The following is a 55268-nucleotide window of genomic DNA, read 5'->3' on the forward strand; positions in this document are numbered from 1 at the left end:
CGCTTCGCGCAGTCGTGCGGCGACTTCACGGCCGATCCCGGACGCGCCTCCGGTAACCAGCGCCGTCACTGCGCCGGTCCGATCAGCTCGACCAGTACGCCGTCGGGCGGGGTGATGACGGCCGTCGGCATTGTCTTCCCGGCGGCAGCCGGCGCGGTGATTCGATGAACACCGTCGACGAGTCCGGGGCCGTCGCGCCAGAACTGCTTCGAGCGTTCGACGTCGGCCGTACGGATCGCGGCATGGTGAACACCCAACATCGGCTTCCTCTCGATTGCAGAACTGTCCACCATCATGCAACGTCGATTGTTGACGCGGAACTTTTGCCTACATCTTGATCGCGGGTATCAGCCTGCTCAGATTCCAGACCCGGTCTCTTCGCGCGCACAGGCAGGAGATCGCCAGTGCGACAGCCGCTATCCCAGCAAGCACGATGATCGCCTGCCATAGTCTGGCGTCGATGCCGCCGAGTATGAGCTGCCGGAGCCCGTTGACGCCATAGGTCATCGGGTCGAAGCGGTGCAAGACCTGGAAAGGCCGCGACGTGGTTTCCACGGGATACATGCCGCCCGCGCTGACCAACTGCAACATAAGCAGAGCCATGATCAGCACCCGGCCCACCGCAGGACCGACGAGTGCGTTGATCGCCTGCGTCGCGGCCACGAACACGCCGGATATCAGCATCATGAACCCCAGCATCGCCGCTGGGTGCACGGCGTGCACCCCGAGGGCGAACCGGACCACGCAGTAGAGAATGACGGCTTGGAATACCGCGATCGCGGCGGCCGGCAGGTAGCTGGCGAGCACCACGCGGATCGCGAGCACCTCGGCGGCGATCGCGCGACTCTGCAAGGGCCGCAGCACCATCCACAGCACCAAGGCACCAAAGAACAAGGCGAGGGTGAGGAAGAACGGAGCCATCCCGGTGCCGAAGTTGGGCGCGGCGTTCTCATGTGAAGCTTCGAGTTGCACCGGACCTCCGATAGTGTCGGCGACCGCATCCTTTTGCTGGGTTGTCCAGTTGGGCACCTGCTTGGCCCCGTCGGCGAGTTTGGTCGCCAGCTCGGCCGATCCCGTCTTGAGTTGTCGTGCGCCGTCGTCGAGTTTGGCGATGCCGCCGGCCAATTCGGCATTGCCGGTGGCAACCTGCTGGGCTCCGTCGCGCAGCTGGGTCAGCTTGTTCGTCAGCTCCTGTCCCTTGCTTCCGACCTGGTCGAGCGCCGACCCGAGCGGACTGCCCGGGGTACGCAACCCCGCTGTCAAGGCGATCGCGGCGTTCTGCGCATCGGTGAGCTGCTGGCGAATCTGGGGCGTGAACTGGTGACCCCGGAGCTGATCTTGGATGCCGCGCAGGTTGTTCGCCAGCGGATCCTGTCGCGCGGAGAGCTGATCGATCACCGATGAAAGCGAGTTTGCGGCGGCATCCTGCGCTGTGGCGATGGCACCGATCTGGTCGTTGGCCTGCTGAAGCGCGGCCGCGCCCTGTTGCAGTTGCTGCGTGCTGCCGCCGATTTCCGACACCGCCTTGCTCACCGCCAGCAGCGGGTCCGTGGCCTGGTTGATTCCGTCTGACAGTTGCTTGGCCCCCGTGGCAAGCGTTGCCGAGCCGGACCGGGCGGTGTCCAGACCGGCCACCAGCTGACCGGCGCCGTCATCGAGTTGAGCGGCACCGTCGGCGGCCTGCTTGATACCCGCTCCCGACGAAACCACCACCGACAGCATCTGATTGACGGCTTGGCCCGAGATTCGGCTGGACACGGCGTTGAGCACCTGGCCGATGGCGGTGCGACCGATACTCGTCGAGATGTAGTTGTTGGCGTCGTTGTAGACGGCGATCAGGTTGGCCTTCTTGGGTTGCCCGGTCACCGGTGATGCGATCGCCGCGCTGAAGTCCGGCGGCAACTCGACCATGAAGTAGTACTTGCCGTGGTCGACTCCGTTGCGCGCCTCCGGCAAGTCCACGACGTGCCAGTCCAAACCGCCGTCCGCGGTCAGACTCTTGGCGATCTCCGCGCCGGCGTTGAATTGCTGCCCGGACACGACAGCGCCACGGTCGGAGTTGACCAGCGCCACCGGCATCTTGTTGGTGTGGCCGAAGGGATCCCAGAACGCCCACAGGTAGAGCGCCCCGTACACCAGCGGCAGCAGCATCAGCACGATGATGGCCACGCGCGTCAATCGGCTGCGGCCGAAACGTTTGATCTCCGAGCCGAATGCGAGTCCAGCCAGCATCTTCAGTCCTCTCCGGTCAGGATCCGATGATCGTGTAGTTCGTGGTCGGGCGCGTCCGTGCCGAGCGGGTTGGTCACCCCGACGACAACGGTGCGGCGCTTGGCGATCTCGCCGAGCCTGTCGACCGCGATCGCTCGCCGGGAATTGTCGCGAACCTGTTCGAGGTCGCCGACCACCAGGATCGGACGGTTCGACAGCAACGCCAGCGTGATTCGGAGAAAAAACAGCTCCAGGTCTGACAATTCAACGATGTAGGTGTCATGGGACGGTGGGGGTATTTCGCCGAAGACCTCGGTCAGCTCGGCCGGACCCGATTGCAGCGGCACCGATGAATACCACGGCGCCAGCCAACGGCGTTGCTCGGCGAGCACGGTCCCCACGGTCACCGATTCCTCCAGGTCGTCGATGTCTTCGAAGGCCGCGATCGAGCAGTGCCGACGGATCGCGCGCGCGGTCGTTTCGCCGAGGACGGTCAGCGTGCCGTGGCTCGGTTTGAAACGTCCCGCGAGCGTCAGCAACAGCGCGGTCTGGCCGGGTCCGCCGGGCATCTGAATCGCGTGAAACCCCGGCGTCAGGGCCAGGTTGACCCCCGAGAACAGCGGCCCGTGCTCGCCGTCGACCCCCAATCCGGCGGCGGTGATCACGGGCGCGATGTCGTCCGGTTCGTCTTTGGCATCCATGGTGTGGCTTTCCCTAATCGCCGGAATTCGGAATCGATTCCAGCAGTGCGGTGATCAGTTGTGCGAGCAGATCGGGGTTGATGGTTCCCGGACGCAGCACCTCTTCCATCGCGACGCCCAGGTTGAGGGTGACGACGAGCTGGGCGATGTCGGTCAGCCGCCGGTCGCCCGGCACGGTGTCGGTCGATTCGACGATGTGCAGCGCCTGGTCGGCCGCGGCGCGACGGCGCTCGATCAGGCGTTCCCGAATCTGCGGATCGCGTTGGGCGCGCAGCCAGTACTCGACGAGCAGCACGTAGTAGTCGGAATTGTCGCGGACCGAGTCGAGCACCGACCGGCTCACCTCGCGCGCGGCCGCGGTGGTGTCGCCGTCGCTGCGGTCCAGCGCTACCGCGATCTGCTCGCCGCGCATCTCGAACTCGCGGTCGAGCAGGGCCAGGAACAGCTCGTCCTTCGACTCGAAGTTGGAATAGACCGCGCCCTTGGTGAAGCCCGCGGCCTGACCGATCGCGTCGATGGTGGCGCCGGCGAAACCCTCGGCGGCGAACACCTTCGACGCCGCATCCAGGATTCGGTCGCGAACCTCGCCCCGGGTGGGGCGGGTGCGAAGCGGTTTGACGGGCGACATGGTCAACAGCATACCCTTCAGTATCGAGTGGATACCAGCTGGTATCGAGGGAGGCGCGGAGCGGGCCACTTCGGGCTGGATCCCGCGATCGCCTAAGCGAGCTTGGCCAAGGTGCGATCCCACAGCTCGCGCGCGAGCACGGGATCGTCGGCCGCGCGGTTCGCCCTGGCGACTTGGCCCTTCGCGTAGTACTCGCCGGGGGACCAGTCGAGGCCTGGTGTGGTGGAGGCCAGCCAGACCAGCTGGTCCGCGCCTCGATCCGGGGTCTTGATGAGGCGGCTCACCGGGCTGCGTTGCAGTCCTCCCGGGGAAGGTGCCGACCGGGATGGTCGCACACGCTGACTAAGCGGGTTGCTCAGCCCGGCCGCCGCTCAGGCCAGCGCGTAGCGCACCGGCAGGTGCTTGAGGCCGCCCACGAATGTGGTGGCGACCAACTCCGGCTCCCCGGTCAGCTCAATGGATTTCAGCCTGGGCAACAGCTCGGTGAAGAAGCTGTTGACCTCCATGCGGGCCAGGGCGGCGCCCATGCAGAAGTGCACCCCGTAGCCGAAGGCCAGGTGTTTGTTGGGGTCACGCCCGACATCGAAGCGGAACGGCTCGGTGAAAACCTCCTCGTCGCGGTTGGCCGACACGTAGGACAGCAGCAGTGAATCGCCGGCCGCGATGGGCACCCCCCGCACGGTGGTGTCTTCGGCTGCGGTGCGCATGAATTCCTTGACCGGGGTCACCCAGCGGATCATCTCCTCGGTGGCCAGTGGCATCAGGTCGAGGTTGTCGCGCAGTCGCGCAAGCTGGCCGGGGTTTTCGATGAGCGCGTGCAGGCCGCCCGAGATGGTCGCGCTGGTGGTGTCGTGGCCGGCGGTGGCGACGATGAGGTAGTACGACACCGTGTCGATGTCCGACAGCGGCTCGCCATCGACGCGGGCGTTGGCGATGGCGGACGCGAGATCCTCGGTCGGGTGCTCGCGGCGCGAATCGGTCACCTTGTTGAAGTACTGGAACATGTCGAATAATGCCGGCAGCTGGTCCTCGTTGGTGGCGCCGCGCTTGAATTCGGAGTCGTCGCTGCCGAACAATTCCTGGGTCAACTTGAGCATCCGGGGGAAATCCGCCTCCGGCAGGCCCAGCAGCGACATGATCACGTAGAGCGGGTAATTGACCGCCACTTCCTGGACGAAGTCACACTCGGGACCCGCGGCCATCATCTTGTCGACGTAGATCTTGGCCAACTCGTCGACGCGAACCCTCAACGCCCGCATCGCCTTTGGCCGGAACCAGTCGGAGCCGATCGCGCGCACCACCCGATGCTGTGGATCGTCGAGGTGGATCAGCGTGCGCACGCCCGCGGCCGCCTGCATCTCGTCGCCCTCGGCCGTCGTCAGGACGGGGCGGGGCCAGTTGGTGAACAGCGTGTTCTCGCGTTCGATGTCCATGATGTCAGCGTGCTTGGTGATCGCCCAGAAGGGCCGGTAATCCGGCACCTCGACCCACGACACCGGTGCGTTCACGCGCAGGTGAGTCAGCGCCGCGTGCAGTCGCCGCTCGTCGGTGTACGCCAGGGGGTCAGCCAACAACCGTCCGGCGTCATCCATCGTGGCTGCGGTCATCGGCGAAACTCCTTCATCGCGGCGGTTATACAGGCATGAGTGGCGTTGTAGAAGATCGGTAGCACACGGTCGACCGCGCCCTCACAACGACTTTTCAGGGCGGCGCCGACCGTGTCGACGGGGCCCACGACCGCGAAAGCCGCGAGCATTTCGTCGTCGATCAGCGATCCCATCGCATCCCATTCACCTTGCTTGGACAGCAGGTTCAACTCGGTGTGCAAGTCGCCCCAGCCGTGCAGCGCAAGCACTTTCTGGTATGCGGGCGTGGATCCGTAGAAGGCGATCTGCTTTCGGGTGGCCGTCATCGCCGCCGCCAGCTCCGCTTCGTTCTCGCCGGTCGCCACCATCACCTCGCACGACACCTGGAAGTCGGCGCGGTCGCGGCCGCCGCGCTGCATGCCCCGCAACAACGCCGGCATCGTCACTTCGTCGAGGTAGCGCCTGGACACCATCGGGTGACCGAGGTGTCCGTCGCCCACCTCGCCGCACATCTCGGTCATCGCTTCGCCCACCGCGGCGATGAACACCTTGGGGGCCGGATACGGCTGGGGCTCCGGTGTGAACATCGGGGTCATGATCTTGTGGGTGTAGAAGTCTCCCTCGAAACGCAACTTGCCGTCGTCGTGCCACGCGGACCAGATCGCGTGCAGGGCGGCGACGAACTCCCGCATGCGACGGGCGGGATGACTCCACGGCATGCTGAAGCGCTTTTCGATGTGGGGCTGAATCTGGGTGCCCAGACCGAGGATGAACCGGCCCTGCGAGTACGCCTGTAGGTCCCAACCGATGTTGGCGACGATCATCGGATTGCGGGCGAAAGCCACCGCGATGTTGGTGCCGAGTTCGAGCCGCGACGTGTGTTCGGCGGCCAGCAGTAGCGGCAGAAACGGGTCATGACTGGTTTCTGCCGTCCAGCCGCCGTCGTATTCCTCGCGTTCCAGGGCGACCGCCGCATCGGTCACCCGCGCCAGCTGATTGGGAATGCCCCCGTCGACCTTGAGGCGGGCGGCGTCGGCCATGCGGGTAACTTTACAGTAAGCAATCCAGTATGTGACCCCGCAGATCTACTCGCGAGACGAAACTCCCATGAGGTAGGACATAGGCATGACAAAACCCCCGGATTGGGAGGAGACGCTCGAGGACCTCGACCGGCGCCGTCAGAAAGCGCGGGAGATGGGCGGTCCGGAACGGCTCGACAAGCACCGCGGCAAGGGCAAGCTCGACGCCCGCGCGCGCATCGGCCGCCTGGTCGACCCGGGGAGCTTCCGCGAAATCGGCACGCTGGTCGGCGGCGACATCGCGGCCGACGGGCTGGTCGTCGGCTCCGGATCGATCAACGGTTCGCCGGTGATGTTGGGCTCGGAGGACTTCACCACCATGGCCGGCAGCATCGGACCCGGCGGTAACTCCAAGCGCTACCGCATCGCCGAACTCGCGCTGCGCGACAAGGTTCCCCTGGTGATGTTGCTCGAAGGCGCCGGTTTTCGTCCTGGCGGTGGGCATTACGGCCGGAGCCCGACCGACCTGCTCGCCCAGGCGCAGTGTTCGGGCCGGGTACCGACCGTCGCCGCCGTGCTCGGCCCGTCGGCCGGACACGGTGCGCTCGTCGCCCCGGTCTGCGACTTCCGGATCATGAGCAGACAGGGAGCGATCTTCACCGCCGGACCGCCGGTGGTCAAAGAGTCCACCGGAGAAGAGATCTCGAAGGAGGACCTCGGCGGACCCGTCACCGCCCTGCCGAGCGGGGTGATCCACAACGTCGCCGAAGACGACGAAGCCGTGATCGCCGATATTCGCCGGTACCTGTCGTACTTCCCGCCGAGCGCGTGGTCGTACCCGGCACCGCTGCCGCCGGACGAGGCCAGCGGGCCACGTGCGACGCCCGAACTGCTCAACATCGTCTCCCGCGACAACCGCCGCGTCTACGACATGCGCGCCGTGCTCGACGTGGTCTTCGACCGGCCCGACTGGTTCGAGGTCCAGCCGCAGTACGGCAAGGCGATCATCTGCGCGTTGGCTCATCTCGGTGGCCACCCGGTCGCGGTCGTCGCGAATCAGCCCAATGTGCTCGCGGGCTCCATCGATGCCGACGCGGCGGACAAGGCGGCACATTTCATCATGGTGGCCGACTCGTTCCACCTGCCCATCGTGTTCCTTGCCGACAACCCGGGCATGCTGCCCGGCAGTCGGTCCGAACGCAGCGGCGTGCTGCGTGCCGGTGCGCGGATGTTCGCCGCGCAGACGACGGCGACCACGGTCAAATTGCACATCACATTGCGCAAGGCATACGGATTTGGCTCCATGGTCATGTCGCTGTTGGGTTTCGATCACCAGAGCGCGACCTTCGCGTACCCGGGCGCGACTATGGGCGCCATGAGCGCGGCGGCGTTGGGACGGGCGACGCATGCCGGTGAGGACGTCACCGCGAAGCTACGTGACGCCGAGTTGCAGGCGTCCTATCGCTCGGCCGAACATCTGGGCTTCGACGAACTCATCGATCCCCGCGAGACCCGCGACGCCCTGCTGAGTTCACTGCTTCGCGGCCTGTCCAGCAGGCAGGCCGTGGCGGAGCCGGTCAGTCGGACCGTCATCCTGCCCTAGCGCGCGAGTTCCCTTGGGCGCGAACGTGCGTGCCTGCTCACGACACGCCGGTGCAACGTGTCGTTACGCGCACGCTCGAGGCGTTAGGCTCCCGCCCGGTACGCCGCGATGACGGGCTCCAGTTCGTCCGGCGTCGCGCCGTGCATGATCACCGCGTCGGCCCCGTAGTCGAATTCCTTGCGGACGCGCCCCGCGCATTGCCGGGCCGACCCGGTGGCCGACGGTTCCAGCCACTCGTCGGGAATCAACGTCGCGATGTGCTCGATCTGCTCGGCCGTGGCCTTGTGGTCGATCCCGCCCGCGATCGAGGTCACCACGGGGTCTTCCCGGAAGCGTTGCAGCACAGCGGGATCCCAGTCGTTCGTCCGCACCATCAGGTCGCCGTAGCCCTGCAGATAGGTGGCCAGGCGCGCGACCGTCTTCTTCAGCCGAAGCCCCTCGGGGAGGTGGTCACCGACCGTGGCGAAGCACGACCACACCCGGACGCTGTCCGGGTCGCGGCCGGCCTTCTCAGCCGCGGACTTGACGGTCTTGACGCAGCGCCGCAGCGTCTCGGGGGTGAAGTAGGTGTGCAGGATGACGTCGTCGAAGACCCGGCCCCCGAGCGCGAGCGTCTTGGGCCCGAAGGCCACCAGCGCCAACAGGATGTCCTCGTCGAAGTCCGAGTCGAGGAACAGGATCGGGTATTTGCCCATGGGCCCGTCGTGGTTGAAGATCAGCTCCCCGCGCCACAGGCGGCGCATGACCTGTGCCCAGTCTTCCATCTGCGCGGTGGTGACCGCCGGTATGCCGAACGCGCCGTAGATCGCCGCGATCCCGCGGCCGATACCGAGCGTGAAGCGCCCGCCGGAGAGCCGGTGCATGGTGGTGGCCCACGACCCGGTGATCAGCGGGTGGCGGGTGTTGTGATTGGTTGCCGCGGTGGCGATCTGCATCCTGTTCGTCACCGCGCACGCGGCGCCGACGAGGGACGACGCCTCCTTGACGTTCCAGCGCTCGGAGATGAAGGCGGTGCCCATGCCGAGATCCTCGCCGCGGCGGGCCTCGTCCATCAACGCCGCCGGGCCTTCTCCACCGGCACCGGCCAGCAGGTAGTACCCCAACTCATCAAGCGTGCGATCGCTCAACTCCAAACTCCTTGTTTGTAGCCGCAATTCCAGACTTCGGCGATCTTCCCATCGACGACGCGGAACACCTCGATGCTGGCGACGTTGGTTTCGGTGCCGCCCTTGGCGGTCATCGACGAGTCGTAGACGATCGCGACGTGCTCGCCGTCGTCCCCGGCCACGACGATGTTCAGATCGAAGCGCAATGTGTCGAGTATCGCCCAGACGTCCTCGATCCGGTTGACCGCCTGTTGGCGGGTGAGAGTGTGCGCCTCCCCCACCTCGTGCCGGATCACGGTGTCGGCGAACAGCTCCTCGGCCAGGGTCAGGTCGCGCTCGTTCCAGACCACCAGGTTGTAGAGCTCGACGACCTCACGGGCCGTGCGTGCGGTGGCCATCAGCCGGCGACCTCGCGCAGGAACCGATCGGTCACTTTCTGCACTCGCCGGGAGAAGACGTGCCCGACGTGGCTGCCGTCATACCAGATCAGTTCGCCACCCCAACGCTCCTGCAACGCGACCGCGGGATCGCGCATGGCCATCCGGTCGTGCCAGGCGCCGACGATGAGCCGGCGATGCGGCGGCGGTGCCGGATCGACTCGCAGCGGATCGATTACCGACGTCAGTTTCGCCACCTCCGGGGATGTCAACAGGTCGCGAAAGTCGTCCTGGGACGATCCCCAGCGGCCCAGGTGGCGGGCGATCATCGCGTTCAGCCCCAGGATCGGCGTGTACAGCGCGACCGCGTCGACCTGCCTCTCCAGGTGGGACACCAACGCCGCGACCGGAGTCCCCATGGAAATCCCGGCTACCACAACCGTGCTCGCTTGAGGTTGTGCCCACCGCACCACCGCTCGGACCTCCGACACAGCGCGCATCATGCCCGCGACGTTGCCCAACGGATCCATGTCCGGGTACGCGGGCCATTCGCGGCGCCGGCAGCCGTGGCCGGGCTGCACCGGCAGCGCAACGTTGAAGCCGAGCTGGTGATGTATTCGGCCGATCCGGCTCAACAACAGGTCTTCGGTGCCGCCCTGGCCGGCGCCGTGCACCCAGATGAGCCAGGGTCTCGGGCCGTCGCGGTGCCGGCACAGGTGCACCACAGCCCTCGCCGGTCCGCCGAGTCCCTCGGCTTGCAGGGTTTGCGGCAACGCCGGATCGTGCTCGAACGCCATCCGCTCGTACGCCAGGTTGCCGACGCGGCGCCGCCGCACCGAGGTCGCGCGCAGCGGCATCGGGTCCCCGTGCGCACGGTCGATGCCCAGAGCGGACAACTCCTCTGCCGCGGCCATGCAAACAACGAGGGGCCGCATTTCCGCCGGGCTCCCACCCAGCAGCGAAAAGCCGCTCAGCACAAGCTCGTCCAGGATGACCTCGCCGAACTGTCGCACGCCACGCGGTGACACCGGAGTCCAGCCGGTCGATTCGTTCAGCCCGGCCACCGTCCGGGGCAACAACATGGCGAGCTCACGGGTCGCCTCCCTGACCAGCCCCAGCCCGCGCGTCACCTTCGACATGCCATTCCCCTACACCGGCTTTGAACCGGTATATCCGTCGGCCGCGCCCAGCGCCGTCGGCGCGACGAGCGCGATGCCCTGTGTCATTTCGCTCCTTGCCGTGCGCGGGCCGGACTGCTGAAATCTATACTGTAATCCACTTAGTATCTGGCAATCGGAGGCACCGGCGTGAAAGTGCCCTTCACCTGGAAGGTCACCGGGTGGTTCATGGTCGGGTGGTCGGCGCGCCGAGTCGCCCTGCCGAATATCGTCCGGCTGTTGCCGGCGGCCCGGGCGGCCGGTGTCCGCGTCGTGCACTGCTTGGTGCAGCGGCGGCCCGACGGGCTCGGCTCCAACCACAACGCCAAGATCTTCGCCATGGGGCACGGTCAGGTCGACATCACCCCGGGCACCCCCGGGGCGGCCGTACTGCCCGAATTGGGACCGGAACCAAGCGATCTGGTGCTCAGCCGCTGGCACGGCGTCGGGCCTATGGGCGGCACCGACCTGGACGCGATACTGCGCAACCTCGGGGTGTCCACCATCGTCGTCGTCGGGGTGTCGCTGAACATCGCCATCCCCAACGTCGTCATGGACGCCGTCAACGCCGCCTACCGCGTCGTCATGCCCCGCGATGCGGTCGCCGGCATACCCACCGAATACGGAGAGGCCATCATCGCCAACACCCTGTCGCTGCTCGCGACCATCACCACCACCGACGAATTGCTCGACGTGTGGACGCGGCCATGACCGACACCGCACCCGGTGTTCGTGGCGGATTCCCCGACGTCAAACCCGTCGAGGACGCGCCCGAGGAACTGGGTCCATTCGTCGCTGCGCTGCGCCGCCTGCAGGACCTGACCGTGTCCACCAAGCCCGACCCCGCGCTTTGGGCCGCCGCGACCATGCACCTGGGGAGCGCTTGCGCGCTGCTGGACGGCCACCAGGTCCCGGAGACCGAGTCGGTCGCCGGCCGAGTGCTGAGCCTGCCCGGGTTGGCCCACCCCTTGATGCCGCCCTGGATGGTGACCGAGTCAGGCCCCGACCGCGTAACCATGGCCGGCCACTTCACCACAGCACACATCGGCGGAAACAACGCCGTGCACGGCGGCATGATCCCGCTGTTCTACGACTGGCTGCTCGGCATGGTCGTGTCCACCGCGGACATCCGGCCGACCCGCACGGCCTATCTGCACGTCGACTATCGCAAGATCACCCCGATCGACGAGCCGCTGACCGCTCAGGGACGAATCTCCGGTATCGACGGCCGGAAGGTTTTCATTGACGCTACTATGACAGCCGCCGATGGAACCTTGCTCAGCGAAGCCAACGGCCTGATGGTCCGCTTGCTACCCCACCAGCCGTGAGAGGCCTGATGTCCGACACCGCAACACAATTCACTGTCCCCGCGGTCGCGAAGGCCGTGGCGGCCGCGATTCCCGACCGGGAGTTGCTGATCCAGGGTGAACGGCGGTACACATACGCACAGGTGCTCGAACGGTCGCACCGCCTCGCCGCGTACCTGCACTCCCGTGGGCTGGGCTGCCACACCGAACGCTCCGGGATCCCCGGCCACGAGGCCGGTCAGGACCTGCTCGGCATCTACGCCTACAACGGGAACGAATTCGTCGAGGCACTGCTGGGCGCGTTTCAAGCCCGAGTCGCCCCGTTCAACGTCAACTTCCGCTACGTCAAGAGCGAGCTGCAGTATCTGTTGGCAGATTCGGGGGCGACCGCGCTGATCTACCACGCCGCATTCGCGCCACGGGTGGCCGAAATCCTGCCGGATCTCCCGCAGCTGCGGGTCCTGATCCAGATCGCCGATGACTCCGGCAACGAATTGATTTACGGTGCAGTGGATTACGAGACCATCATCGCGTCCTCCACGCCGGAGCCACCCCCGGTGCGGCCTTCGCCCGACGACCTGTACGTCCTGTACACGGGCGGTACGACAGGCATGCCGAAAGGCGTGCTGTGGCGCCAGCACGACATCTTCATGACGTCCTTCGGCGGGCGCAACCTGATGACCGGCGAGCCGTTCGGGTCCGTCGAGGAGATCGCGGCGGGAGTGGTCGCGGGCCCCGGCACCAAGTTGATGATCCTGCCGCCGCTGATGCACGGCGCGGCCCAGTGGAGCGTGATGACGGCGATCACGACCGGGCAGTCCGTCGTCTTCCCCTCGATCGTCGATCGTCTGGACGCCGACGAGGTCGTCCGCACCATCGAGCGCGAGCGCGTGACCGTGGTGACGGTGGTCGGCGACGCGATGGCCCGCCCCTTGGTCGCCGCCATCGAGAAAGGGATCGCGGACGTGTCGTCGCTAGCAGTGGTCGCCAACGGCGGCGCGCTGCTCACCCCGTTCGTCAAGCAACGGTTGATCGAAGTCCTGCCGAACGCCGTGGTCATCGACGGTGTCGGATCCTCGGAAACCGGCGCTCAGATGCACCACATGTCGACCTCGGGGGCCGTATCCACCGGCACCTTCAACGCGGGGCCGGACACGTTCGTGGCCGACGAGGATCTGGGCACCATCCTGGAACCGGGCCACGACGGGATGGGCTGGTTGGCGCAGCGCGGCTACGTCCCGCTGGGCTACAAGGGCGATGCCGCCAAGACCGCCAAGACATTTCCCGTCATCGACGGGGTGCGCTATGCGATCCCCGGAGACCGGGCCCGCCACCGCGCCGACGGCACCGTCGAACTGCTGGGCCGCGATTCGGTGACGATCAACTCGGGCGGCGAGAAGATCTTCGTCGAGGAAGTCGAGACCGCAATCGCGTCGCATCCCGCGGTGGCCGACGTGGTGGTCGCCGGACGGCCCAGCGACCGGTGGGGCCAGGAGGTCGTCGCCGTCGTCGCGCTTGCCCAAGACGCCCACACCGACGCCGAGGAGTTGGTCGCGCATGCCGGGCAGTCGTTGGCTCGCTACAAACTTCCCAAGGCGGTCGTGTTCCGCGCGGCGATCGAACGCAGCCCGTCGGGCAAGGCCGACTACCGGTGGGCGCGCGAGCAGGCGGTGAACGGCTGACGGCAGCGCAAACGCCCATATTGTCTACTGTAAGAATTACAGTATGATCTTGCGCAAGGCGCCTTGCCGTTCCCGCTGACGATGCCGGAGATCTAGGGTGACCACCGACGTGCATGCGGCAGGCCATGGCCAGACCGTCAGCCTGAGCAACCCCTACCCGTTCTTCGCGCGAAAGCGCCGCGAATCCGGGGTGTTCCGCGGGACGGTCATGGACTACTCCAAGACGCCCGAGTCGTTGATCCCCAAGCGCGAGTTCTCCGCGGTTTCGTTCGATGCGGTGAACAAGGTCTTTCGGGACGGCCGGGTGTTCAGCTCCGCGCCATACGACAAGACGATCGGCCTGTTCATGGGGCCGACCATCCTGGCGATGGAGGGAAAGAAGCATCGCGACCACCGCAACCTGGTGTCGGCGGCGTTCAAGTCCAAGGCACTGGCCCGGTGGGAGAACACCATCGTGCGGCCGATCTGCAACGCCCTGATCGACGAGTTCGCCGGCACCGGCGAAGCCGACCTGGTCCGGCAATTCACCTTCGAATTCCCCACCCGTGTCATCGCCCGGCTGCTGGGCTTGCCCGCCGACGACCTGCCGACGTTCCGTAAGCGCGCCGTGCAGCTGATCAGCTACCACGTCGACTACGAGCATGCCTTCGAGGCCTCGGCGGCGCTCAAGGACTACTTCCTGGAGCAGATCGCACTGCGCAAGTCCCGCCCCACCGAGGACATCATCGGCGACCTGGTCACGGCGGAGATCGACGGCGAAAGGCTAAGCGAGGAAGCGATTTACTCCTTCCTGCGGCTGCTGTTGCCGGCCGGGCTGGAGACCACGTACCGGTCATCGGGCAACCTGCTGTACCTGCTGCTCACCCACCCGGACCAGTTCGCCGCGGTACAGGCCGACCGCGCGCTCTTGCCGCAGGCCATCGAGGAGGGCCTGCGCTTCGAGACGCCGCTGACGACGGTCCAGCGATTCACCACCGAGGACACCGATCTCGAAGGCGTCGAGATCCCGGCGCGTTCGGTGGTCGGGGTGTGCATCCGCTCCGCGAACCGCGACGAGCGGCGCTGGCAGCACGCCGAGGAATTCGACATCTTCCGCACGCCCCTGCCGCACATCTCCTTCGCCGCCGGCGAGCACACATGTCTGGGCCTGCACCTGGCGCGGCTGGAGACCCGCGTCGCGGTCGAATGCCTGCTGGATCGGGTGACCAATGTCCGGTTGCTCACCGACGACGACCCCCACATCCACGGCCAGCCCTTCCGTTCTCCGACGGCGCTTCCCGTGACGTTCGACGCGAAGTAGGGTCCGAAAATGGTCAAAGTGATGTCGGGCTTCCGGGTCCTGGAACTTGCGCAATTCACATTCGTCCCGGCGGCGGGCGCCATCCTGGCCGATTGGGGCGCCGACGTCATCAAGGTCGAACACCCACTGCGCGGTGATACCCAACGCGGCTTCCTCAACATGGGCGGCATCCAGGTCGATCCTGAGCGGCATCCGCTGATGGAGCATCCCAACCGGGGCAAGCGCAGTGTCGGGATCGACGTGTCCACCCCAGGCGGCCAGGAGGTGATTTACGAACTGGCCAAGACCGCCGACGTCTTCCTCACCAACTACATGCCGGCGCAGCGCCAGAAGCACAGATTCGACGTGGAGCACATCCGCGCGGTGAACCCGAACATCGTGTACGCGCGCGGATCGGCATACGGCGACAAGGGCGCCGAACGTGACACGGGTGGCTACGACGGGACGGCATTCTGGACGCGCAGTGGCATCGGATACGCGCTGACGCCCGAGGAGCTGGGTGGCGCACTGGGGCAAGGCATTCCGGCATTCGGCGACTCCATCGGCGGCATGTTCATCGCCGGCGGCATCTCGGCCGCGTTGCTGCATCGCGAGCGCACCGGCGAAGCCCTCGAGCTCGACGTGTCGTTGTTGAGCACGGCCTGGTGGGCCGCGGGAGCGAGCGTGACGCAGGGCATGGAGACCGGACAGGTGATGCGCACTCCCATGCCGGGCTCCGCCACCGCGATGTCGGTGAACCCCTTCATGGGCAACTACGAAACCTCCGACGGCGGCACCATCAACCTGTGCATCATCAGCCCGACCGGATTGATCCGCGACACTTTCGAGCATCTCGGCATTCCCGAGGCGGCTGATGATCCCCGCTTTTCCGACGTGCTCCCGCTGATACAGAATGCCAACGCGGCCGCCGAATCGATCGCAAAGGCCTTCGCCGGCAAGCCCTTCGACTATTGGCGGCAACACCTGAAGACGATGAAGGGCCAGTGGGCGCCGTTCCAGAGCTTGCTCGACCTGGTCGACGACGAGCAGGCCCTGGCCAACGACATGGTCAGCGAGGTCGAGCTCGCCAGCGGCGGAAAGCCTTTCCGCGTCGTGCGCGGTCCGGTGCAGTTCAACCACGAACCCCTGGTGACCACGCGTGCGCCCCAGGCCTCCGAGCACACCGAGCTCGTGCTGATGGAACTGGGCATGGGTTGGGACCGCATCGAGGAACTGAAGGACTCGGGAGCCATTGCGTGAATGCGCCATGCCATGACTGACGTGGCGATCATCGGCGGCATTACCTAGCGATGCTCTGGCCGCAGGTGCATCGTTGATCGATCGGCACCTGCTTCATCACGCTCTCGGCGTGCGCGCCACACCCCGCCCAGGTGATCTTTCCGCAGCGCCGGCAGCGAACGGGGTAACACATGGTTGCTTCCTATCGTCCAGGGCGAAGCGAGTGCGCCACTACGCCCTCACAGCAGCTTTACGCTCGGCGATCTTGGCGTGGACCTTTTCCATGTCAAGACCCTTGACCTGATCGATCAAGTCGTCGAGCACGGCTGGTGACATCGCGCCCGGCTGACTGTAAATGAGGATGCCGTCGCGGAACGCCATGATCGTCGGCACCGAGCGGATGCCTACCGTCGCGGCCAGATCGCGCTCGGTGTCGGTGTCCACCTTGGCGTGCACGATCTCCGGGTGGTTCTGCGAGGACCGGTCGAAGACCGGCGCAAAAGCCCGGCATGGCCCACACCAAGGGGCCCAGAAGTCAACGAGCACAATCGGGTTTGCGACTACGGTCGACTCGAAATCGGCGGCGGTCAGCGTCTTGACGGTCATGGTTGCTCCTTTCGGATGATGGTGAGGATCGGGCCGAGGCGGCGGTCGCCGCTCATTGGGCCGGCCCAGCGGCGTCGTCCGCGATCTTGTCGGCGAATTCGCAAAATGCGCTGTAGGCGCGTGCCCCGTAGATCGTCGCCGGGCCACCATGCATGAGAATGCTGACGCCGATGGCCTCGGCGGCCTCTTCCTTAGATGCTCCGGCACGGGCCGCCCCCTGAGCGTGGGAGGCGATGCAGCCGTCGCATCCGGCGACGACCCCGATCGCCATCGCGATCAGCTCCTTGAACTTCTTGTCCAAGGCGCCCGAGGTCAGTGCGCCGTTGCTCATTTCGGCAAAACCCCGGTACACGTCCGGGATCATCTTGCGCAGGGCGCGGTGCTGGGGGTTGAGGTCGTCCAGCACCTGTTGATAGTGGTTGTGTTCCGTCATGCCATGTACAATACCTATACGGGTAGGGGTATTCCGCGATATGCGCCCGATTTTTTCTTCGGTGCGCATATGCCCCGGTCAATAGAGTCCATCGGCCCTAGGAACGCGTCACCGCGGGGCGCAATCTGGCCTCGGAGCGCCCGGCGTTCTCACGCGGCGGCAACCATGTCGTGCGGCGATGCCGGCGCACGGGATAGAGGAGCAACAATGGCACGAGTCGTCGTCCTCGGCGCCGGTATCGCCGGGCATACCGCCGCGCTACACCTTCGCCGGTGGCTGGGCCGCAGTCACGAAGTCGTCGTGATCTCTCCCAATGCCGACTGGAACTGGATTCCGTCCAACATCTGGGTCGGGGTCGGCCGCATGGATCCCGCCAAGGTTCTCATTCCGCTCAAACCCATCTACCGCCGCAAGGGCATCGTGTTTCATCAAGCGCTTGCCACCGCGATCCATCCGGAAGGCACCAAAGATCAGTCGGCGCCATCGGTGGACTTCACCTACACCGATGAGGAACACGGCGGCCAGAGCGGCACCATCACGTATGACTACCTCATCAATGCCACCGGGCCGCGCCTGAACTTCGCGGCCACCCCCGGACTCGGCCCCGCCGGCCACTCATACTCGGTGTGCACCGCGGCCCACGCCGTCGAGGCGGCCGAGGCGCTCGACCGGGTCATCGCCAGGCTGAAGGCCGGCGAGAACCAGCGCCTGGTCATCGGCGTCGGGCACGGCACCTGCACCTGCGAGGGCGCGGCCTTCGAATACGCCTTCAACGTCGAGCACACGTTGCGGGCCGCCGGTGTGCGGGACCTGGCCGACGTCGTCTACCTCACCAACGAGTACGAGCTGGGCGACTTCGGCGTCGGTGGCATGAGTTTCGTCGAGAAGGGCTTCGTGCAGTCCAGCCGGCTGTGGACCGAGTCGCTGTTCCGTGAGCGCGGCGTCAAAGCCATCACGCAAGCGGCCGTCCACGAGGTGATGGACGGCAAGCTGCGCTACGAACAACTGGACGGCAGAGAGCACGAGCTGGACTTCGACTTCGCCATGCTCCTACCGCCGTTCAGGGGAGCAGAACTGGCGGCATACGACAAGGACGGCAACGACATCAGCTCCGTCCTGTTCGCGCCGTCAGGCTTCATGAAGGTCGACGCGGACTACTCGGGCAAACCCTATGACGAATGGTCCGCCGAGGATTGGCCACACACCTACGAGTCCCCCGCCTACCCGAACATCTTCGCCCCGGGCATCGCGTTCGCGCCCCCGCACCCCATCTCCCGGCCGCGCACGAGTCCCAACGGGACCGTGATCACGCCCAGTCCGCCGCGCACCGGCATGCCGTCGGGCGTTATGGCCAAGACGGTCGCTGAAACCATCCGCGATCGAATCACCAAGGGAACGGCCGCGGTTGCGCACCGCGCCTCGATGTCGAGCATGGGCGCCGCATGCGTCGCCTCCGCAGGTACCGGTTTGCGCGAAGGCTCGGCCGCCGCCATGACGATGTTCCCGGTGGTACCCGATCCGGTGAAGTACCCGCAAACGGGTCGTGACATCGCCGGCACCTCCGGTGAGCTCGGGTTGGCCGGCCACTGGATCAAGCTGCTGCTGCATCATCTCTTCATTTACAAGGCGAAAGCCCGCCCATTCTGGTGGCTGATCCCCGAATGAAAGGCACTTCGATGGACGACGAAAACACCTATTCGGACGTGAACGCGCTGACGGCCGAGCGCATCGCCGATGCACCGCTGCCCACTCCGGCAACACTCCGGACGCGGCAGAACATCTTCGTGCAATTCGGGCGGTTCATCCGTATCAATCTCAAGATGCTGCGGATCATCTACGGGCACGGCTGACGGGCCGCCCAGGTGTGCGTCGACGAACTGGAGTTCGCCGTGCCATGGTGCGCTTGCTATTTCGCGTTCAAGGCATTTGGTAGGCGCACCTGCCGGGCTTGTGCTCGGTGAGCGGGACGGGTTGGCCATCGACCCGAATCGCACAGTCATGGGTACCGTTGTGGTCGGTGTAGTTCAACGCCAGAAGTTTGCTTCCGGTCACCTCCACCGTCTGCGACCACGGCGTCGAAACCCACCTGGTCGTGCTGGGCGGATACACCGGCGTGCCTGGGTCGGGGATGACCGAGAAAACGTCACCGCCGCCCAAGACCTGATAGGTAATGGTGTGTTTGCCCGGCCCGGGTGCGTTGTTTTGCGGCTGCAGCCCGCCGGTGGCGCCGACGCCCGCGTTGGCGTTCTCCTGCCACGTTTCTTGCCGTCGCTGTGGGGTGACGCACACCGCGTCGCCGTCGTATCCTTCGCGCCATACCAGGCCCGAAACACACGTCTTAGGCCCGTAAGGGCCACCGCGTGCATAGCCGTCGCCTGCGGCGGCGGCGGCATTCTCATTCTGAACCTCTTGAGCGATGCCCGGCGGCACACAAACGTTGTCGCCGGGTCGCGTCAGCCGCGGAACCTGGCCGGCGATGTCGCCGGGAATGCATCCGCCGTTGGCCGAAGCGGGCGGTGACGCGACGACAGCTCCAGCGACGGTGAGGGCAGCCGCACAGATCGGCAACATGGGTGATTGCCACGTGCCGCGAATGAGCTTGACCACAGGCGTGGGCTGCGATGCGAAGTGACTAGACATGCGAAGGCCTCCCAGGGGGTCCCGGCTGCTTCCGACGCGATGGCGGGCACGGCGGACAGAGAAATACGTTGTTTCCCAACGAATATGATGGGGCAGCGGTTTGGCGCGACTTTGCGCGTCAGAACTCACAGGCCGCCGGTGACGTCTTGTTCGACGTGGCCGAACTCGTCGTCTTGGCCATTGAACGTGCCGTGGCATGAGACCACCAAGTGATACTTGACGCCCAGCGGTGGCGCCAGGAAGTCAAGTCTGGTGGCATCATTCGGGTTGACGTTGAAGTCGCGGTGCACCGCCGGCATCAAGAGCCCGTTCTTCGGCGCGGCGTCATACGTGCACTTGCCAGGCAATGGCGAGGTGTTCTTGACGTTCACCGCCACTGACGTCGGTGACTGCTCGACATTGACCGCGACCGCGTTCTTCGGCGGCTTCGGCGCAGGAGGCGACGGATTGGGCGTCTTGGAGCAATCCGAGCCGGCAGGCAGCTCGTAGTTGCCGGTACACCGCACCGGAAGGTTGTTCGGGCTCGCTGCTGCCTTACAAGTCTGCCCAGCCGGAACGGTCGGAGTCTCCGAACCCGCCGGACACTGGACGGCCGCCGGCGGCGCTTGGGGGGCGGCGGCCGGCTTACCGAGCACGATGGCGACGGTGTCGTCGTCTCCCTTGCGGAAGAAGCCCACGCCGAAGTCCTTGTTGCTGCAGTCGTTGATGGCAGGAGTCGCTTCGCCAACGGCGCCGCGGGTAGCCCCCTCCGCGTTGTTCGCGCTCCCGAAGGGAGCGGCCAACGTGACGGCGAAGGTGCCCTTGTACTGCCCGGTCGGGGGCACCCCCGGCAGGTTGTTGCCGATGGCATGCTGCGCCTCCCCCTCCAGGGGGATGCTGTAGTTCAAAGGGGGACAAGTCGATCCTGCTCGCGCATTGTTAACCGCCTGGCGGATGGCAGCGAGTGGATCGGCGGACGCGATCGGCGCCATCGTCAACGCGAGCGCCGAAACCGTCAGCGCCGCGAACGCAACTGCAACTGCTGCCCGGGTTCTGGTCATGGTGATCTCCTTTTCGTCGCCACCCGCGCACGCCGGATGCGGCAGGCCGGCGCGTCGGTGTCCGTCCGACATGCACGACGCTAAGTGGAATGGTCAGATGCGGAAATAAGGAGAATCCCTACTCTTGCGCGTTCATTGACCTCTCGGGGCTATTTGGGTACCTGCGGGGCAATTTCGTGAGCAAGTTTCACGGCGGCGGCGTTGGCTTGCTCCGCGGAGAGCCTCAACACGGCCACCTGCACGGTGTTGACGCGATTCCCCGCGGCGAACTCGACCCCGCCGCCACCCATGTATCGCATGCCGTCCGGCCCCGGCGTGCTGGGGTCGGGGAAGCCTGCCGCCGGCGGAGGGAGCTTGTCGTTCAGGGCGGTCCCCGGATTGCTGATGGTCAATGAGACCGATTCGTCGGTCGCCGTGTTCGTCCACATGCAGTCCCCCTGATCGGGATCCTTTCCTGTCGACACCCCTGTGGCCGGAGCGCCCAGCAACGACGTAATCTCCTGTGGAGCAATCATGGAGCACGCGTCGATGCGGGTTCCTGCGTGCGGCGTGGCGTTGGCCGCCGACTGCGACGGCCCTGATCGGCCCGCAGCGTTCCCCGGCCCGCTCGACCCGCATCCGGCCATCACACACGACAGCGCGGCGACGATGACCAGTGCTTTCGTTCGGTGGACCTCACCACCGGTCGTCCGGAGCCAATACCGTGTACTGTCGGTCGCCGTACCCGCTTGTTGTCGCACAGGCGTCTCTCTTCTACTCGAATCTGGTTCACTGCAGCAATTTTCGTTCGGACGCACCTATTGCTTGGCAAGCACTACGGTAACGACGTCGACGCTGCGGTCATCGTGTCGGACGAAGCCCACACCGAAGGTCGTGTTACTGCAGTCGGCAATGGCGGGATTCGCTTTTGACGTGGCGCTTTGGATGGCCTTGATAATCGGGTCACCGGAACCCAGGAAGCCCACTTCGCCCGCCCTCAGTGCGGCGTTCTCCGTTCGCGCGTATTGCTGGGCCTCGTTTTCAAGGCTGGTCCGATACGTCAATGCTGGACAATGGGATTGGCTGCGCGCCTGGATGACAGAATCCGCCGCCACACCAAGTCCGGGACCAGGCTGCTGGTTTTGCGGCGGCGCGACTGACGGTTTGGTCGACTGGCCCAGCACGATCGTGACGACGTCGACACTGCGGTCATCGTGCCGGATGAAGCCCACCCCGAAGTCGGTGTAGTTGCAGTTCGCCAGTGCACTTTTCGCCTTGGCCATCGCGCTGTCATCAGCCTTGGCGAAGGGATCACCCGAACCGAGAAAGCCGACCACCGTCCCGGGATATCCGCCGGCCTGCGGCGGCTTTTCGGTGGTCGCGTACTGCTGCGCGATGCTGTCGAGGTCGCTACGCGCCGTCAGTCCTGGGCACGTCGTGGTGCCGCGAACATTGTTGACGTAGTCGCGCGTTTGCTGTTGATCGGCGTGGGCGATGCCGCTCGGTATTGCGCCCACGAACACGACAAGGCCGGTGATGGCGGTCGCGACCCCAAACGGTGCTGATTGTGCTGTTCTCGTCATGACGGTTTCCTTCATCAGTGTTAGACGCGCCGCCGCGCCGGCGCCCGGGCCATCCCTGCGACGGTTCGTTGTGCGCCCAGCGTTACTAGGACTGTGGTCTCAGAGGGCGTTCGGGAGAAATAGGGGATTTCCCTATCGCTGCGATGCGGTCGGGTCGAATGGCACGGACGCGGGTCGCGGGGAGCGTATGGCCGGGCGGGTCAGCGGTCCCGGAATCTCACCCATCCGACAGCCGAACTGATCCGTTGCGCTGGATCGCCGGCATCCTGGCAAACCTGGGCAACGAGCGCGGCCGACTCGGCAGCAAAGACACCGAACGCGTAATCGTCCGCCGGCACGCCCATCGCCGTCAGCAGCCGGACCTGCTTGCCATCAGTCGACACGGATGCGGCACTGGTGTTGAGACGATCAACGACGTCGCCGATCGAGTGGGCGGGCGCCTGCGGCCCGTACCACTCGACGAGGAACCCCTGTGTGTGCTCCTCGATATTCGCCATCGGCACCACGCTACCGATGCCGGCCATCGTCAACATCAGGGTTTTCCCTAGCACGTATCGGGTTCCCATTTCGGGGCTGCGAGTGCTCGGTGTAAAGCTGCACACGCCGACGTCCTCTTGCGGGGGTTACCCGTTCGCGCTGATCGAAGACACCTTCTTAACCGGCGGCGCGTACGCGGGCTTGCCCAGCCCGAGGGTGTACTGGGCGATCATGTTGCGGAAGACCTCCAGCGTGCCGCCATAGATGCCCACCAGTGGGGCGAACCGGTAGGCGTATTCGGCGCTGCCGTCGTCGGCGGCCGCCTCGGCTCCGTACGGCAACGCGGACGCGGCGCCGAGGATGTCCATCAGTTCCGGGGAGATGTCGCGCATCGTTTGTGCGATGGCCACCCGGCCGAAAATGCTCGGGGCGGCCAGCGCCACCTCGAGTCGGGCAACGCTGCGGCCCAGTCGATACGCGACCGACTTGTCTTCGATGAGTCGGCGGCCCGCGCCGTCCGTGCGCGCCACGCACGCCGCCGCCTTGTCCACCGCCTCGGACAGAAAACTGGCCTGGTGCATCATGATTGACGTATCCTGCAGACCGTCCGGGGCTGCGGCGACGGCGCCGTGCTCGACGTTGAGCGGTTCGCGCAGCACCGTCCAGCCCCCGTTCACCTCGCCCAGCCGGTATTTGTCGTCCACGCGGACGTCGCTGTAATAGACGATGTTGGTCCGGTCGCCGTCCACCGTGCGGATGCCCTGGATTTCGATGCCGGGCGAATCCAGCGGCACCAGGAACATGGTCAGGCTCTTGTGTTTCGGCGCGTCCGGGTCGGTATTGGTGATCAGGAAAACGTATTGGCAGTTATGGGCGCCGGTGGTGAACATCTTGGAGCCATTGATGACCCAGCTCGATCCAACCGCCTCCCGTACCGCGCGGGTCTTACAGGTGGCGACATCGGAGCCGCCTTCGGGCTCGGTGTAGCCGAGGCACAACCGAACCTCGCCGCTGAAGACTTTCGGGAGCACCTCCTCACGCAGTTGCGGTGACCCGAACTTGTCCACCGAGCGGGCCACCATCGCGGTTGTCCCCCACGTCACCCACGGCACATGTGCCCGCCGCTTCTCCAACTCCCAGATGCGCCGCCGCACCCGGCTGAGACCACCGTCGGACTCCGGTTTCCATTCCGCCGCCAAATAGCCTGCGGCGCCGAACTTCAGGTGCAGGCCCTCGTCGAAGTTGTCGCCGGTTTCCCTGTCGCGGCGCCTGACCTCTTCGGTCATGTGCGTGGCCAGAAAGCTGCGCGCTTCGTCGCGGAATGCCTCGTCGGCTTCGGACAGCTCGACGCGGGAGAAATCCATCGTGTTGCCCCTTCCTACGCCGGCTGCGCCGCGCTCTCGCGGGCGGCCACGATCTCGGCCACCCGTTGGGACGTAGCCGCCGGATCGCCGCCAGCCAGTGGCCACCCGCGGGCGCGCACCAGATAGGCCGTCGCCGCGGCCTCGGCCGAGACCCCGAGGCCGCCTTGAATATGGACCGCCATGGTCGCCGCCCTCGCCGCCTCCTCGGCCATGAAAACGAAAGCGGAAGGCGCCAATTCGGGCCGCTCGCCGGGTTCATTGTCCAGGAACCAGGCGGCGCGGCGAGCCAGGTTGCGGCCACCCTGGACGGTGATGGCCATATTCGCCAGCGGGTGGGAGATGGCCTGCAGCGTGGAGATGGGCACACCCAGCGTGTATCGGGTCTTGGCGAACTCAGCGGCGATGGTCATGGTCTCCTCCACCAGCCCGACGAGCGCCGCCGCGGTCAGCAGCCGCCATTCGTCCAGCGCCAAAAGGTAACTCGCCAGTGCATCGGGCCCCTCGGCGATGACCTCGCGCGTGTCGGCCACCGCGGGGTCCACCCAGGCCATGGGCAGGCGGCCGATATTGTCGACCTTCGCCGGGCGGGTGCCGAAGGTCAGGCGCACGACTTCCTCGCCTTCGCGGACGACGACGTGGTCAGCGATCGACCCCGACGGAATCAACCGCGGGCCGCGCCCGGCGTCGATGCGCGGGTCCAGCGCGGCAAGCTGTTCCCCGTCCGCGATCCCGGCGGCAGCCTCGCCCAGCGCGCCGAGCCGCCCCAGCAGCCGTGCGGTGCAGACGTGGTCGATCCACGGAACCGGTGCCAGCGTCCGGCCGACCTCCTCGGCCACCAGGGTGAGGTCGACCAGGGTCGCGCCGTCACCGCCGCAGGACTCCGGCAACGCCATCGTGGTCGCGCCCATCCCACACAACCTCTCCCACAGGTTCTTGTCGAAACCCGACGGCTCTGCGGCACGGACGGTTTCGATGGAGCAGTGCGTCTTGAAGAACTGCTTATAGGCGTCCCGCAGGGCCACATGATCGTCGGACAGGCTGTAGTCCAGTCGGCGTAGTTCGAAGCGGTCCATCGTCAGTGCTCCCGTTCTCGGTCAGGCGCGGTCGCCGAAGAAAAAATCCTGCGCGTTGTTGTAAAGGTAGTTATCCAGCACGTCGGCCGGCAGATCAAGGGCACGGGCCTCGGGGATGACCCGCCGCATGGGCAACACCGGCCAGTCGGACGCGTAGATCACCTTGTTGCGACCGCGCGTGCGCATGTAGTGCAGCAGGCTCTCCGGCAGCCGCTTGGGCGACCACGCCGACGTCATGAGGCGCAGGTTCGGGTACTTCAGCAGCAAGCGAATCGCGACGTCCCACCACGGGTCGGCGCCGTGAATCATGCACAGCCGCAGTTCGGGGAATCGTAGGCACACGCGATCCAGGTGCATGGGATGCTGGACCTCGCCGGGTATGGGCGGCCCCGGGATGCCGGTGTTGATGCACAGCGGAAGGTCCAGTTCCGCACATTTGGCATAGAGCGGGTAGTACACGGCGTCGCTGGGCGGGTATTGGCCGTCGCCCCAAAAGCTCGGCCCCACTACGGCATACGCGACGGGCAGGTCGCCCGCGATCTCGGCGAGCTTGCGCAGCGACGGCACCGGGCGCAGCAGGTTGACCCCGCCCTCTGCCAAGGCGAATCGATCCGGTTTGGCTTCGGCGAATTTGCGCGCGGTGGTGGACGGGTTGGTGAGCGAGTCCATCAGGATCGCCTTGTGCACACCTTGTTCGTCCATCTCGGCGAGCAATTCGGAGAGATCGACCGGGGCGAACATCGACTCGGGGCCCTTGAAGTAGTCGTCCCTGACCTTGAGCATCCACGTCGGCTGAGATTCGGCTTCGCCGAAGTGGACGTTCACCAGGCAGTCAATCACTTTGTCATTCATGGCTTCCTTCGGCGTCGGACCCTACCAGCGCGCTCACCGGAAGGTGTTGAGTGGCTTGTTCTCTGGCCCATCGGTAGTTGGGCTTGCCGTTGCCGAGGCGTTCGATCTGCTCGACGAAGATGACGGCCTTCGGCGCCTTGAAATGCGCCAGTTGTGCCGTGCACGCGTGGTAGACGCCGTCCGGGGTGAGCCGGGCGCCGGGTTGCGTGGCGACGAGCGCGACGACCTCTTGACCCCACCGCTCGCTTGGTCGGCCGACGACCAGGGCATCGGCGACGCCCGGCTGAGCGCGCAGTACCTCTTCGACCTCTTCGACGAAAACCTTTTCGCCACCGGTGTTCACGACCAGCGAGTCGCGGCCCAGCAGGCGGATGGTGCCGTCCTTCTCCAGCGATGCCCGGTCGCCGGGTATCACCACCCGCCGGCCGTCGATCTCGGGGAAGGTCCGTTGCGTGGCCTCGGCGTCACCGAAATACCCGAGCGGGATGCGGCCTGTCCTGGCGGCCCAGCCGACTTCCCGCTCACCGGGCCGCAGAAATCGGCTGCGGTCGGCCGACACCACGCTGGCCCCCTCCCTGGGTTGGAAGGTTTCGCTGGCGGTCCCCCCGCGGCTGTGCCCGAACGCCATGTTGCCGCTCTCCGACGACCCATAGCCCTCGATGATGGTGATGTGTGGCAGGCATTCCATCAGTGCGCGTTTGTGTTTCGCGTTCGTCGCGGCGCCTCCGGTGCCGATCGCACGCAGCGAGGACAGGTCATAGGAACGCGCGCGCAGCTCGGCGATCAGTGGGCCGGCGTACGCGTCGCCCACCATGGTCATCATGCCCACCTTCTCGCGCTCCGCGGTTTCCCACACCGACCGGACGTCCAGCCTGTTGCGGTCGTCGTAAAGCACTACGGGCAGGCCGGCGCAGAGCGCGGAGAACGCGGTCCACATGCCGGCGGCGTGCATGAGCGGGGAGACGGCGAACCACGGCTGGCCGCCCGCGGCGACCTTGTCGTGAATCTCCGTGACGCTGGCATGATCGGCCCCGACCATCGACGACACGTACATGTCGCTCTGTCGCCACAGCACGCCCTTCGGACGCCCCGTCGTCCCGCCGGTGCACATCATGATGAGATCGTCCGGAGATCCGGTCTCCTCGCGATCGGGGCCGACGGACGCCAGGGCGTCGTCGAGCGAGATCGCCTTCGGCAGTTGGGGAACCGTACTGCCGTCATCGATGGAGATCAGCAACTCGGTACCGATCGGCGGCAGGACGTCGGCGAACCGGGCGCCGAGGGAGCGGTGGTAGATGATCCCCCGTGGGCGGACGTAGTCGAGCAGGTCGCGGATTTCCCGGGGCGAGTAGTGGTGGTTCACGTTGACCGGGACGGTGCGCGCCTTCAGGCAGCCGACGACCATGTCCGGGTACAGGTCGTTGTACATCAGCAACGCGATGCGGTCCTGTCCACATTCCCAGCGCTGCAGCGCGTCACGGGTCGCGTAGACGCCGAAACCCCTGCCTTCGAGGTAGTTCGCCAACCGGTTGGTGCGGACCGCGGAGTCGGCGAAGGTGCTCTTGCGGTCGCCGCAGACGGTCATCAGCCGGTCCGGCACGGCGTCGGCGATGGCGTCCAGAACCGCGCCCACAGTCCATTCACTCATGGTGGGGCGCTAAACGGCCGACGGGACCGGAACGCCGAGCAGGTCGAGAGCATTGTCGCGCATCACTTTTCGGACATCGGCTTCGCCGAAGCCGTTGAGTTCCCCGGCGAACGACACCGGCGTCTCGAGGCCTTCGCCGTGCGGCCAGTCGGACCCGAACAGGATCTTGTCGATGCCGATGACGTTGGCCAGCTCTTGCAAATCGTCCTCGTAGTAGGGGGCGATCCACACATTGTTGCGCAATTGCTCCACCGGGTCCTCGGGGAAATGCCGCGGGTAGTTGTTGGCGACCTTCTTCAGCCGCTTGATCAGCCGATGCACGAAATAGGAGCCGTTTTCGATGCTGACCGCCCTGAGCCCGGGGTGGCGGGTGAACACACCGTGCACGATCATCGAGGCCATCGTGTCGTGGATGGCGCGGTCGTCGAGGAGAACCTGATCCAGTGGGTCCTTTTCCCCGAACCCCTCGAAGGTCGCCTTGCCGCCCCACTGCACGGCGATGTGCAGATAGCCGCTGTCGCTGAGGTGGAAGCCGACCGGCACCCCCGCCTCGGCGAGCCGGGCCCACACCGGGTCGTGGCTGGGATCGCCCAGCGATCTCGGCTTCACCACACCGGGCACCGGCGCGGGCCGCACCAGCACCAGCTTGGCGCCGCGCGCCAGCACGAACTCGACCTCTTCGAGCGCCTTGGCCGGGTCTGCCAGCGAAATGATGGGCGCGGCGATGATGCGGTGATCGGGCCGGTCGAAGCCCCAATCCTCGTCGAGCCACAGGTTGAACGCGTGCAGCGAGGCCATCGTGGCCTCGATGTCTCCCTTGAGCGCCTCCTCGACGCCGCACGCGAAAGTCGGCAGCATGAACACCGTTTCGACGTCCTGGGTCTCCATCACCGCGACCCGCGCGTCGCGGTTCTGGTACTCGGGGTGGCTGGCCAGCCGCTCGACCTTCATCAGCGAGGCGGGGTCGACGCCGTCGGGGATTTCGCCGCGGAACAACAGGTCCAGGCAGCCCGGCACGATGATCGGGTCAAAGGTCGGGTTGGGGATGAAGTGGTTGACCCGATCCCCGATCACGGCCCAGGTGCGCTTGCCGTCGTTGAGCATCTGCACGCCTCGCCGCTTGAACTTCTTGTCCAGGTGGCGGGTGAAGGCGTCCAGTGGTTCGTAGTAGTGGTTGTCGACGTCAATCGCCTTATAACCCAAGCTGGTCATGATCATCCTTTCCGGCATCACCGGCGAACACTAAGCGTCGGTCGGGTCGAGCGAAGGGAATCGGGGGGGCCGCTTCTCCAGAAAGCTGGTGATGCCTTCGATGACGTCCGGCCGCGGCATCGCCTCGTGCAGCAGCACCTCGGCACGCGCGGTGGCGTCCACGACATCGCGAGTGGCGTCACCGTATACCTGCCGCTTGATCACTTCCATGGACGCCGGCGAGCAGTTGCGTGCGATGTCCTCCGCGTATTCCAGCGCGCGGTTCATCAGATCCTCGGGCGCGACCACGTCCTTGACGAGGCCGAGGTCGGCCGCCTCCTCGGCGAGGAAGGTGCGGCCGCTCAACAGCAGATCCAGGGCGACGCCCCAGGTTGTCAGTCGCGGCAGTATCCAGGAGATGCCGAACTCGGCGATCAGTCCGCGGCGGGCGAAGACCGCGGCGAACTTGGCCCCGGCGGCCGCGAACCGCACGTCACACATGAGCGCCTGGGTCAGGCCGATGCCGACGCAGGCGCCGTTGATGGCGGCCACGACGGGCTTGCGCAGCGTGGTCACGAAATGCGGCGGCCGTTCCCCGACCAACTCGGCGAGGTTGGTCTGACTCGCCTTCTCCATCGTGTCGCCGTAACTCGGTGCGGAATTCGGCGTGCCCAGATACGCGCCGGCGCAGAATCCTTTGCCCCGGCCGGTCAGCACGACCACCCGGATGGCCGGGTCCTGTTCGGCGCGGTCGATCGCCGAGTAAAAGCCCGCGGCAATGTCCGGCCCCCAGGCGTTCAGGCGTTCAGGACGGTTGAAGGTCAGAATCGCCACGCCGCTGCCGGTGGACTCGTAGAGCACTGCGGCCTCGGAAGCGTCGTCCCCGCCGGACATCTCCCCCGCCACCTCCTCACGACCGCTACCCGATCCCGCGACGATTTGTACGCATACTGTATACCTATCGGTACCGTTTTCCACAACCGCCTTCGGGTGCCCACGAACCCCGGCCGAACAGGGGATTTCGGCTTGCTGAACCTCACCCCTGACCGCCGTCGACGGGGCTACTCATGACCAGGAGTGGCACGGATATCCCGGGTGTGGCGAGCACCACGCGCCGATCGCGTTTCCTCCTGGCGGCGAAAAGGGAAAGCCAACACAGATACCCACTACCGGGAGGGGAAACGCAATGGTTGACATCAAGAGCGGTCCGGTCGAGCTGATCCAGGGCATCGTCGAAGCCGTCTTCGGCAAGGCCAAGGAAATCGTGGGCACGATCATCGGCCGCAACGATCTGGTCAACGAGGGCCAGGCGCAGCAGGACAAGGCCGACGCGCAGCGCAGCGCGGCGAAGAAGGAAGCCGCGGCCGAGAAGGCCCGCGGCAAGGCCAAGGCCGCGGAGGCGCGCGAGCAGGCCGAACAGTAGACGGTTAGGCACAGGCCCGGTCACCTCGGTGGCCGGGCTCTGCTGTGTATCCCGATGTGGCGCAGCGGTTTTGGCCGCCGATTAGGCCTCGATGAGTCCAAGCCGGCGGTATGCGTTCTCGATCTGCGACTTGGCCTCCGTCGGCAACTCCGCCTGCGGTGGCCGGGAATGCGGATACGCGCCTATCGGCAAGCCGAGAAGCGAGGCGGCGTACTTGAACGCGCCACCCCAGTGAGTGAAGTAATCGGCCCGTCCCGGATAGCACGTCCACCAGGATCCGACGTCGAGGTCGAATTGGTCCAGGCCCGACTCGCGGCCGAAGTCCATCGCCTCGAGCAGCTTGTCGCTTTGTACCAAATCCCAGTATTCCGAGAACAATCGCCGCCGCGGCGTCTCGAACAGATAGCCCGCGGTGCCCAGTTGCGCCGGACAGACGATCCCGTCGCGCAGCCAACCGGCGCGATACACCGTCTTGTCACACTCCCAGAGCACCAGGCCGGGCGCCAGCTGGTGGAGCATCCGGCTGCTGGCCGGCCTGAAGGCGCCCTCCTTGGTCGCGCACACGGCGGGCACCTCATCGTAGATCCGCGCGCTTTCGGCGGCGGTCAGCACGTAGCCGGACGACGGCGAGTTGAACATGCCCAAGGCGATGTCGGTGCGCGAGGCGATGTATTTGAAGAATCGCAGAACGCCCTCGCCGCCATGCACTTCCATCATCGGCGTTTGGATGTAGACGATGTCGGCGCCGGCTTCCTGGGCGTGCAACGTCAACTCCAGACAGTCCTTCGCGGCGATGGCGGCCGTGCAGGCTTGCACGACGACGTCGGGATTGACGGCACGCCCTTCCTCAATCGCTACCTCTAACAAGCGTTTTCGCTCATCGATGGTCAGCGACCAGAACTCCGAGAGACCGCTGGTGCACCACAACATCGGGTGCCCAAGGTCGCCGACGCAGTAACGGACCAGCGTCCGATAGGCCTCCCAGTCGATGTCGTCGCCGTCCGGCCCGCAGAACGGGGTGTAGAGCGAGTCACCGATTCCGCGCAATGCGCCGCGCGCCCAGGCGCGGGCCTCGCTTGCCGTCGCCACTTTCGACTCCTTCTTTCGGCCGAGCTTTTCCGTTCCGGGCGGTCAGGTGAAGTCCGAACCACCGTCGACGTTGATGTTGGCCCCCGTCATGTAGGAGTTGCGCCGCGACGCGAGGAATGCGGCCACCGGCCCGATTTCCTCCGGCAGCCCCGCCCGTGGCATGTGGGCCGGATGGCCGAAGTGCTTGTCGATGGCGTCCATCAACGCGTAAAGATCGCCGCCGTCGACGCCCACCGATTTCGCCCAACCGACGAGCGACTCGGACGCGATGCTGCCGGGCGACACCACGTTGACCAAGATCTCGTCCTTGGCCAAGAACAGAGACAGATTCTTGGACACGCTGGTCAGCATCGACTTGGCCGCCGTGTAGGCGGGCAGCATGACGCTCTGCCGCTGGGTCGAGTGGGCCGAGAAGTTGACGATCCGCGCCCATTGCGCCTTGCGCAGCAGCGGAAGTGCCGCGCGGACACAGCGCACCATGCCCATCACCCCGTCTTCGACGGCCTGGCGCCATTGCTCGTCGGCCAAATCGTCGAACGTGCCCGCCGCTCCCGGCCCGACCGTATTGACAAGGGCATTGAGTTCTCCGCCCCATCGCCGGCCGAGCTCGGCGAACGCCTCGTCGACCTGACCGGGATCGGCAATGTCCGCGACGAGCCCGACGGCGTCGGGGCTGCCGCGCCCCGTCAACTCCGCCGCGGCGCAGTCGAGCGCGTCACGACTGCGGCCGATCACCGCGACCCGGGCACCTTCGTCGGCGAGGCAGCGGGCCGTGGCCAAACCCATGCCGCGACTACCGCCGACTACCACCGTTGCGGCATCCGCCAGCCCTAAATCCATGGCAATTCCCGTGGCTCATCGGATGACTGGGTGAATGGCTTGCGCCCGGTCATGTTCGCCCGCCCGGCCTATCGTTACCAAAACGCCTACGATAGGTATTACAGTAGCAGATGAAAAGTGCACGAAAGCCGGGTTGACGGACATCGTCGAGCGGCGACACGGCTAAGCTTGCGCAGGTGAGTCGGTACGGCTCTTGGACCGCATGCACATGATACAGCGTGATGGAGGTGCCCGTAGTGGCAAAGCAGGCTACCGCCGATAGGCGTCAACGCCGCGAACGCGGATCCATCAATCCCGATGACATCATCAGTGGCGCATTCGAACTCGCGGAGCAGGTATCGATCGACAACTTGAGCATGCCGCTGCTTGGCAAACATCTGGGCGTCGGCGTCACGAGCATCTACTGGTACTTCCGCAAGAAGGATGACCTGCTCAACGCGATGACCGACCGCGCATTGAGCAAGTATCGGTTCGCCACCCCCTACGTCGAGGCCAGCGACTGGCGCGAGACATTGGCCAACCACGCGCGCCTGATGCGTAAAACGTTCATGGGTAACCCAATTCTGTGCGACCTGATTCTGATCCGCGCCGCGCTCAGCCCGAAGGCGGCACGGCTGGGTGCCGAGGAGATGGAGAAGGCCATCGCCAACCTGGTCGAAGCCGGGCTGTCGCCGGAGGACGCCTTCGACACCTACTCGGCGGTTTCGGTGCACGTCCGCGGCTCGGTGGTGCTGCAGCGGCTTTACGAGAAGAACCAATCCTCCCATGAGGGTGCGCGTGCCATCGAGGACGCCGTCGCCATCGACCCCGAGAAGACTCCCCTGCTGGCCCAAGTCAGCCGCATCGGGCACCGGATCGGCGCACCCGACGAAACCAACTTCGAGTACGGACTCGGCTGCATCCTGGATCACGCCGGCCGGTTGATCGAAGAAGGCAAGGGGCGGAAAGGCGGCAAGGCCGCGCCGTCACGGCCACGCAAGGCGGCCAAGTCGCCCGCGTCACGCGCACGCACCAAGGCCCCGGCCGCGCGCTAGCCGGATACCGAATAGGGTTACTACACTTCGGGTTCCGGCACGTCGAAGTGTTCGTCACGGAGCCGGAACGCTTCCTTGGTCCCATGCTGTGCGCGGGCCTTGACGAAGTTGAACTCTCCTGGCCCGAATTGCAGGTTGGTGCCGAAGGCGTGGAAGAGATAGCTCGCGACTTCCTCACCCTGATATGCCTGGCTCTGCTCGACGAGGCGGAAAGCCGCCTTGGCGATGTCGCGCGTGCTGCCCCGCTCCATTGCCCTGCGGATGGCCTTGATGGGCAAGCACGAGCGGATGAGCGCGGGGCGCGCCTACGAAACCGGCGCGGGTCATTCGGCAAGCCGGCACCCGGTTTCGACACCAGGATCATCGGCGCCGAAACGGGAGAACCGGTGACCGCAGGCGACGCCGGCGAACTGTGCATCCGCGGACCGTTTGTGATGCAACGCTATTACGGACGCAGTCGCGAGGAGTGCTTCGATGCCGACGGCTGGTTCCACAGCGGCGATCTGGTGCGGGTGGACGCGGACGGATTCTTCTACTACCTCGGCCGGCTCGGCACGATGATCAAGACGGCGGGAGCCAATGTCTCGGCGGTCGAGGTCGAACGGGCTATCGCCAGCGTCACCGGCGGGCTGGCAGCGCACGTCATAGGCGTTCCCGATGCCCGGCGGGGCCAGCTGGTCGCGGCGGTCGTGGTGGTGCCGGACGGTGCTGCCTTCGACCCGGCGGCGTTGCGCGACCGGCTCAAGGCGGAGCTGTCGGCATACAAGATCCCCCGGCGCTTTGTGGCCGTCTCACGCTCGGAGCTTCCGTTGCTCTCCAGTGGCAAGGTCGACACCCGAGGACTGAGGGAGCTCTTCGGTGCCTGACACCGTCGACCGACTGGTACGGCTGCGCTCCGACCACGACGGCGACAAGCCGATGGTGATCGACCCTACGTCGCGGGTCAGTTATCGCGAACTCGACTCCACTACACGAGAATTGGCCGCGGTGTTCGTCGAAGCCGGTGTGGGCAAAGGCACGCGGGTGGGATTGATCATGCCCAACAGCACCCGCTGGGTGCAGATCGCTGTCGCCTTGACCCGCGTCGGGGCCGTGCTGGTTCCGCTGAGCACCCTGCTGACGGCGCGGGAGCTGGCCGCCCAACTGCGGGCCGCCGCGGTGCAACTGCTGGTCGGCGTCGAGGAATTCCGCGGGCACCGATATCTGGACGACCTCGCGCCGCGGACCCAACTTCCCGCCCTGCGTCAGGTCTGGACGGCCGACCGGCTCGCCGACGCGACCGCCGGCCTTCGAGCCCGCCGACTGGTCGACGCCCTGACGGAAAGGGTCAACGCCGCCGACCCGTTGGTCATCATGTTCACCTCCGGCAGCAGTGGGCCGCCCAAGGGAGTCATGCACTCTCACGGCAGCGCGCTCGGCGCGACCCGGTCGAGCCTGGGCGCGCGATGCATCACCCCCGACACCCGTCTGTATCTCCCGATGCCATTCTTCTGGGTGGGTGGCTTCGGCAGCGGAATCCTGTCCGCGCTGCTAGCCGGCGCCACCCTGGTGACCGAGGAGATTCCCCGGCCCGAGACGACACTGCGACTGCTGGAAGCCGAGCGGGTGACGTTGTTCCGCGGCTGGCCCGACCAAGCCGAGACGCTCGCCCGCCACGCCGCCACCGCCGGCGCCGACCTATCGGCCCTGCGACCCGGAAGCCTGCAGGCCGTGCTCCCGCCCGAACAGCGGGCCCAACCCGGCGCCCGCGCCACGCTGTTCGGCATGACCGAGGCGTTCGGTCCGTACTGCGGCTATCCTGCCGACACCGGTATGCCGGCGACTGCGTGGGGCAGCTGCGGAAAACCATTCCCCGGCATGGAAGTTCGCATCGTCGACCCCGACAGCGGCGATCCCGTCCCGGGCGGAACGGTCGGCATGATCCAGATTCGGGGACCGCACACACTGCGCGGCATCTGCGGCCGCGGCCGAGAGGACGTGTTCACCGTCGACGGCTTCTACCCCACCGGCGACCTGGGCCGCCTCGACGAGGAGGGGTTCCTGTTCTACCACGGACGCTGCGACGACATGTTCAAGGTGAGCGGCGCCACCGTCTATCCCGGTGAGGTCGAACAGGCGCTGCGCACCATCGACGGCGTCCGTGGCGCCTTCGTCACCAACGTGCCCACAACGGCGGGCCAACGGGTCGGTGCGGCCGTGGTGTCCGACGGACCGTTGACGGCCGACCAGCTGAGTCGGCACGCGCGAAACCTGCTGAGCGCCTTCAAGGTACCGACGGTGTGGCTACCGCTGACATGCGACGACGACGTCCCGCGAGGCGGCACCGGCAAGGTCGACCTACCTCGACTGCGGGAGATGCTGAGCGACGCGAATCGGGATCAGGAGACCCGGGTCCAGGGTTGACAGTTCTGCGACTCGAACGCCTTGACCGAGGTGTTGATGTTCGCGTACATCGGACCGATCGAGGTATTCGTCTGTAGCACATGGTCCTTGTTCGCATCGGGCGTGCTGTAGGTGAACCACGAGCACATCGACTCCTGTGTCGGCACGTTGTTGATCCAGACACCGAAGACCGATCCCGACCCACCCGTGTGGTAGAGGCCCGGCGCGATGTCGACACCCACGACGAAGACACCGTTGCCGGGAATCGGGTCGAGCATGTCGGCGACGGCCGGCGGCGCCAGGGCGATAGCTGTCACAGTCGCCACGAATACGGCCGATGCGCGAATCGTTCGGGGCACTTGTCCTCGCTCTGTGTCGTTTGGCCCCCTTGAGATGGCAGCCTATGCCGAGGCAGGCGCGCAGGACAACGGTTAGCCCGACGGCGGACGGCTCCCCTCGTCGACGACGCCGCGCGCGGTCAGGTGGTCGATCAACGGAACGGCGCCCGCGGCCAGGTGTTGCGCCATCGCCGCGCGTGCGAGGTTCTCGTCGCGCTTTTTCAGCGCGGACAAGATGCGGCGGTGGTCCCTCATCGACTGTTCGGGCCAGCCTTGGATGGCGGGAAACACCGATTCCGGTGCGTAGCGGGTGATCTGGGACATCAGCTGGGCGAGTTTGGGCGAGTCCGCGGCGACGTTGATGGCCCGGTGGAATTGGTGGTTGAGGCGCACCGTGCGCTCGTCGTCGTCGCCGGCGTAGGCGTCTTCGAGCTCCGCCTGGATTTGTTTGAGTTCGCGCAGTTGGTCGTCGCTGATGTTGGTCGCGGCCCGCGCCGCGAGTTCGCCGCCGACGTGTGCCTGCACGTTCGCGACGTCGGTGACGTCGCGACCTGTCACCGGCAACACCATGAAACCCCGTCGCGGCTGTTGGGCGATCAAGCCCTCCGCGCGCAGGGCAAACAGCGCTTCCCGCACCGGTGTGACGCTGATTCCCAACTCGGCGGCCAATTGGTCCAAACGGACGTAGGACCCCGCGACGTAGGTGCCATCGAAGATCCGCTGGCGGATCAAGCGCGCGACGTCGTCGGAAAGCTGCGGTCGCGCCGCGAAATCCGGAACCGTCATCGCTACACCTGATACTCGGCGAGCAGCCGCTTGCTGATGATGGACTTCTGGATCTCGCTGGTTCCCTCGCCGATGAGCAGGAACGGCGCGTCACGCATCAGCCGCTCGATCTCGTATTCCTTGGAATAGCCGTAGCCGCCGTGGATCCGGAAGCTCTGCTGAGTGACTTCGGTGCAGTATTCGCTGGCCAGGTACTTCGCCATCCCGGCGGCCACGTCGTTGCGCTCGCCCGAGTCCTTCAGCCGCGCTGCGTTGACCATCATCAGATGTGCCGCTTCGATTTTGGTGGCCATCTCGGCCAGCTGGAATGCGATGGCCTGATGCTCGGCGATGGGCTTGCCGAAGGTGTGGCGCTGCTGGGCGTAGCGGACGGCGAGCTCGAAGGCGCGGATGCCGACACCGCACGCCCGGGCCGACACGTTGACCCTGCCGACTTCGATCCCGTCCATCATCTGGAAGAAGCCCTGCCCGGGGGTACCGCCCAGAACGTCATCGGCGCTGGCCCGGTAGCCGTCGAAGATGAGCTCGGTGGTGTCGATCCCCTTGTAACCCAGCTTGTCGATCTTGCCCGGTATGACCAGGCCGGGCACGACTTCGCCGAAGCCCGTCGGCTTCTCGACCAGGAACGCCGTCAGGTTTCGGTGCGGCTTGTCCGCGCCTTCGTCGGTGCGGACCAGCACCGCGATCAGCGTCGAGCTTCCACCGTTGGTCAGCCACATCTTTTGCCCGTCGATGGTGTAGCCGCCGTCGGGCTGGCGCCGGGCCCGCGTCCGGATCGCGGCGACATCGGAGCCCAGCTCGGGCTCCGACATCGAGAAGGAGCCTCGCGTCTCGCCGGTCGCCATCCGCGGCAGGAACCGCTGCTGCTGCGCATCGGTGCCGTGCTGGCGCAGCATGTAGGCCACGATGAAATGGGTGTTGAGCACCCCGGACACACTCATCCAGCCGCGCGCCAGCTCCTCGACGCACAGCGCGTATGTCAGCAGCGACTCCCCCAGGCCGCCATACTCCTGGGGAATCATCAGCCCGAACAGGCCCATGTCGCGCATCCGGTCGACGATGTCCTGTGGGTAGGTGTCGTCGCGCTCCAGCTCGGCGGCGTTCGGGATGACTTCCTTTTCGACGAATTGCCTTACGGTGTCGATGATTTCGGTCTGGAATTCGGTCAGGCCGAGGGTCTGGGCGAGTTTGGTCATGCGTCGTCTTTCCTTTTCGGCTTGCTCAGCAAGCGATTGTCTTCGCGTCCGTCAGGCGGTCGATGTCGCCGGGCGTCAAGCCCAGGCGCCGCTGCAGGACCTCGGCGGTGTCTTGACCCAGGGCGGGCGCCGGTGCGCCGGCGGGGTGGGCGCCGTCGAACGCAACCGGCAGGCCGGGGGCGAAGTACTCCCCCAGGCCCTCCTGACGCAATCGGGAGAAGAGCGGGTTCCCGGTCACCTTCGGGCCCGCCGCGACCTCGGCGAAGGTGCGATACCGCTCGAACAACACCGTGGTTGCCGACAGAGCGGCGATGATCTCCTCGGCGGTGTGGTCGGCGAACCAGGTGGCGAACAGCCCGGACAGCACGTCGCGATAGCGGTAGCGGTCACCCTCGGATTCGAAGTCGACGCCCAACGCGTCGACGAGCGCGTCCACCGCGGCGCCGGTGCCCGTCACGCCGACGAGGTCGCGAAAGTGCCTGCGGGTCAAGGTGACAACCATGAACCTGGCACCGTTACGGCTGGCGAAGTCCTGGCCGTACTGGCCGTAGATGGCGTTGCCCAGTCGCTGGCGTTGGGAGCCGGTGACCTGCGGCTCGGTCAACAGTCCCAGGTTTCCGGCGGTGGCCAGCGCGACATCCTCGAGCGCCAGGCTGATCCGCGTGCCCGCACCGGACTCGTCACGGCGGCGGAGTGCGGTGACGACGGCCAGCGCGGCGTACAAGCCGCAGCAGACATCCCAGGCCGGCAACACGTGGTTGATCGGGCCGGCATGATCGGCCGGGCCGGTGACGAGCGGGAAACCGATGCCGGCGTTGACCGTGTAGTCGACCCCGGTCGACCCGTCGCCACGCCCGAGCAGCTGCACGTGGATGACGTCGGGGCGCCCGTCTGCCAGGGCCTGGTAGCTGAGCCACGGCAAGCCGGCGGCGTTGGTCACCACCACACCGTCCCCCTCGACGATGAGCCGCCGGACCAGGTCTTGTCCTTCCGAGGAACGCAAATCGATGGTGGCCGAGCGCTTTCCCTTGTTCAGCCCCGTCCAGTAGATCGACGTACCGTCCTCCGCCAGCGGCCACCGCTGCACGTCGGAAGCGCCACCGATCGGGTCGATCCGAATCACCTCGGCACCAAGCTGACTCAACGTCATGCCGCACAGAGGGGCGGCGACGAAGCTGGACACCTCGACGACGGTGAGACCACTCAGGGGCCCGGTCACTTCGGGGCGACCCGCTCGAACACCGCGGCGAGACCCTGGCCGCCGCCGATGCACATGGTCTCCAACCCGTAGCGGGCCTCACGCCGGGTGAGCTCGCGGGCCAGGGTGGCCAGCATCCGCCCGCCCGTCGCGCCGACCGGGTGGCCCAGCGAGATGCCCGATCCGTGCACATTGGTCCGCTCGTGGTCGGCGGCGCCGAAATTCCATTCCCGCATCACGGCGAGCGCTTGGGCGGCGAAGGCTTCGTTGAGTTCGATGACGTCGATGTCGGACAGCCGCAGGCCCGCCTTGCCGAGCGCCGCCTCGGTCGCGGGCACGGGCCCGATGCCCATGACGTGGGGCGCCACCCCCGCCAGCCCCCATGACACCAGGCGCACCAACGGCGTCAGACCGTATTCGTCCGCCTTCTCGGGCGTGGTCACCACGCACATCGACGCCGCGTCATTCTGACCGCTGGCGTTGCCGGCGGTGACCGTCGCCTCGGGATCCTCGTTCAGCAGAACGGGTTTGAGTTTGCCCAGCGACTCCACCGAGGCGTCGGCGCGCGGATGCTCGTCGGTGTCGATCAGCTCCTCGCCCTGGCGGGTGCGCACCGCCACCGGGATGATCTCCTCCGCCAGGATGCCGTCCTTCTGGGCGGCCACCGCCCGCTGGTGCGACCGCACGGCGAGCTCGTCCTGCTCCAGACGCGAGATGCCGTACTGGCGGCGCAAATTCTCGGCCGTCTCCAGCATGCCGCCGGGCACGGGGTGGTGGCGCCCGCCGGCGGTGGTGCGCCCCCGCGCGAGCGCGTCATACACGCGGACACCGGTTCTCCCACCGCCCCAACGCATGTCGGTGGAATAGAAGGCGACGTTGCTCATGCTCTCGCAGCCGCCGGCGACGACGAGATCGTGATCGCCGTTGCCCACCTGCAGGCAGGCCTGGATGACCGCCTGCAGACCCGACCCGCAGCGGCGGTCGACCTGCATTCCGGGAACCGTCACGGGCAGGCCGGCGTCCAGGGCCACCACCCGTCCGATCGCCGGCGCCTCGCTGTTGGGATAGCAGTGGCCGAGGACGACGTCGTGCACCGCCTCGGGCGCGATGCCGGTTCGTTCGAGCAGGCCGTTCAGGGCGGTGACGCCCAGGTCGACGGCGGTCAGCGATTTGAATATGCCACCGTAGCGGCCGATCGGGGTCCGTACCGGTTCACAAATGACCGTCTCGCGCATCATCCCTCGCTCAGATGTGCCGGCCGCCCGTGACTTCCATCACGGTGCCGGTCATGTATGAGGACAGATCGGAGGCCAGGAACAGAGCGACGCCGGCGACCTCGCTGGGTTCACCGGCGCGGCCCATGGGGATCTCGGCCACCTTCTGGTCCCAGATGCGTTGTGGCATGGCCTCCGTCATGGCCGACCGGATCAACCCGGGGGCGATCGCGTTCACCCGGATTCCCAGGTAGGCAAGCTCTTTGGCCGCGGCTTTGGTCATGCCGACGATCCCGGCTTTGGCCGCCGAGTAATTGGTCTGGCCCACCATGCCGACCTTGCCCGAGACGGACGACATGTTCACGATGGCGCCGCGCTTGTTCTCCCGCATGACGGCCGCGGCCAGCCGGGTTCCGTTCCACGTGCCCTTCAGGTGCACGTCGATGACCTGATCGAACTGCTCTTCGGTCATCTTGCGCATGGTCGCGTCGCGGGTGATCCCGGCGTTGTTGACCATGATGTCAAGGCCGCCGAAACTCTCGACCGCGGTCGAGATGAGGGCTTCGACCTCTGCGGCCCGGGTGACATCACACTGTTTCGCCAACGCGACATCGCTGCCGCCCAGCTGCGCAGCGGCGGCTTCGGTCGCCCCAACGTTCAGGTCGCCGAGCACGACGCGGGCACCCTCGGCAACGAATCGCTGCGCAATGGCGAAACCCAGGCCTTGTGCACCGCCCGTGATGACCGCGGTTCGACCGTCCAGCAACGACACCTGATTCCCGCCTCCCTGTGCTTCCCGCCGGGGACGCCCCGACCGTCGAATATCATATTTCATATAGGATCTGCTCCGATGCCGGGTTCACACCCGGCCGCTGAGCTGGCCGGCCGACCGCGGCTGAGCGACTCGCTACCAACGAGATGTCGAACAGGGAGCGACCCGCCTATGACCACCGCAGAACGACCCGAGGTCTCCGACGACGACTTTCGGGAGATCCTCGCCCAGACCCGGCACTTCGTCCGCACCGCGGTCGTCCCGCGCGAACAGGAGATCCTGACCGAGGACCGGGTGCCCGACGATCTGCGCGACCAGGCCAAGAAGATGGGCCTGTTCGGGTACGCGATCCCCCAGCAGTGGGGTGGCCTCGGGCTGAACCTGATGCAAGACGTCGAGCTGGCCATGGAATTGGGCTACACCTCGCTGGCACTGCGATCGATGTTCGGCACCAACAACGGCATCGCCGGGCAGGTGCTGGTCGGCTTCGGCACCGACGAGCAGAAGGCCCGCTGGCTGGAGTCGATGGCGTCCGGCGACGTCGTCGCCTCCTTCGCCTTGACCGAACCCGGCGCCGGTTCCAACCCGGCCGGCCTGCGAACGAAAGCCGTTCGCGACGAGGATGATTGGGTGATCTCCGGGCAGAAGCGCTTCATCACCAATGCGCCCGTCGCCGATCTGTTCGTGGTGTTCGCGCGCACCCGGCCCGCGGATGACCAGGGACCCGGAATCGCGGTGTTCCTGGTCCCGGCAGTGTCGCCGGGCGTCGAAGTCGGCGCCAAGGACGCCAAGATGGGTCAGGAGGGCGCGTGGACCGCGGACGTCACCTTCAACGATGTCCGCGTCGAGGGCGGCGCTCTCATCGGCGGAAGCGAGGACATCGGCTATCGGGCGGCGATGACCTCACTGGCCCGCGGCCGGGTCCACATCGCCGCCCTCGCGGTGGGCGCCGCTCAGCGCGCGCTCGACGAATCGGTCTCCTACGCCGCCACCGCGACGCAGGGCGGCACGCCGATCGGGCACTTTCAGTTGGTGCAGGCGATGATCGCCGACCAGCAAACGGGGGTGCTGGCCGGCCGCGCGCTGGTCCGCGAAGCCGCCCGCCTCTGGGTCTCGGGCGAAGACCGCAGGGTCGCGCCGTCGGCGGCCAAACTGTTCTGCACCGAAATGGCCGGCAACGTCGCCGATCTCGCGGTGCAGATCCACGGCGGCAGCGGCTACATGCACGGCGTCCCGGTCGAGCGCATCTACCGCGACGTGCGACTGCTGCGGCTGTACGAGGGCACCAGCGAGATTCAGCGATTGATCATCGGGTCCAATCTCATCAAGGCGGCACAGCGTTGACGGGGTGGCCGAACCCAGTAAAGGAGCAGCTATGAGCGGAAAGCTTGCAGGCAGAGTCGCATTCATCACCGGAGCGGCGCGCGGGCAGGGCCGGGCGCACGCGGTTCGCCTCGCGCGCGAGGGGGCCGACATCATCGCCGTCGACATCGCCGGCAAGCTCCCGTCCTGCGTCCCCTACGATCCGGCGACTCCCGACGACCTGGCCGAGACCGTTCGCCTGGTTGAGGAAACGAACCGTCGGATCATCGCCTCGGTGGTGGACACGCGGGATTTCGACGCGCTTCGCCGGGCCGTCGAGGACGGCGTCGCCGCGTTCGGGCGGCTGGACATCATCGTCGCCAACGCCGGCGTCGCGGCTCCGCAGGCCTGGAACGACATCACGCCGGAGAACTTCCGCGATGTCATGGACATCAACGTCACCGGCACCTGGAACACCGTGATGGCCGGCGCGGACAAGATCATCGAGGGCGGGCGGGGCGGATCCATCATCCTGATCAGCTCCGCGGCCGGCATGAAGATGCAGCCGTTCATGATTCACTACACCGCCAGCAAGCACGCCGTCACCGGGATGGCGCGGGCTTTCGCGGCCGAGCTGGGCAAGCATTCGATCCGGGTGAACAGCGTTCATCCCGGGCCGGTGAACACTCCGATGGGGACGGGCGACATGGTCGCGGCCGTGGCCAACACGATGGAGACCAACCCGCAGCTGTCGCACGTGCTCACGCCGTTCCTGCCGGACTGGGTTGCCGAGCCCGAGGAGATCGCCGACACCGTGTGCTGGCTGGCCAGCGACGAATCCCGCAAGGTCACCGCGGCCAGGATCCCCGTCGACCAGGGGTCGACGCAGTACTGATCGGCAGCTCGGGAATAGATTCGCGGCATCGGCGCTTGCAGGCCACATGAAAGCCTTCACCGAGAGCGAACGTCAGGAGTTCTTGGCCGCCACGCACGTGGCGGTGTTGTCCGTCGACGCCGCCGACGGCCGGCCGCCGGCCAGTGTGCCCATCTGGTACGACTACACCCCCGGTGGGGACATCCGGATCATGACCGGGGCGGCCAGCCGCAAGGCCCGACTGATCGATCGGGCCGGCAAGGTGACGCTGGTGGTCCAGCGCGAGGAGGTGCCGTACCAGTACGTGGTGGTCGAGGGCACCATTGTCGACACCGCCAAGCCCGCACCGGCCGACGTTCAGGAGGCCGTCGCCATCCGCTACCTCGGCGAGGAGGGCGGGCGGGCGTTCATCCGCAGCATGGAGGGTGTGGAAGAGGTCATGTACACCATCCGCCCGGACCGCTGGACGAGCGCGGACTTCACCGGCGACCTCTGAGGCGTCAGCCGATCAGCTCCAGCGTCCCCAGCTCGCGGATCGCCTGACAGCCGCGGCCGAGCATGGCCAGCACCATGTCGTCGCCGCGCTCGGTCGCGGCGGCGAACGCGAACCCCAGCGCCGAAATCAGCGGTGCCTGCAGTACCCCGAGTCGATAATCACGCCAACACGTTTCGGCGTCGTAACCGGTGACACCGCCCACCGTCAGAGCGCGATGGTAGTCGGCGACCAGCTGTTCTTCGATGCTCGCGCGCAGTTGGGGGCTGAGACTGGTCGCGGTGAAGTAGGCGAGGTCCCTGGCCGGCAATCCGACGCCGAGCGTCTGCCAGTCGACCACGCTGACCCGGGTTAGGTCCGGATCGAACAGCAGGTTGTCCAAACGATAGTCGCCGTGCAGCAGCGCGAACCGGTCGTATTCGGAAAGCAGCCACGGCGTGATCAATCCCATTGCGGTGCTGAAGGTATCGCGATCTTGAGCGCTCATCCGATCGCCCAACTTGTCCAGCGTGATGTCAGCACTCATCTTCGCCACCTCGCCCATGCCGCCCGCGCCCGCTTCATCCGGCCTGCCGAACGCGACGCCCGCGAAATCCAGCCAGACCGGATCGCACCAGCTGGGCGCGTGCAGGCCGGCCAGGGCGGTAACCGCGAGGCGCGCTTCTCGCTCCCCGCACCCCGCGAGCTGATCGCCCTGGACCGCGGGGGCCTGATCGGCGAGCAGCAACGCGAATTCCATGGCATCCTCGGTGATCTCGGAGTAGAAGCAGCGCGGCGTCGGCACCTGCACCCGGTCCGCGACAGACGAGTAGAACGCGCATTCGCTGCGATATCCGATGACCACCCGGTCGCGCACCGTGTCGTCCTGCGCCGGCAGCTTGATGACGAACGTGTGCGGCAGGTCGCCGGGATCCGTCGCGTATCGCGCGGAGACCCGGTAGGTTGCGCCGGTCTGCCCGGTGCCGATGGCGACCACGTCGACGTCGGCAACCTGCACGGATGTGCCACGCTGACTGAGCGCGGCCGACAACCACTCCGGTGTCACGTCGCCGGGATACCGCGGAATCGACACCACAGCACTCATGAAACAGCACGCCTCCTGTTCCCGGACAGCCCCGTCCGACTGACAAACTGTAAGGCATACCGCAAGAGCCGCGGTCGGCAACAGTGGGCTAGTCGGCGAGAATCCGCCATTCGGCGGCCTCGCGCTGCCGGCGCCAGAACTCATCGAAACGCCCACCCGCCGCGAGTAATTCGGCCACCGTTCCATCCTCGATCACCCGGCCCTCGTCGAGGAACAGGACGCGGTCGGCGTGGCCGATACTGGCCAAGCGGTGCGCGACGATCACCTGGGTGCGCGACCGCGGGTCGAGCGTCAGCGCATCGACCACCGCGGCCTCGTTTTCGGTGTCCAACGCGCTGGTCGCCTCGTCGACCAACAATATCGGCGCCGGCTTGAGCAGCGCCCGCGCGATGCTGACCCGTTGGCGTTCACCGCCGGACAGCGCCGAGCCGGCCTCGCCGACCACCGTGGCAGCGCCCTCGGGCAGTCGCGCAATGAGTTCGTCGACGCGGGCCAGCGCCACGGCCCGGGCGAACTGCTCCTCGCCGGCGCCCGGATCGCCGGCCAACACGTTGTCACGGATCGACCCGTGAAAAAGGTACGGATGCTGAAACACGACAGCGCTCGCCGCCCGCCGCGAGTCGGCGTCCAGCGACACCGCGTCGACGCCGTCGATCAAGACGCGGCCGCGACCGGGTTCGTGCAGGCCGGCGATCAGGCCCAGGATGGTGCTCTTGCCCGATCCCGACGGCCCGACGATCGCCGTCGTGCTGCCCGGCTCCAAGGTGAAGCTCACCCCGTCGAGCACCGGCGCGGTCGCGCCGTCATAGCTGAACGTGACGTCGTCGAACTCGATGCGGGGCGCCGCGGCGCTGGGCAACGTGGCGGTCCCGGCGTTCATCAGCGGCGACGTGAGGACGGCGCGAATGCGGCCGAGCGTCGCGCGGGTGCTCTCCAACGCCGGTGCCAGCTCGCTGATCGCGGTGAACGGCTCCAGGTAGCGCACGATCACCACGATGAGGGCGATCGCTTCGGGGACGGTGACGGTCCTGTCCACGGTCATCACCGCGGTCGCCCCGGCCAGCAGGATCAGCGACAGCTGGCTGGCGAGGCTGAACAGCAGCTGGCCGGGAACCTGCATGGACAGCAACCGCATGGTCGCCCCGTGCTGCGCGGCCAGCGCGTCGCCGACCAGACTGCGCGCCGGCTCGACCCGTCGCGCTGCCCGCAACGCCTGCTGGGTGCGGGCGAATTCGATGATCCGTTCGGTGAGCACGCTGTTGGCCTCGTCGGCCGCGGCATCCGCGCGCCTGGCCAGCCGCGCCGACGCCCACAGCGCACCCAGCAGCAGCGGTACACCGCCCAGCGCGGCCAGCCCGAGCTGCCAGGAGATCGGGAGCAAAGCCAGCCCGATGGCCGCGGGCAGCAGGATGGCGGAGGTCAACGGCGTCAGCAGGTTGACGACGAGACCGACCAGTTCCGGCCCGGTGGCGGCGATCGCCTGCCGCGCGGTCGCGGTGCGCTCGGCGGTGAACCACTCCAACCGCACCCGGGGCAACCGGTCCGCCACGTCGTGCTGGCTGTGATCGAGCACGGCAAAACCGAGTTCGAAGCCGATGCGCGCTGTCGCGGTGTCGATGACCCAGCCGATCACGGTGGCGGCGGTGAGCCACCCCAACCACACCAGTGCGCGCTCCGGGGCGTCGCCGAACAGGGCGCCCACCAGTGGCACCAGCAATACGGTCGCCGTTGCGCGTACCGCCACGGAGGCCAGTGCGAGCGCGGTGTAGGTGATCACCCGGGCGCGGCGATCCGCCGGAACCAGGCCCAACCACGTGCGGATCATCGCGCCCCCTCCCGGGCCGTCGCGACCACCCGATCCCGCCGGCCGCCGTCCCACAGCCGTCGGTAGCGGCCGTCGGCGGCCAGCAGCTCGTCGTGCGTGCCTCGTTCGGCGATCCGCCCGTGGTCGAGCACGACGATCTGGTCGGCGCCGGTGATGGTGTGCAATCGATGGGCGATCACCAACACGGTGCGGTCCTGGGCTAGCCGGTTGAGGGCTTGCTGGACAAGGTATTCCGACTCCGGATCGGCGAACGCGGTGGCCTCGTCGAGGATCAGCACCGGGGTGTCCGCCAGGATCGCGCGAGCGATGGTGAGCCGCTGCCGTTCACCGCCCGACAGTCCGGTGCCCGCTCCGAGCACGGTGTCGTAGCCGTCCGGCAATCGCATGATCCGGTCGTGGATCTGCGCCTGGCGCGCGGCCTCCTCGATTTGCGCCGCGGTGGCGTCCGGGACGGCCAGGGCGATGTTGTCCGCGACGGTGCCGTGCACCAGCTGGGTTTCCTGCAGGACGAACCCCACCTTCGTGTAGAGCTCATCAGCGGTCATCGACCGGATGTCCTGTCCGCCAATGCGTATGGCGCCGCTCTCGACGTCATGGAAGCGGGCGAGCAGGGCGGCCAGCGTCGACTTGCCGGACCCGGACGGCCCGACGAGTGCGGTGACCGTGCCCGGGCGCAGCGTCAGCGAGACCCCCCGTATCACCGGGACACCCGGTCGATAGCCGAAGCTGACGTCGTCGAACACCACCGTCGCCGACGGATCTGCGGACCCGTCCGGCTGACGCAGCGCCAGCTCGGGCTCGTCGAGCGTGTTCTGCAGGCGCCGGGCGGCCAGCATGCCCGCGCTGATGCCACCCATCCCGTAGGCGATGCCGAGCAGCCGCGCGCCGAACGTGGTGCCCAGCAACAGGAATGGCAGAAGGTTCATCGGGTTCATCCGCCCCGTGATGGTGAGCAGCGTGCCCGTGAGGGCGATGAGCCACAGGAAGGTCGAGGGGCGGGTGACCAGGTCCATGAGCGTCTTCTTGCCGGCCAGTGGGCGTTGCCACGAGACCAGGAATTCGACGTAGGAGTCCAGGAGGCGCCGGAAGCCGGATGCGGCCGCGCCACCGAAGACGCGGATCACCGGCTGGCCCTCCAGGTAGGCGCCGGCCTCCCCGCTCATCTTCTCGGCCCAGCGCTGTGATTGCGCGATGCGCGGGCCCGACTGGATCGTGAGCGACGAGGTCAACGCCAGGTACACGACGACGGGCAGGAACAGCACGAGCGCGACGCGCCAGTCGACGACGAACAGGTAGATCAGCACCGCCACGGGCGCGATGATCGCCGCGACGGCATCGGGGATGGCGTGCGTGACCAGATAGTGCAGCGACAGCGAGTCGTCCTGCAGCAGCTGCTTGATCGAGCCCGATCCGCGCGCGGTGAACCAACCCAGCGGCAGGCGAGAGAGCTTGCGCAGCAACCGCGAACGCAGGTGCGCGGCGAACCGCGCGTCGACGACGTGCAGCCACAGCGTGAGCGCCGCACCGAGCACGGTGCCCGTTCCCAGCAGGGCGACGGCCGCGATCCCGACGTCCCAGAGGCGTGCCGCGGGCGCCCCCGCCACCAGCAGCCGGGCCAGCTCGACCAGCAACACGAACGGCGCCAGCTGCACCACCGTGATGACGGCCTGCAACACACCGGAGAGGATCAACGCCCAGCGCAGCGGCCCCAGCAATCGGCCGGCGCCCTGGGCACGCCACCTGCCGCGCGCCGCCGAAACGGGTGCACGGTCGACTGGCTCTGGCGCCGAAACCCGCTCGCGCACAGGGTCATCCGCGAGCCCCGTCTCGTTGCCGCGGTGGGTGCCCATCGCACGCCCGGCGCTCCAGTACGCCTGGGCGTGTACCTCGGACTTGGGAAAGCCGAATTCATCGCGCAGCCGCGTCCGGACGTGCTTGAGGACGGTCGCCTCGGGCGTGGCCCAGGCGTACCAGTTGGACCAGTCCCGGTTCTCGATCGCCGCCGCAAGCGATGTCTCGTCACGCCGGGGCACCCAGTGCACGCGCAGCCGCGGGTGCCGCGCGACCGGGATCAGGACGTCATTCTCGTCGTGCTGCTCGAGATACATCTCGATCGGCACGTCGTCGGGGACGACTCCGATGATCCCGTTCATGCCCGGGATCGACGCCGAATCGCCGATCAGCAGATAGCCGGACGGCTGCTCGTCGGGCACATCGAAACGCGACGAGCCCATCAGCGCCATGACGGCGATCGTGGCGCCGGGCTGGACGGTGCGCGCCCACTTGGACGCCGGGCCGGCGGGCTCGTGCAGCACGATGTCGACGGCGAAGCGGCCGCCGGGGACGTCCGCCTCCGAGATCGTGTAGGCGCGCTGGAACTCGGTGCTGGATCCGTCCGGGTCTGGGAACCAGAACCGCAGCCACGCGGCGGGTTCGGCATCCACGTCTTCGAACAATGTCGGTGACATCATCCGCACCCGCACGAAATGTGGTGCGATCGGGACGGTTTCGAGCACCGTTGCGGTGTGGTCGCGAGCACCGAAGCTCCGCAACATCACACCCTGGAACCCGCGTGCCATCAGCGGTCCTTCCCCGCGGCACGCAGGGCCGCGACGACTTCACCGAGAGAACGGCCCGGCGGACCCTCCGCTGGATAAGTTACCGCAAAACTAAGGGTTGCCTTACCAAAGGTCAAACCAGGGTCGGCGGCGGGCGGCTAGTAGCCTGGTTGTGTGAGCGGTGAATCGTCGGCGTCGCCGGTATTGCTCTACGACGGGGTCTGCGGCGTCTGCAACTCGGCGGTTCAGACGATCCTCCGGTTCGACCCGAACGGCACCCTGCGCTTCGCGGCGCTCGACAGCGACTTCGCCCGGGCCGTCTTCGATCGGCATCCGGCTATCGGGCAGGTGGACTCGATGGTGTTCGTCGACCAGCCCGGCCGGCCCGCTGAACGCGTCGCCGTCCGGTCCGCCGCCGCCATGCGGGTGGTCGATTACCTCGGCGGGCCGTGGAAGCTGCTCCGAGCGGCCCGCGTCATCCCCACTCCCCTGCGCGACTGGCTCTACGACAAGTTCGCCGGCGTCCGCTATCGCATCTTCGGCAAACACGACACGTGTCCGTTGCCGCCACCGGAGGTTCGCGCGCGCTTCCTGGACGCTTAGTCCACGGCGAGGTCGGCCTCGGACTCCTTACGCTTCAACTCGGCGAGCTTGCGGTCCTCGGCGGCAAATTCGCGATGGTGAGCCGCCGATTCGCGGTGCACGTCGACATGCGACACGCCTTGTTCAACCGTCTCGTCCTGCACCCGTGCGACTTCTTCGTGCCTGAGGGCCGATTCCTCGAAGCTGCGCGCGGCCGACAGCCCGGCTTGGGCCGCGCGTTCGCGGGCCGCCGCGGCCCTGCGCTCGGCACGCTCTACGTCCTTCGCGGTAAGGGCGTCCTCGAGTGGTTGGTTTCCGGTGGCCATGGCGTCTCCTCGTGTCCAGTGCAGTGCATGTACCCCGCACGGACGGTTTGACGCCTGACGATCGCGATATCGGAGTGCGGGCGGAGGGACTCGAACCCTCAAGCTCTTCCGAGCACCGGCACCTAAAGCCGGCATGTTTGCCGATTTCATCACGCCCGCAGCTTGCCGATCGTACCGCTCAGTTCGCGGACGGACCCGTCGGTCACATGCCTCGATGAATTCGTCGGACCCAAATCGTGAGCGGTACCGTCAAGGGGTGTCCACTACCCGTCGTCGCAGGCCCGCGCTGATCGCCTTGGTGATCGTCGCGGCCTGCGGCTGCCTTGCGCTGGGCTGGTGGCAATGGAGCAGGTTCCAGTCGGTATCGGGCACGTTCCAGAACCTCGGCTACGCACTGCAGTGGCCGCTGTTCGCCTGGTTCTGCGTCTACGCGTACCGCAAATACGTGCGCTACGAAGAGATGCCGCCCGAACCCGCGCGTGGCACCGGGCTCACCGAGATACCCGCCGGCCTGCTGCCCGAGCGCCCCAGGCCGATGCAACCACCGTCTGACGATCCCGCGCTGTCGGAGTACAACGCCTACCTGGCCGAGCTTGCCAAACAAGACACCGAGAAACAGAACAGGACCACCGCATGACCACACCGGAGACGCCCGAGGCGTCGGCGTCGGCATTCCCCGTCGAGAAGATCCGCACCGCGTTGCTCGGCTACCGGGTCATGGCGTGGGCGACGGGTCTGTGGCTGATCGCGCTGTGCTACGAGATCGTCTCGCACCTCGTCTTGCACCACGAGATCCGCTGGATCGAGGTGGTCCACGGCTGGGTGTACTTCATCTATGTGCTGACCGCGTTCAATCTGGCGGTCAAGGTGCGGTGGCCGATTGCCAAGACGATCGGTGTGCTGCTCGCCGGGACCATCCCGCTGCTGGGGATCATCGTCGAGCACTTCCAGACCAGGGACGTCAAGGCGCGCTTCGGGCTGTAGGGCTCGTACGCTGCCGGCCCGACGCTGCGAACACCCTAGGCCAGCTCGCGCAGCGCCGGTACCAGCAGCGCGAGAGCGCGACCGCGATGGGAGACGGCGTCCTTCTCCTCGGGGCTGAGCTCCGCCGCGGTGCGGTCGGAGCCGTCGGGCACGAAGACCGGGTCATAGCCGAAACCGCCATCCCCCCGCGGTTCTCGTGTGATGCTGCCGGTCCACTCGCCGCGTACGACGACCTCGCCGGCCGGGCCGGCCAGGGCGCAGGCGGACACGAAGGCGGCACCGCGCCGTTCGTCGGGCACGTCACGCAACTGCGCCAGCAGCAGCGCGGTGTTCGCCGCGTCGTCGCCGTGCCGGCCCGACCAGCGCGCCGACAGCACCCCGGGCATGCCGTTCAACGCGGCCACCTCCAGACCGGAATCGTCGGCCACCGAAGCCAGGCCCGTCGCGGCGAAGGCGTCCCGCGCCTTGGCCAACGCGTTGTCCTCGAAGGTCGCGCTGTCTTCGGGCGCTTCGTCGAAGGGGGCCACGTCGCGCAGAGACAACAACCTCAGCCCCGTCAAGCCGGCCGCGTCGAGCACCCGGCGCAATTCGGCCAGCTTCTTGGTATTGCGGCTGGCGACCAGCAACTCGGTCACCGGTTGGTCCGATCCATGCCGTCGCCTCCCCAAGAGCCACCCACGCGTACGACAACAAATTAGCCGGAATCGGCGGCGCCCCCTTCAGCCCGGCCAGGGTCCGACCAGGACCTCCGACGTCGAAAGGCTTGACAGCCCCGCCGAGCGCGGCGCACTGTGATACACGTCATATGACCACTGGTCATACCAGGCAGAGAGGGACGGCTCATGACCACGAGGGACAAGTACACCGACGTGCCCTCCCCGTACTCGTGGGAGGTGCCCAGCACCGGCAACGCGCGCTTCACCTGGGAGTACGACGAAGGGCGCGCCCGACTTCTTTCCCTCTACCAAAAGGGAAAGGACAAGCAGTGGGATGCCCAGTCGCGCATCGACTGGGCGCAAGACGTCGACCCGATGAACCCGGTTGGGCTGCCCGACGAATTTCATCCGCTGTTCGGCAGCCCGATGTGGGACGCCGCAGACGACGCACGTCGCGCCGAGATGCGCCAGCACTTCCAGGCCTGGCAGTTCTCGCAGTTCCTGCACGGCGAGCAGGGCGCGATGGTGTGCGCGGCCAAGATCGTCGAGGTCGTCCCGGACTTGGACGCGAAGTTCTACGCGGCCACCCAGACCATGGATGAGGCCCGACACGTCGAGGCGTTCTCGCGGTTCCTGCAGGAGAAGGTCGGGGTGGTCTACCCGATCAACAAGCACCTGACCGCACTGCTGGACGACACCTTGCACGACTCCCGCTGGGACATGCCCTACCTCGGCATGCAGGTGCTCATCGAGGGGCTTGCCCTCGCCGCCTTCGGGGTGCTGCGTGACATGGCGGCGCCCGACTCGCTGGCCAAGGGGGTGCTCGCCTACGTCATGCAGGACGAGGCCCGGCACGTCGCGTTCGGCCGCATCTCACTGAAGGACTACTACTCCGCGCTGACCGAGGCCGAGCGGGACGAGCGCGAAGAGTTCGTCGTGGACGCCTGCTACCTGATGCGCGACCGGTTCCGCGGCGAGGAGGTCTTCGAGACCCTCGGCCTGGACGTCCAAGCGTGCGCCGAGTGGGTCGACACGTCCCCGCTGATGATCCAGTTCCGGTCACACCTGTTCAGCCGCATCGTGCCGATCGTCAAGGACATCGGGCTGTGGGGCGAGAAGGTGCAGAAGGCCTTCCGGGACATGGGTGTCCACGACATGGCGGGCGTCGACATCGAGGCGCTGATGAAGGCCGACGAAGACCAGGCCGAGGCTCTGGACAAGGCACACGCCGAGATGGCCGACCGGGCCCTCGAGGTGGACCAGGTGATCGCGGCGGGCGCGAGCTGAGCCACCGGACGCTTCGGCGCTCCGTCGCCAACGCGGGTGTCAGCTGCCGAAAGACTTGGGCGCCGGGCCACTCTCGGGCAACTCACCCGGATAAGGCAGTGCCAGCGCCTCGCGTTGGGCGGCGAACAACTTGTCGCAGGCGGCGAGCGCCACGTCGAGCAGTTTGTCCAGCGTCGAGCGCGGGAAGGTCGCGCCCTCGCCGGTCCCCTGCACCTCCACGAGCGTCCCGGTGTCGGTGGCGACGACGTTCATGTCGACCTCGGCCCGCGCGTCCTCCTCGTACGGCAGGTCCACCCGGATCCTGCCGTCGACCACCCCGACGCTGACGGCCGCGATGGCGCAGGACAACGGCCGGGGATCGGACAACTTGCCCGCCGCGGCCAGGTACGTCACGGCGTCGGCCAGCGCCACGAAGGCACCCGTGATGGCGGCGGTCCGGGTGCCGCCGTCGGCCTGCAGCACGTCGCAGTCGACGGCGATGGTGTTCTCCCCCAACGCCGCCAGGTCGATGCAGGCCCGCAGCGACCGGCCGATCAGCCTGCTGATCTCCTGGGTGCGGCCGGACAAGCGTCCCTTCACGGATTCGCGGTCGGAGCGCGTGTGGGTGGCCGACGGCAGCATCGCGTACTCGGCGGTCAGCCAGCCGAGACCCGATCCTTTGCGCCAGCGCGGCACCCCGTCGGTGACGCTGGCGGTGCACATGACCTTGGTGTGCCCGAACTCGATGAGCACCGACCCCGCTGGGTGCTCGGTGAATCCCCGGGTGATGACCACGGGGCGAAGCTCGTCGTCAAGGCGACCGTCTTCTCGTCTCGTCACGACGCCAACCCTAACGCGGGGTGCTCAGACCCTTTCGGAGCGGCGGATGTCGAACGTCTCGCCGCACACCACCGCATGCACGGGGCCGTCGAACTCGGCCTTGGCCTCGCTGATCACGTCCTCCCGCGAGGTCCACGGCGGGATGTGCGTCAGCAACAGTTCGCGAACGCCGGCCTGCGCCGCCGCCCGGCCGGCCTCGGTGCCCGACAGATGGAGCGCGGGCGGACGGTCCGGCGAATGCGTCCAGGAGGCTTCGCACAGGAAGACGTCGGCGTCCCGGGCCAGCTCGACCAGTTGCTCACACATGCCGGTGTCACCGCTGTAGACCAGCGAGGCGCCGGTCGAATCGGTGATCCGCAGGCCGTACGACTCGGTCGGGTGGGCCACTACCCGCGGCGTCACCGTGAGCGAGCCGAGCGTGACCGGTTCGCCGTCGACCCAGTGCCGAACGTCGAAAATGTCTGAGCAGTCGTCGATTTCACCGCCATACGGTGACGATGCCGCGCCCAGCCGGGACCAGGTGTCGCCGGGGCCGTACAACAACGCCTTGCCGTTGGGCCGCGACGGGTGGTAGCGCCGCCACACGAACAGGCCGGGCAGATCGAGGCAGTGGTCGGCGTGCAGATGGGACAAGAGCACGTGCACGGAGGCGGGATCGGCATAGCGCTGGAGCGCGCCCAGCACGCCGCCGCCGAAGTCGATGACCAACGGCGGTGTATCCGGTGCCCGAAGCAGATAACCCGACGCGGGCGAATCCGGCCCCACCACGCTGCCCGAGCAGCCGAGCACGGTTATTCGCACGGACACTACTGTGCCATGCCCGGTAGGACCGTGACGAAAACATCGCCGCATTCGTGTGATGAGAATCTCGCCGCCATCAGCACTACTCAATTCTCACGTGGTGAACGGGTTGCACGCCGGTGACCGCGGGGCCCAGGAACCGCGCCGCCAACGCGGTGAACGCCTCGGGGTCGCCGGTCGCCTCGAAGACCCGTGTCGCGGGCGGGGCGTCATGAGGGCGCAGGAGCTCACGTTCGGTGAGCACCCGAAGCACCTCCTTGGCGGTTTCCTCGGCGCTCGACACCAGCGTCACGTGCTCGCCCATCGCGAGCTGGATCAACCCGGACAGCAGCGGATAGTGCGTGCACCCGAGCACCAGTGTGTCGACCTGCGCGCGCTGCAGCGGTTCGAGGTAGCCCTCGGCCAGCCCGAGCACCTGGCGCCCGCTGGTCACGCCCCGCTCGACGAAATCGACGAAGCGCGGACACGCCACGGCGGTGATCTCGGTATCGCGGGCGGCGGCAAACGCGTCCTGGTACGCGTGCGAGTTGATGGTGGCCTGCGTGCCGATGACGCCGATGCGGCCGTTGCGGGTCGTGGCGACCGCGCGACGCACCGCCGGCAGGATCACCTCGACGACCGGTA

At 66.8% G+C, this 55268-nt stretch carries 57 protein-coding genes, 1 tRNA gene and 3 pseudogenes (1 of these 61 running past the window's edge); 20 read left to right on the forward strand and 41 right to left on the reverse strand.

All coding sequences use genetic code 11. The annotated features are described in order from the left end of the window. Positions 1–65: 65 nt before the first annotated feature. The 7 genes from A9X04_RS16275 to A9X04_RS16305 form a co-directional block, all read right to left on the reverse strand. Positions 66–260: a VOC family protein gene (locus A9X04_RS16275; protein WP_156764385.1), complete on the reverse strand. Its 195-nt coding sequence runs from the start codon at positions 258–260 to the stop codon at positions 66–68. A 67-nt stretch (positions 261–327) separates the two neighbouring features. Further along, positions 328–2232, reverse strand: a complete 1905-nt coding sequence (locus A9X04_RS16280) for a YhgE/Pip domain-containing protein (RefSeq protein ID WP_067922337.1) — start codon at positions 2230–2232, stop codon at positions 328–330. A gap of 2 nt (positions 2233–2234) precedes the next feature. Beyond that, positions 2235–2912 carry a hypothetical protein gene (locus tag A9X04_RS16285; protein ID WP_067922340.1) on the reverse strand — a complete coding sequence of 226 codons (678 nt, stop codon included), beginning with the start codon at positions 2910–2912 and terminating at the stop codon, positions 2235–2237. 13 nt (positions 2913–2925) lie between these two features. After that, the gene (locus A9X04_RS16290; RefSeq protein WP_067922342.1) at positions 2926–3552 is read right to left on the reverse strand and encodes a TetR/AcrR family transcriptional regulator; all 627 of its coding nucleotides are present in this window, start codon (positions 3550–3552) and stop codon (positions 2926–2928) included. Between the two features lie 80 nt (positions 3553–3632). Next, positions 3633–3824 carry a hypothetical protein gene (locus tag A9X04_RS16295; RefSeq protein WP_067922344.1) on the reverse strand — a complete coding sequence of 64 codons (192 nt, stop codon included), beginning with the start codon at positions 3822–3824 and terminating at the stop codon, positions 3633–3635. Between the two features lie 87 nt (positions 3825–3911). Next, on the reverse strand, positions 3912–5132 hold the full coding sequence (locus A9X04_RS16300) for a cytochrome P450 (RefSeq protein ID WP_067922495.1): 1221 nt from the start codon (positions 5130–5132) through the stop codon (positions 3912–3914). Positions 5133–5143: 11 nt separating this feature from the next. Continuing rightward, positions 5144–6166, reverse strand: a complete 1023-nt coding sequence (locus A9X04_RS16305) for an LLM class F420-dependent oxidoreductase (RefSeq protein WP_067922347.1) — start codon at positions 6164–6166, stop codon at positions 5144–5146. 85 nt (positions 6167–6251) lie between these two features. Between A9X04_RS16305 and A9X04_RS16310 the strand changes: the two genes are divergently transcribed. After that, positions 6252–7748 (forward strand): acyl-CoA carboxylase subunit beta, encoded by a 1497-nt coding sequence (locus A9X04_RS16310; protein ID WP_067922350.1) that lies wholly within the window; start codon positions 6252–6254, stop codon positions 7746–7748. Between the two features lie 83 nt (positions 7749–7831). Here the strand turns inward: A9X04_RS16310 and A9X04_RS16315 are convergent, their stop codons facing one another. The 3 genes from A9X04_RS16315 to A9X04_RS16325 are packed head-to-tail and all read right to left on the reverse strand — an operon-like array spanning position 7832 to position 10370. Further along, on the reverse strand, positions 7832–8875 hold the full coding sequence (locus A9X04_RS16315; RefSeq protein WP_067922498.1) for a TIGR03857 family LLM class F420-dependent oxidoreductase: 1044 nt from the start codon (positions 8873–8875) through the stop codon (positions 7832–7834). Then, on the reverse strand, positions 8872–9252 hold the full coding sequence (locus A9X04_RS16320) for a nuclear transport factor 2 family protein (protein ID WP_067922353.1): 381 nt from the start codon (positions 9250–9252) through the stop codon (positions 8872–8874). Before A9X04_RS16320 ends, A9X04_RS16315 begins: the two co-directional genes overlap by 4 nt. Beyond that, positions 9252–10370, reverse strand: coding sequence for a PHB depolymerase family esterase (locus A9X04_RS16325; RefSeq protein ID WP_067922356.1), 1119 nt, complete (start codon positions 10368–10370; stop codon positions 9252–9254). The genes A9X04_RS16320 and A9X04_RS16325 overlap by 1 nt, the downstream gene beginning before the upstream one ends. 168 nt (positions 10371–10538) lie before the next feature. On the opposite strand from A9X04_RS16325, the gene A9X04_RS16330 reads away from it, so the two are divergent. From A9X04_RS16330 to A9X04_RS16350, 5 genes are all read left to right on the forward strand, one after another. After that, positions 10539–11099, forward strand: coding sequence for a cysteine hydrolase (locus A9X04_RS16330; RefSeq protein WP_067922359.1), 561 nt, complete (start codon positions 10539–10541; stop codon positions 11097–11099). Continuing rightward, complete coding sequence (locus A9X04_RS16335) at positions 11096–11716, forward strand: PaaI family thioesterase (protein ID WP_067922501.1); 621 nt, start codon at positions 11096–11098, stop codon at positions 11714–11716. The genes A9X04_RS16330 and A9X04_RS16335 overlap by 4 nt, the downstream gene beginning before the upstream one ends. Positions 11717–11724: 8 nt before the next feature. Next, complete coding sequence (locus tag A9X04_RS16340) at positions 11725–13377, forward strand: acyl-CoA synthetase (protein WP_067922362.1); 1653 nt, start codon at positions 11725–11727, stop codon at positions 13375–13377. Between the two features lie 97 nt (positions 13378–13474). Continuing rightward, the gene (locus A9X04_RS16345) at positions 13475–14677 is read left to right on the forward strand and encodes a cytochrome P450 (protein WP_067922365.1); all 1203 of its coding nucleotides are present in this window, start codon (positions 13475–13477) and stop codon (positions 14675–14677) included. Positions 14678–14698: 21 nt separating this feature from the next. Then, positions 14699–15916, forward strand: coding sequence for a CaiB/BaiF CoA-transferase family protein (locus A9X04_RS16350; protein ID WP_067922503.1), 1218 nt, complete (start codon positions 14699–14701; stop codon positions 15914–15916). A 210-nt stretch (positions 15917–16126) separates the two neighbouring features. On the opposite strand, the gene trxA is transcribed toward A9X04_RS16350, so the two are convergent. After that, positions 16127–16501, reverse strand: a complete 375-nt coding sequence (gene trxA / locus A9X04_RS16355) for a thioredoxin (protein WP_067922367.1) — start codon at positions 16499–16501, stop codon at positions 16127–16129. Between the two features lie 52 nt (positions 16502–16553). Continuing rightward, complete coding sequence (locus A9X04_RS16360) at positions 16554–16934, reverse strand: carboxymuconolactone decarboxylase family protein (protein WP_067922370.1); 381 nt, start codon at positions 16932–16934, stop codon at positions 16554–16556. 207 nt (positions 16935–17141) lie between these two features. On the opposite strand from A9X04_RS16360, the gene A9X04_RS16365 reads away from it, so the two are divergent. Further along, a complete protein-coding gene (locus tag A9X04_RS16365) occupies positions 17142–18599 on the forward strand; it encodes an NAD(P)/FAD-dependent oxidoreductase (RefSeq protein ID WP_067922373.1) in 1458 nt (485 codons plus the stop codon). A gap of 11 nt (positions 18600–18610) precedes the next feature. After that, entirely contained in the window at positions 18611–18784 is a 174-nt protein-coding gene (locus A9X04_RS16370) for a hypothetical protein (RefSeq protein ID WP_156751764.1), read from the forward strand. A gap of 67 nt (positions 18785–18851) precedes the next feature. On the opposite strand, the gene A9X04_RS16375 is transcribed toward A9X04_RS16370, so the two are convergent. The 11 genes from A9X04_RS16375 to A9X04_RS16425 all read right to left on the reverse strand — a co-directional run bounded on the left by A9X04_RS16375 (position 18852) and on the right by A9X04_RS16425 (position 29675). After that, entirely contained in the window at positions 18852–19703 is an 852-nt protein-coding gene (locus A9X04_RS16375) for a hypothetical protein (protein WP_156764386.1), read from the reverse strand. Beyond that, positions 19700–20551 (reverse strand): hypothetical protein, encoded by an 852-nt coding sequence (locus tag A9X04_RS16380; RefSeq protein ID WP_156751762.1) that lies wholly within the window; start codon positions 20549–20551, stop codon positions 19700–19702. Before A9X04_RS16380 ends, A9X04_RS16375 begins: the two co-directional genes overlap by 4 nt. A gap of 212 nt (positions 20552–20763) precedes the next feature. After that, positions 20764–21129: a hypothetical protein gene (locus tag A9X04_RS16385; RefSeq protein ID WP_197509190.1), complete on the reverse strand. Its 366-nt coding sequence runs from the start codon at positions 21127–21129 to the stop codon at positions 20764–20766. A 282-nt stretch (positions 21130–21411) separates the two neighbouring features. Further along, entirely contained in the window at positions 21412–22176 is a 765-nt protein-coding gene (locus tag A9X04_RS16390; protein WP_197509191.1) for a hypothetical protein, read from the reverse strand. Positions 22177–22376: 200 nt separating this feature from the next. Then, positions 22377–22709: a hypothetical protein gene (locus A9X04_RS16395; RefSeq protein WP_156764387.1), complete on the reverse strand. Its 333-nt coding sequence runs from the start codon at positions 22707–22709 to the stop codon at positions 22377–22379. Positions 22710–22799: 90 nt separating this feature from the next. Next, positions 22800–24017, reverse strand: a complete 1218-nt coding sequence (locus tag A9X04_RS16400) for an acyl-CoA dehydrogenase family protein (protein ID WP_067922387.1) — start codon at positions 24015–24017, stop codon at positions 22800–22802. Between the two features lie 14 nt (positions 24018–24031). Beyond that, entirely contained in the window at positions 24032–25090 is a 1059-nt protein-coding gene (locus A9X04_RS16405; protein WP_067922390.1) for an acyl-CoA dehydrogenase family protein, read from the reverse strand. 21 nt (positions 25091–25111) lie between these two features. Beyond that, the gene (locus tag A9X04_RS16410) at positions 25112–25942 is read right to left on the reverse strand and encodes an amidohydrolase family protein (protein ID WP_067922393.1); all 831 of its coding nucleotides are present in this window, start codon (positions 25940–25942) and stop codon (positions 25112–25114) included. After that, positions 25935–27590: an acyl-CoA synthetase gene (locus A9X04_RS16415; RefSeq protein WP_067922396.1), complete on the reverse strand. Its 1656-nt coding sequence runs from the start codon at positions 27588–27590 to the stop codon at positions 25935–25937. Before A9X04_RS16415 ends, A9X04_RS16410 begins: the two co-directional genes overlap by 8 nt. A 9-nt stretch (positions 27591–27599) precedes the next feature. Further along, positions 27600–28802: an amidohydrolase family protein gene (locus A9X04_RS16420; protein ID WP_067922513.1), complete on the reverse strand. Its 1203-nt coding sequence runs from the start codon at positions 28800–28802 to the stop codon at positions 27600–27602. 30 nt (positions 28803–28832) lie between these two features. Beyond that, positions 28833–29675 (reverse strand): enoyl-CoA hydratase, encoded by an 843-nt coding sequence (locus A9X04_RS16425; RefSeq protein WP_067922516.1) that lies wholly within the window; start codon positions 29673–29675, stop codon positions 28833–28835. 292 nt (positions 29676–29967) lie between these two features. Here A9X04_RS16425 and A9X04_RS16430 point away from each other — a divergent pair, with 292 nt between their 5' ends. Beyond that, a complete protein-coding gene (locus tag A9X04_RS16430) occupies positions 29968–30204 on the forward strand; it encodes a general stress protein CsbD (protein ID WP_067922399.1) in 237 nt (78 codons plus the stop codon). 81 nt (positions 30205–30285) lie between these two features. Here A9X04_RS16430 and A9X04_RS16435 read toward each other — a convergent pair whose 3' ends face one another. Together A9X04_RS16435 and A9X04_RS16440 are read right to left on the reverse strand one after the other, a co-directional pair. Beyond that, a complete protein-coding gene (locus tag A9X04_RS16435) occupies positions 30286–31293 on the reverse strand; it encodes a dihydrodipicolinate synthase family protein (RefSeq protein WP_067922401.1) in 1008 nt (335 codons plus the stop codon). Between the two features lie 42 nt (positions 31294–31335). Then, complete coding sequence (locus A9X04_RS16440; RefSeq protein WP_067922404.1) at positions 31336–32133, reverse strand: SDR family NAD(P)-dependent oxidoreductase; 798 nt, start codon at positions 32131–32133, stop codon at positions 31336–31338. Positions 32134–32354: 221 nt separating this feature from the next. Between A9X04_RS16440 and A9X04_RS16445 the strand changes: the two genes are divergently transcribed. Further along, entirely contained in the window at positions 32355–33167 is an 813-nt protein-coding gene (locus A9X04_RS16445) for a TetR/AcrR family transcriptional regulator (RefSeq protein WP_067922407.1), read from the forward strand. 20 nt (positions 33168–33187) lie between these two features. Here the strand turns inward: A9X04_RS16445 and A9X04_RS29785 are convergent. Beyond that, a pseudogene (locus A9X04_RS29785) lies at positions 33188–33394 on the reverse strand (enoyl-CoA hydratase/isomerase family protein); the annotation flags it as partial. Between A9X04_RS29785 and A9X04_RS30480 the strand changes: the two are divergent. The 3 genes and pseudogenes from A9X04_RS30480 to A9X04_RS16455 form a co-directional block, all read left to right on the forward strand. Further along, positions 33393–33485, forward strand: a pseudogene (locus A9X04_RS30480) (enoyl-CoA hydratase/isomerase family protein); the annotation flags it as partial. The pseudogenes A9X04_RS29785 and A9X04_RS30480 sit on opposite strands and share 2 nt — an antisense overlap. Beyond that, a pseudogene (locus A9X04_RS16450) lies at positions 33455–34033 on the forward strand (class I adenylate-forming enzyme family protein); the annotation flags it as partial. The pseudogenes A9X04_RS30480 and A9X04_RS16450, both read left to right, overlap by 31 nt. Continuing rightward, positions 34026–35570: a class I adenylate-forming enzyme family protein gene (locus A9X04_RS16455; protein ID WP_067922410.1), complete on the forward strand. Its 1545-nt coding sequence runs from the start codon at positions 34026–34028 to the stop codon at positions 35568–35570. The pseudogene A9X04_RS16450 and the gene A9X04_RS16455, both read left to right, overlap by 8 nt. On the opposite strand, the gene A9X04_RS16460 is transcribed toward A9X04_RS16455, so the two are convergent. From A9X04_RS16460 to fabG, 6 genes are all read right to left on the reverse strand, one after another. Further along, positions 35546–35908, reverse strand: a complete 363-nt coding sequence (locus A9X04_RS16460; RefSeq protein WP_067922413.1) for a hypothetical protein — start codon at positions 35906–35908, stop codon at positions 35546–35548. The genes A9X04_RS16455 and A9X04_RS16460 overlap by 25 nt on opposite strands. Positions 35909–35980: 72 nt before the next feature. Continuing rightward, the gene (locus A9X04_RS16465; protein ID WP_067922416.1) at positions 35981–36673 is read right to left on the reverse strand and encodes a GntR family transcriptional regulator; all 693 of its coding nucleotides are present in this window, start codon (positions 36671–36673) and stop codon (positions 35981–35983) included. A gap of 2 nt (positions 36674–36675) precedes the next feature. Further along, complete coding sequence (locus A9X04_RS16470; protein WP_067922419.1) at positions 36676–37869, reverse strand: acyl-CoA dehydrogenase family protein; 1194 nt, start codon at positions 37867–37869, stop codon at positions 36676–36678. Between the two features lie 25 nt (positions 37870–37894). Next, a complete protein-coding gene (locus tag A9X04_RS16475; protein WP_067922422.1) occupies positions 37895–39088 on the reverse strand; it encodes a CoA transferase in 1194 nt (397 codons plus the stop codon). Then, positions 39085–40302 (reverse strand): acetyl-CoA C-acetyltransferase, encoded by a 1218-nt coding sequence (locus A9X04_RS16480; protein WP_067922519.1) that lies wholly within the window; start codon positions 40300–40302, stop codon positions 39085–39087. Before A9X04_RS16480 ends, A9X04_RS16475 begins: the two co-directional genes overlap by 4 nt. A gap of 10 nt (positions 40303–40312) precedes the next feature. Continuing rightward, complete coding sequence (gene fabG, locus A9X04_RS16485; RefSeq protein WP_067922425.1) at positions 40313–41116, reverse strand: 3-oxoacyl-ACP reductase FabG; 804 nt, start codon at positions 41114–41116, stop codon at positions 40313–40315. A gap of 108 nt (positions 41117–41224) precedes the next feature. On the opposite strand from fabG, the gene A9X04_RS16490 reads away from it, so the two are divergent. The 3 genes from A9X04_RS16490 to A9X04_RS16500 are packed head-to-tail and all read left to right on the forward strand — an operon-like array spanning position 41225 to position 43725. After that, positions 41225–42397: an acyl-CoA dehydrogenase family protein gene (locus tag A9X04_RS16490; protein ID WP_067922428.1), complete on the forward strand. Its 1173-nt coding sequence runs from the start codon at positions 41225–41227 to the stop codon at positions 42395–42397. Positions 42398–42428: 31 nt separating this feature from the next. Beyond that, positions 42429–43250 carry a mycofactocin-coupled SDR family oxidoreductase gene (locus A9X04_RS16495; RefSeq protein WP_067922432.1) on the forward strand — a complete coding sequence of 274 codons (822 nt, stop codon included), beginning with the start codon at positions 42429–42431 and terminating at the stop codon, positions 43248–43250. A 46-nt stretch (positions 43251–43296) separates the two neighbouring features. Continuing rightward, a complete protein-coding gene (locus A9X04_RS16500) occupies positions 43297–43725 on the forward strand; it encodes a pyridoxamine 5'-phosphate oxidase family protein (RefSeq protein WP_067922435.1) in 429 nt (142 codons plus the stop codon). Positions 43726–43729: 4 nt separating this feature from the next. On the opposite strand, the gene A9X04_RS16505 is transcribed toward A9X04_RS16500, so the two are convergent. The 3 genes from A9X04_RS16505 to A9X04_RS16515 all read right to left on the reverse strand — a co-directional run bounded on the left by A9X04_RS16505 (position 43730) and on the right by A9X04_RS16515 (position 49210). Continuing rightward, positions 43730–44806, reverse strand: coding sequence for a phosphotransferase family protein (locus A9X04_RS16505; RefSeq protein ID WP_067922439.1), 1077 nt, complete (start codon positions 44804–44806; stop codon positions 43730–43732). An 88-nt stretch (positions 44807–44894) separates the two neighbouring features. Then, positions 44895–46631 carry an ABC transporter ATP-binding protein gene (locus A9X04_RS16510; RefSeq protein ID WP_067922522.1) on the reverse strand — a complete coding sequence of 579 codons (1737 nt, stop codon included), beginning with the start codon at positions 46629–46631 and terminating at the stop codon, positions 44895–44897. Further along, positions 46628–49210: an ABC transporter ATP-binding protein/permease gene (locus A9X04_RS16515; RefSeq protein ID WP_067922442.1), complete on the reverse strand. Its 2583-nt coding sequence runs from the start codon at positions 49208–49210 to the stop codon at positions 46628–46630. Before A9X04_RS16515 ends, A9X04_RS16510 begins: the two co-directional genes overlap by 4 nt. 153 nt (positions 49211–49363) lie before the next feature. Between A9X04_RS16515 and A9X04_RS16520 the strand changes: the two genes are divergently transcribed. Further along, positions 49364–49792 carry a thiol-disulfide oxidoreductase DCC family protein gene (locus A9X04_RS16520; RefSeq protein WP_067922445.1) on the forward strand — a complete coding sequence of 143 codons (429 nt, stop codon included), beginning with the start codon at positions 49364–49366 and terminating at the stop codon, positions 49790–49792. Here A9X04_RS16520 and A9X04_RS16525 read toward each other — a convergent pair. After that, positions 49789–50097: a hypothetical protein gene (locus A9X04_RS16525; protein ID WP_067922447.1), complete on the reverse strand. Its 309-nt coding sequence runs from the start codon at positions 50095–50097 to the stop codon at positions 49789–49791. The two genes, A9X04_RS16520 and A9X04_RS16525, sit on opposite strands and share 4 nt — an antisense overlap. A 75-nt stretch (positions 50098–50172) precedes the next feature. Further along, positions 50173–50256 (reverse strand) — tRNA-Leu (locus tag A9X04_RS16530). 97 nt (positions 50257–50353) lie between these two features. Here A9X04_RS16530 and A9X04_RS16535 point away from each other — a divergent pair. Both A9X04_RS16535 and A9X04_RS16540 read left to right on the forward strand, forming a co-directional pair. Beyond that, the gene (locus tag A9X04_RS16535; RefSeq protein WP_067922450.1) at positions 50354–50734 is read left to right on the forward strand and encodes a hypothetical protein; all 381 of its coding nucleotides are present in this window, start codon (positions 50354–50356) and stop codon (positions 50732–50734) included. After that, positions 50731–51081: a DUF3817 domain-containing protein gene (locus tag A9X04_RS16540; RefSeq protein ID WP_067922452.1), complete on the forward strand. Its 351-nt coding sequence runs from the start codon at positions 50731–50733 to the stop codon at positions 51079–51081. Before A9X04_RS16535 ends, A9X04_RS16540 begins: the two co-directional genes overlap by 4 nt. A 35-nt stretch (positions 51082–51116) precedes the next feature. Here the strand turns inward: A9X04_RS16540 and rdgB are convergent, their stop codons facing one another. Next, positions 51117–51716 carry an RdgB/HAM1 family non-canonical purine NTP pyrophosphatase gene (rdgB, locus tag A9X04_RS16545; RefSeq protein WP_067922455.1) on the reverse strand — a complete coding sequence of 200 codons (600 nt, stop codon included), beginning with the start codon at positions 51714–51716 and terminating at the stop codon, positions 51117–51119. A gap of 207 nt (positions 51717–51923) precedes the next feature. On the opposite strand from rdgB, the gene A9X04_RS16550 reads away from it, so the two are divergent. After that, a complete protein-coding gene (locus tag A9X04_RS16550) occupies positions 51924–53024 on the forward strand; it encodes a ferritin-like domain-containing protein (RefSeq protein ID WP_067922458.1) in 1101 nt (366 codons plus the stop codon). Positions 53025–53063: 39 nt separating this feature from the next. Here the strand turns inward: A9X04_RS16550 and rph are convergent, their stop codons facing one another. The 3 genes from rph to murI form a co-directional block, all read right to left on the reverse strand. Then, the gene (rph, locus tag A9X04_RS16555) at positions 53064–53843 is read right to left on the reverse strand and encodes a ribonuclease PH (protein WP_067922461.1); all 780 of its coding nucleotides are present in this window, start codon (positions 53841–53843) and stop codon (positions 53064–53066) included. 24 nt (positions 53844–53867) lie between these two features. Then, entirely contained in the window at positions 53868–54650 is a 783-nt protein-coding gene (locus tag A9X04_RS16560; protein WP_067922464.1) for a cyclic nucleotide-degrading phosphodiesterase, read from the reverse strand. A gap of 76 nt (positions 54651–54726) precedes the next feature. Continuing rightward, a protein-coding gene (gene murI / locus A9X04_RS16565; RefSeq protein WP_067922467.1) for a glutamate racemase crosses the window boundary here: on the reverse strand, positions 54727–55268 show its 3' portion. The gene runs 274 nt beyond the window's last position; the window shows 542 of its 816 coding nt (coding positions 275–816); the start codon falls outside the window, past its right edge; it ends in the stop codon at positions 54727–54729.

Source organism: Mycobacterium sp. E3247, assembly GCF_001667785.1.
Taxonomy (GTDB): domain Bacteria; phylum Actinomycetota; class Actinomycetes; order Mycobacteriales; family Mycobacteriaceae; genus Mycobacterium.

Excerpts from the sequence above, each read along its gene's own strand:
- A9X04_RS16325 (WP_067922356.1), bottom strand. The coding sequence starts at position 10,370 with ATGTCGAAGGTGACGCGCGGGCTGGGGCTGGTCAGGGAGGCGACCCGT.
- A9X04_RS16385 (WP_197509190.1), bottom strand. The coding sequence starts at position 21,129 with ATGATTGCTCCACAGGAGATTACGTCGTTGCTGGGCGCTCCGGCCACA.
- A9X04_RS16285 (WP_067922340.1), bottom strand. The coding sequence starts at position 2,912 with ATGGATGCCAAAGACGAACCGGACGACATCGCGCCCGTGATCACCGCC.
- A9X04_RS16420 (WP_067922513.1), bottom strand. The coding sequence starts at position 28,802 with ATGACCAGCTTGGGTTATAAGGCGATTGACGTCGACAACCACTACTAC.
- A9X04_RS16275 (WP_156764385.1), bottom strand. The coding sequence starts at position 260 with ATGTTGGGTGTTCACCATGCCGCGATCCGTACGGCCGACGTCGAACGC.
- A9X04_RS16440 (WP_067922404.1), bottom strand. The coding sequence starts at position 32,133 with ATGGATTTAGGGCTGGCGGATGCCGCAACGGTGGTAGTCGGCGGTAGT.
- A9X04_RS16320 (WP_067922353.1), bottom strand. The coding sequence starts at position 9,252 with ATGGCCACCGCACGCACGGCCCGTGAGGTCGTCGAGCTCTACAACCTG.
- A9X04_RS16370 (WP_156751764.1), top strand. The coding sequence starts at position 18,611 with ATGGACGACGAAAACACCTATTCGGACGTGAACGCGCTGACGGCCGAG.
- fabG (WP_067922425.1), bottom strand. The coding sequence starts at position 41,116 with ATGAAATATGATATTCGACGGTCGGGGCGTCCCCGGCGGGAAGCACAG.
- A9X04_RS16490 (WP_067922428.1), top strand. The coding sequence starts at position 41,225 with ATGACCACCGCAGAACGACCCGAGGTCTCCGACGACGACTTTCGGGAG.
- A9X04_RS16335 (WP_067922501.1), top strand. The coding sequence starts at position 11,096 with ATGACCGACACCGCACCCGGTGTTCGTGGCGGATTCCCCGACGTCAAA.
- A9X04_RS16300 (WP_067922495.1), bottom strand. The coding sequence starts at position 5,132 with ATGGATGACGCCGGACGGTTGTTGGCTGACCCCCTGGCGTACACCGAC.
- A9X04_RS16430 (WP_067922399.1), top strand. The coding sequence starts at position 29,968 with ATGGTTGACATCAAGAGCGGTCCGGTCGAGCTGATCCAGGGCATCGTC.
- trxA (WP_067922367.1), bottom strand. The coding sequence starts at position 16,501 with ATGACCGTCAAGACGCTGACCGCCGCCGATTTCGAGTCGACCGTAGTC.
- A9X04_RS16470 (WP_067922419.1), bottom strand. The coding sequence starts at position 37,869 with ATGACCAAACTCGCCCAGACCCTCGGCCTGACCGAATTCCAGACCGAA.
- A9X04_RS16510 (WP_067922522.1), bottom strand. The coding sequence starts at position 46,631 with ATGATCCGCACGTGGTTGGGCCTGGTTCCGGCGGATCGCCGCGCCCGG.
- A9X04_RS16495 (WP_067922432.1), top strand. The coding sequence starts at position 42,429 with ATGAGCGGAAAGCTTGCAGGCAGAGTCGCATTCATCACCGGAGCGGCG.
- A9X04_RS16410 (WP_067922393.1), bottom strand. The coding sequence starts at position 25,942 with ATGAATGACAAAGTGATTGACTGCCTGGTGAACGTCCACTTCGGCGAA.
- A9X04_RS16515 (WP_067922442.1), bottom strand. The coding sequence starts at position 49,210 with ATGGCACGCGGGTTCCAGGGTGTGATGTTGCGGAGCTTCGGTGCTCGC.
- A9X04_RS16550 (WP_067922458.1), top strand. The coding sequence starts at position 51,924 with ATGACCACGAGGGACAAGTACACCGACGTGCCCTCCCCGTACTCGTGG.
- A9X04_RS16425 (WP_067922516.1), bottom strand. The coding sequence starts at position 29,675 with ATGTCCGGCGGGGACGACGCTTCCGAGGCCGCAGTGCTCTACGAGTCC.
- A9X04_RS16480 (WP_067922519.1), bottom strand. The coding sequence starts at position 40,302 with ATGCGCGAGACGGTCATTTGTGAACCGGTACGGACCCCGATCGGCCGC.
- A9X04_RS16340 (WP_067922362.1), top strand. The coding sequence starts at position 11,725 with ATGTCCGACACCGCAACACAATTCACTGTCCCCGCGGTCGCGAAGGCC.
- A9X04_RS16360 (WP_067922370.1), bottom strand. The coding sequence starts at position 16,934 with ATGACGGAACACAACCACTATCAACAGGTGCTGGACGACCTCAACCCC.
- A9X04_RS16415 (WP_067922396.1), bottom strand. The coding sequence starts at position 27,590 with ATGAGTGAATGGACTGTGGGCGCGGTTCTGGACGCCATCGCCGACGCC.
- A9X04_RS16500 (WP_067922435.1), top strand. The coding sequence starts at position 43,297 with ATGAAAGCCTTCACCGAGAGCGAACGTCAGGAGTTCTTGGCCGCCACG.
- A9X04_RS16305 (WP_067922347.1), bottom strand. The coding sequence starts at position 6,166 with ATGGCCGACGCCGCCCGCCTCAAGGTCGACGGGGGCATTCCCAATCAG.
- A9X04_RS16280 (WP_067922337.1), bottom strand. The coding sequence starts at position 2,232 with ATGCTGGCTGGACTCGCATTCGGCTCGGAGATCAAACGTTTCGGCCGC.
- A9X04_RS16405 (WP_067922390.1), bottom strand. The coding sequence starts at position 25,090 with ATGGACCGCTTCGAACTACGCCGACTGGACTACAGCCTGTCCGACGAT.
- A9X04_RS16525 (WP_067922447.1), bottom strand. The coding sequence starts at position 50,097 with ATGGCCACCGGAAACCAACCACTCGAGGACGCCCTTACCGCGAAGGAC.
- A9X04_RS16465 (WP_067922416.1), bottom strand. The coding sequence starts at position 36,673 with ATGACGGTTCCGGATTTCGCGGCGCGACCGCAGCTTTCCGACGACGTC.
- A9X04_RS16400 (WP_067922387.1), bottom strand. The coding sequence starts at position 24,017 with ATGGATTTCTCCCGCGTCGAGCTGTCCGAAGCCGACGAGGCATTCCGC.
- A9X04_RS16365 (WP_067922373.1), top strand. The coding sequence starts at position 17,142 with ATGGCACGAGTCGTCGTCCTCGGCGCCGGTATCGCCGGGCATACCGCC.
- A9X04_RS16540 (WP_067922452.1), top strand. The coding sequence starts at position 50,731 with ATGACCACACCGGAGACGCCCGAGGCGTCGGCGTCGGCATTCCCCGTC.
- A9X04_RS16350 (WP_067922503.1), top strand. The coding sequence starts at position 14,699 with ATGTCGGGCTTCCGGGTCCTGGAACTTGCGCAATTCACATTCGTCCCG.
- A9X04_RS16505 (WP_067922439.1), bottom strand. The coding sequence starts at position 44,806 with ATGAGTGCTGTGGTGTCGATTCCGCGGTATCCCGGCGACGTGACACCG.
- A9X04_RS16310 (WP_067922350.1), top strand. The coding sequence starts at position 6,252 with ATGACAAAACCCCCGGATTGGGAGGAGACGCTCGAGGACCTCGACCGG.
- A9X04_RS16290 (WP_067922342.1), bottom strand. The coding sequence starts at position 3,552 with ATGCTGTTGACCATGTCGCCCGTCAAACCGCTTCGCACCCGCCCCACC.
- A9X04_RS16395 (WP_156764387.1), bottom strand. The coding sequence starts at position 22,709 with ATGTTGACGATGGCCGGCATCGGTAGCGTGGTGCCGATGGCGAATATC.
- A9X04_RS16445 (WP_067922407.1), top strand. The coding sequence starts at position 32,355 with ATGGAGGTGCCCGTAGTGGCAAAGCAGGCTACCGCCGATAGGCGTCAA.
- A9X04_RS16390 (WP_197509191.1), bottom strand. The coding sequence starts at position 22,176 with ATGACGAGAACAGCACAATCAGCACCGTTTGGGGTCGCGACCGCCATC.